Raw genomic sequence first — 56788 nt, 5'->3', positions numbered from 1 at the left:
TGAAAAGGGCGGACGTAAAGCGGCGGTACATTTCCAAAACCGCGGTCAAATAGGCCACCAACAGTTGCAGACCGAATAATAAAAAGCCAAGCGAAATCAGTCCGCGTTCTGCGGTCAGTTGGGCTAGGTCAAAACGGGAAAGCAGTTTGCCAAGAGCCACCGGACAGCAAAAACCTGCCGCCGTTAATAAAACAGCCAGCAAAATATAAAAATATAAAAAGACATTTAAAAGCGCCCTCCCGCCGTTGGGCGTTTGGGTGTCTTGCGCCATTGCTTCCGGGATAATGACGGCGGCGTTCATCCGCTGTAAAAACGTCAGGCCGAAGCCCATTATCATAATGAGGTAAAAATAAACGTCTGTCGTTTTGCCCGCACCGAAGTAGAGCGCAATTAAAAGCGCGTTGGCAAACGATACCAGTTTCCACGCCAGCGTGGCCCCCACAGCCAGCGCGGCTCCGAAAGAATAAGAAGTGGGCTTAAAAAGATGAACCATATTTGATATTATAATAATTTAGGAGAGATTATCGTGAATACTGAATTTGAACCTGTTATCGGGTTGGAAATACACGTCCAACTCGGAAGCAAAACCAAGTTGTTTTGTTCTTGCCCCAACGGTGTGGGAGATGATACGAAGCCTAACACCGCTATTTGTCCCGTTTGTGCCGGGCATCCGGGCGTGTTGCCTGTGTTAACGGAGGGTGCCTTGGAACTGGCGGTACGCGCCGGGCTGAGTATGAATTGCAAAACGAACGAGACTTCTTCGTTTTCGCGCAAACATTATTTTTACCCTGATTTGCCCAAAGGTTACCAGATTACCCAAAACGAAGAACCGATTAACGGCGCAGGCTATATTGAAATTACGTTCGGCCCCAAAGAAAATTTACAGAAAAAGCGCATCGGTATTCACCACGCACACTTGGAAGAGGATGCCGCCAAATCTTCCCACTTTGCAGACCACTCCTTAGTGGACTATAACCGTGCAGGTTGCCCGCTTTTGGAAATCGTGTCTATGCCCGATTTGCGCTCGCCGGACGAAGCATATGCTTATTTAACCGAAATCAAACGCTTGATGCGCTGGGTAGGTGCTTCTAACTGCGATATGGAAAAAGGCGAATTGCGTGTGGACGTAAACATTTCCTTGCGCCCCAAAGGGCAGGAAAAATTCGGCACGCGCGCGGAAATCAAAAATTTAAACTCGTTTAAAGCCGTTCGCGATGCGCTTAACTACGAAATTAACCGCCAGACGGAACTTTTGAACGCGGGCGGACAGGTAAAGCAGGAAACCCGTCTGTGGGATAAAGAAGAATTGGTTACCAAGCCGATGCGTTCCAAAGAGGACGCGCTTGATTACCGCTATTTTCCGGAGCCGGATTTGCCGCCGGTGGTGTTACAGCACGACTGGCTGGAAAACGTAAAGGCTAATATGCCCGAACTGCCGGCCGCCAAGGAAGCGCGCTTTATGAAGGCGGGTTTGTCCGCTTATGATGCGGGTGTACTGACAAGTTCCCGCGAAATTGCCGCTTATTTTGAAGAAGTGGTAAAGGGCGGAAAAGTATCTTTAAAGACGGCTTCCAACTGGATTCAAACGGATTTATTAGGTGTATTAAATGCCGAAAAGAAGGAAATCCAAGATTCTCCTATTCCGGCAGCCCGCTTGGCGGAACTGTTGGAACTGGTGGAAAGCGGAAAAATTAACCGCAAACAGGGCCGCGATGTGTTTGACGAAATTTGGAAAACAGGCGAAGCCCCGGCCGCCGTGGTGCAAAAACGCGGTATGGTGCAAGTGAGTGACGAAGGCCAATTAGAGGCTTGGGCCAAGGCCGCCATTGAGGCCAACCCCAAAGCCGTGGCGGACTATAAAAAAGGCAACAAGGCCGCTATCGGTGCATTGGTGGGCGGAGTGATGAAACTCAGCAAAGGCAAGGCCAACCCGCGCATTATCAGCCAGTTGTTAGGCAAATTGCTCGCGTAAGTATCCGCCTTAAAAAGTTTAAAAAGCCGGCCCCTTTCCCGGGCCGGCTTTTTCTGTGTAGGCTTTTCCTAAGAACCCGCGCACCAACTAACCCAAAACAATCCGTGCCAAAAGGCGCGTAAAACGCTACCATAAAAACAACCATAAATATAGCGCGCAAGAGGGGGAATTTTGTTTGACCCGGGGGTTTAAAAGTTGCTATTATTTATGTGTAGAAGTAAATACCTATTAGGAGAAAGAAATGAAAAACTTACTCAGAGTTGTTTTGGTTCTGGCCTTGGCCGCCGGCTTGACCGCCTGCAAAAAGAACGTAAAAGATGACGCCAATGCCGACCTGACTGCCGGTGCCGGTACCGAAATGGTAATTGAAGAAACCGAAACGGTAACGGAAGTTCCCGCCCAGGAAGTTTCTTTGGGTGTGGTGCATTTCGCTTTGGACAAATACAATCTGTCCTCCGATGCCCGCAAAATTGTAGAAGCCAACGTGAAAGCCATTAAAGCCGCCGCGTCTGCCGCTTCCTACCAAGTAACCGTAGAAGGTAACTGCGACGACAGAGGCACTATCGCTTACAACATTGCCCTCGGCCAAAAACGCGCCGACGAAGTGAAAGCGTATTATGTGCGCCTCGGTATTCCCGCCGCTAACATTACCACCGTATCTTACGGCGAAGAAAAACCGGTCTGCTACGAAGCCACCCAGTCCTGCTGGGCGCAAAACCGCAGAGCCGATACGTTGCTGAAAGTCAACTAATTGCTTGTTTTGAATAAGGAGCCCGGACCCAAAATGAAAAATGTTACAAAACTACTTTTTATGGCAGGTTCGGGCTTTTTATTGTCCGGCTGCATCGCCAGCGAGCGGGATATGAGTACGCTCAAATTGCAGTTGCAGGAACTCAACGCTACGATTGTGCAAATGCAGTCTAACCAGGCCGAACTCGCCGGGAAAATGGACGAACTCAATAGCAATTTGTCCGCTTCCAACGAAAATTTGGCCCAGGTAGATGCACAAATTAACAAGTTGTCGGCAAAATTGGACGATTTGTCCGTTTCTGTCCGCACGGCGCCTGCCGCCCAGGCGGAAAAAGCGCAAACCGCCCAGCCCGCAGCCTTGTTGCCCTCGGATTTATTTGCCGAAGCAAAAAGCCATTTGGATAAAGGCGCTTACGAACCGGCCGCTATGGGCTTTAAACTCTATACTTCCAAATATCCGGACAGCGAAAATGTTGAACAAGCCTATATGTATATGGGGGATGCGTATATTGCTGCCGGGCAGACAAAATCCGGCGCAGTAGCCTATGCTACTTTGTTGCAAAAATTTCCCAAAAGCAAGTTCATTCCGTCGGCGCGTTTGAAATATGCGCTGTCCATTGTGCCTCTTGGCAAAAAAGACGAAGCCAAACGCTATTTATCCTCCGTTGTGCAAGATTTCCCGGCTTCTCCCGAGGCTAAAAAAGCCAAAGCCGAGTTGGCTAAAATCAAATAAAAGCGTGTAACACGCGGTGCCTTTTATTCCTATGATGAAAAAACTGTTTTCCCTTTTACTTATTGCAGGGGTTCTTATTTCTTTTGCCGGGCGCGTAATAGCGGCCCAGCCCAAGACGGATGTGTATATCGGTATTACCTCGGTGGGGGATAAACGCTTGCCCGCTATCGGTATGCCGCCTTTCCGCTTTACAGATGAAAAGGCCCAGCCGGCCGCCGTATTGGTGCACGACGTAATGCGTGCAGATTTGTTGTTTGCACGCTATTTTGACGTTACAGAGGACGGACCGGCCTTTAATTCCCAACATTTAAGCCAACAGTTAAACCAATGGGGCGCAGCCCACGCCAGTTATTTATTGGCGGGTGATATTACCTATGCGGCACCGTATTTTACGATTAAAATTTACGTTTACGATATTTCTACCCGCACCGCCGTATTTGCCAAGGCTTTTAAAGGCACTGAAAGCAGTCTGCGCAGGCTGGCACATATCGCTTCGGACCAAATTGTTGCCGCTTTAATGGGAAAGCGCGGTATCGCCGATACCAAAATTGCTTTTGCCAATAATTCTACCCGCCACAAAGAAATTTATGTGGTAGATTATGACGGCGAAAATTTACAAAAATTGACAAACGATAAAAGTATTGCTATTTTGCCCCGTTGGTCTAAGGACGGCAAAATCTTCTACACTACTTATAAATATAAAAACCCGGATATTTTTGCGATTGACTTGCGCGCTGGGAAAATTGCCCCGGTGATTATCCGAGGCGGGTTGTCGCTTATCGGTGGTGTTTCCCCCGACGGAAAGGCCCTGGCCTTTACCAGTTCCGGCGGGACGAACCCAAGCATTTATATTTATAATTTGGAAACGCACTCCAAAACCCGCATTACCAACAAGGCATCGGTGGACGGTTCCCCGTCCTATTCACCCGACGGAAAGTATATTACTTTTGTATCTAACCGCGCGGGCAATCCGCAGATTTATGTAATGGAACTCGCCACCGGCGAAACCCGTCCCTTGACGAAAACCTTTAACTGGTCCGACAGCCCCCAATGGTCGCCTACCGGGGAGTGGATTGTTTTCACGGGGCGCGAATCGCCCTATCACCCGATGGATATCTTTTTGGTGGACTTAACCGGCACGCAAATCCGCCGCCTGACTACCGACGCCGGTTCCAACGAGGACCCGACGTGGTCTCCCGACGGACGCTTTATTGCTTTTACCACCACGCGCAACGGAAAACGCCAGTTGTATATGATGGATATGGACGGCAGCGCGCCGCACCTGCTTGCGGACTTAAAAGGCGACTCTTTTACACCCCATTGGAGTTTTTAATTTGGTTGGAAAATAATCCAAAGCCCCGGAGCCACGCCAGCCCGGGGTTTTTTATTGGTACAAAAAAACCGCCCCCAGCCAAAGAGCCGGGAGCGGTTATATCACAGCAAATATTTATTACTTACAGACGGAAAGTCCCGTTTCCTCGCAATCGGCGTTGGGGTAATCCTCGCAGCAAACCTCTTTGGAGCCTTTGGGCAAAAAGAGGGTGTAAGAGTCATCACCGTTTTCAAAGGTGGCTCTAACGCCGTCTTTGTCTTGGGAGTACCAGATATCGTTGATTTCCATATCTTCCATTTCGGCATCTTCGTCAAAGGCCTGCATCATAATAACGGCTTGCCCTGCTTTGGTGGCAGGATTTTCCTGCGCTAACAACCCAAGCAACATCAAGGAACCCATCCCCACAATCAGCAAAAGGCTGATAATAGCCAGCCACCACGGGTGGGACGGCGTATCGGGCAGTTCATCTCCGGGCTGAAAGTCCGCACGGACGACGTAAGTTTCCGCGATATAATCGTGCAACGCGCGTTTGCGGTTGGTAAGCCCTGCCATAATATAGCCGATATAAAGGGTAATATAAGACAAAATTTTGGCAAACGTGCGGCCCGTCGCACGTCCAAAACCGATGCGCCCGCCGTCTTTGCCGATTACCTTAATGCCCATAATGCGTTTGCCGAAAGTAGCCTGTTTGGCGCCGCTTTCCAACAAAGCAAAATACAGCCAATAGCAGACCATAGCCAACACTTGGTACAAAAAATAAGTGGCAAGCAACATAAAAACCGGCCCGCTGAGAGCATCAGCGCCGGTTTGGCCGATTTTTACACCTTGCCAAACCATCAACGGAATACAAATGACGGCTGGCGGAATACTAACTAAAATAGCGTCAATCACAAAAGCGACGGCGCGTTTCCAGAACCCAATATATGGTGCGTTCATAGTTTTCTCCTTTTTATGTAAGCCGCCTGCATTTAAAATGCGTTTAACGGCCCCAAATCCCTTATTTGCGCGGTTTTTTGTAGCAACGGCGGCAACGGGCTTGGTAAGCATCCGTAGTGCCTACTACAATGCGCTTTTTGTCTTTGCTGATACGTTGCGTAAAACTGGCCGGATTGCCGCATTTGGTGCAGACGGCCAGGTTTTTAGTAACGTATTCGGCCTGTGCTAAAAGTGCGGCCGTTACTTCAAACGGTTCGGCGCGATAGTCGGTATCCAGCCCGGCTACAATCACACGCTTGCCCGCATTAGCCAGTTTGTTACATACTTCTACAATACCAAAATCAAAGAAATTAATCTCATCTATTGCAACAACCTGCGTGTCTTTTTCTACGAGCGGCAAAATTTCGGCCGAAGATTTTACACACGTTGCCGCTACTTTGTTTTGGTTATGACTGGTGATGCTGTCAATGCCGTAGCGTGTGTCAATCTTGGAGTTAAACAATTGTACCTTTTGCCGGGCGATTAGCGCAATGCGTACGCGGCGGATGAGTTCCTCCGTCTTGCCGGAGAACATACACCCGCAGATTACTTCTATCCAACCTTGTTTGTGATATATTAACGGATTAGCCATTTTTAATCTCTTAAATCTCTCTGCCCGCGCCACGGATACCAATAGGTGTCTTCCGGCAGTTGGGCTTGGGCGCGTTTGTCGCCCCCGCACAAAATATTAATGCGGAACGCAAACGATAAGTTTTTGTTTCGGTCGCGCACGGTAAATTCTACACGCGCGTCGTGAAAATCACGCGATACGCGGACGAGTTTATTGAAGCCGACTAAACTCCCCCGGAACAATACGGCATCAATCCCCAAATCCGCCAACCATTTCCCGCTGGCAGGGCGGATGCCCCAGGTAGTAGTAACGGTGTAGCGGTCTGCATTGGTTTCATATTTGGAGCCGGGGTCAACATAGTCAGCAAAATTGTTAAGGCCAAGCCCGATTAATTGGTTTTTATAGATAAAGTTAGACTGGGCGATAAAACTGACGTTTTTTTCCTCCAAATCGTATTGGTCCTGCACAAAGAAATTTACTGTGCCGTCCGGCGAGTTGTAGCCCCACTCCAACAAGAACGGTTCCACGCGGGATTTTAAGTGGTTCCAATTCTGTTCATAACCAAATCCGTCTTTTAAACTGTATGTGTAATCGGAGAGGTCAAACCCGGTTTTAAAGCGGACATAGGTATTGAAAGTCGGGCGGTAATAGTTGGTTAAATACAGGCGGTTCTTTTCAATACCTTTATCGGGCGATATCTGGTCAGAGGATATGGTTCCGGTGGAGAGGCGTTTGGTAAATTGATAACCGAAATCTGTGGTCCCCAAAAAGGTATGGGTCTGCATATTGAGTTCCGTGCCGATTCGCCCCACCCAGGCGTCTTTGCCGTTCTTATACTGCTTATCGGAAAACGTAACGGTCTGGTCGTAAAATACCTGCGGCGTAAACGTCAGCGCGCGGGAAAGGCGCAGGGACTTTTCGGTTGTCCACTTGGCGTGGGCTTGGCGCTGGTAAGGGCCTTCTTCATTAGGGATACCGTTTTTGTATTGCAAGGTAGAGGTGTTGTTAAAATCCATTTCCAAGCGGTGCGCGGCCTTTAACAACGGGTCATTAAACGGCAGCAAGGTATATTTGATTTCCGGCAGCACGCGTTTTTCCGCCATAAATTCTTTTTTCTTCCAATCAAAAATATCCTTTTGTTGGTAACTCACGCGCAGGGTAGAACGGCGGGTTTGGCGCGCCAAGGAGAAGTTTGTTTCCTGGTCCGGCATAAAGATATAGGGGTTGCCGCGGAAGAAAGTGTCATAAAAATACGGGTCGGACACCGTGCGGAACTGCGTCTGGAACTGGTATAACGCGCCGGTGGGGTTGTTGAAATGGTCGGAGGAATCGTACATCTCCCACCAGTAACCGCCCTGCACCCCCCAGCGCTTTGTGCTGGCAAGGTCCAAATCGGCATTATCGGCTTTGTCGTTAATATAATACGCTTCGGCACTCCCGCGCAAGGTGTCAGACTGTACAGCCGTCAGTTCGCCGCCAAAGCCAAAAGAAGACTTGGTATAGTAGTCCAAATTCAGTTTTGGGCGCAGTTGCAAAAAAGGTTGGAAAACGGTGGACGTCATAATACCAAAGCCTGTTTTGTTGCTTTGGGTAAACTCTACATAAGTGGTCCAGGGTTTTTTGGAGTCCAGCGAACGCCAAAATACAGGCAGATAAAATACGGGAAATCCGTCCAAGCGCAGTACGGCATTAGTGCCAAACACGCGCTTTTGCGGCGAAACCGTTAATTTCCCAACGGAAAGTGTATAGTGGGGGTCGGCCTTATCACAGCAAGTTACGGTAGCCCCGCGTAAGGTTTGTTTGCCTTTTTGCGAGGAAATTTCCTTGGCGGACAGAATACGCAAGGGGGGGTATTCCGTAGAAATATTTTCAGCGGTAAAATCCTTGGTTGTATAATTGACGGAAATGTTATTTCCTTCCAATACTCCGCCCAATCCGTCCTCTACCTTCATCGGGCCGACAGATGTAATTTGTGTATGGGCTTGGTCCAGTGAAATGTTTTCACCCGTTACGGTACGTTTTTTACCGTCTTGTGTTTTTTGAATAACGGTTACATTGCCGGAGAGATTTACCTTTTTGCTATCAGGTTCCACGGTGGCTTTATCGGCCGTAAAATAGACAAAGGCCTTGTCGTTCGGCGCGGGCAAAACATTGTCTAAGCCCCACGCGGGAACGGCATAATGCAAGCAAACGAGCAGAAAGAAAAGAGAAAAGCGTTTCATTGTAAATTTTCTTTTTGGGCGTGGTAAATGGCATACATGGCCGCTCCCACTCCGCCTATATTGGGGTTTTGCGATACGAGCAGTTTTAAACGTTTAAATGGCGTTTTGAACGGCTGGGCATCCAATACGCGTTTGACTGCGGGCATAAAATATTTGGCCGCGCCGGAAACACCGCCTGTCAGGACAATAGTATCTACGTCTAATACCAGCATAAAGTTGGAAAGGCCGACACCCAAGTAATACCCGGTGTCCTCCCACACTTTTAAAGCGGCCTTACAGCCCTTTTCGGCGGCGCGTGAAACGATTTCTATTTTAAAATCACTTTCTTCTTTTACCATTTTTGCCAATATGGAATCGGGGTAATCCACAATTGCTTCATAGACTCGGCGTTTAATGCCAATCGTGCCGACAAACGCTTCCAAACAGCCGCGCGCCCCGCACCCGCATAAGGGGCCGGTGGTTAAATCGGCAATTTTCGTGTGCCCGATTTCGCCCGCCGTACCATTGGAGCCTTGATAGAGTTCTTTGTTGATAATCATCCCGCCGCCTACGCCCGTTCCCAGCGTAACAACTAAAACATTTGTTCCTTGGCGTTTTAAATCGGCTTCGTACACACCCCAAGCGGCTAATGTGGCGTCATTAGCAATAACGGGGCGGATGCCGGTATGTTTAAACAGTTGTTCCGCCATCGGCCAGTCGGCAACGTCTTTAAATTTTAAGTTAGGGTTGTAGCGCAGCACGCCGTTTTGGTTATCCACGTCTCCCGGCGCGCCCACGGCTACGGCCACTCGCTGGTCGGCAAATTCCTTTTGGATACCGTTAATAAAATCGCCGATTTGGGCAATAAAGCCTTTGGAACCCTTGGAATAATCTGTTTCAACTTTTTCTTTACGGAAGATTTCCCCGTGTTCGTTCATTACGAATAATTTAACAAATGTTCCGCCGATATCTACGCCTACGCCAATCATAAATTCTCCTTGCTTTCCGGGTGCGCGTGGTTATACACGCTCTTTAATTTTTCAAGCGATACGTGGGTATAAACCTGCGTAGCCGCTAAACTTTTATGTCCTAACATTTCTTGTAAACTTCTTAAATCACAGCCATTATTGAGCAAATGGGTGGCAAACGAGTGCCTTAAACTGTGCGGAGTAACTTTACGCGCCAAGTGCGACCGGATAGCCGTATTTTTAAAAATATACGCAAGTCCGTCGCCCGTGAGCGGTTTACCGTTTTTGTTTAAAAAGAGCGCATCATCCGGCTGCGGATTTTTGCGCTGGGCCAAATAAATTTTTAACGCATTTAACGCTTCGTCCGTTACCGGCACTAACCGTTCCTTGGCCCCCTTACCGAACACTTTAACAAGCCCGTTAAAATAGTCCACGTCTTTTATGCGCAGGCCCGTTACTTCGCTACGGCGTAAACCGCTGGAATACATTAGTTCAAAAAGTGCCTTATCCCGCGCGGCAAAATGTTTGCTGTGGGCGGCGGTGTCTAACAAGCGGTCTGTTTCCGTTAAGGATAAAAATTTGGGCAACAGTTTTTGCCGTTTGGGTGCGGGCAACAATTTGAACGGATTGCGCTCCAATTTGTCCTGCGCCAATAAAAAGGCCGCAAAACTGCGCAGGGACGCAATCTTGCGCAAAACGGTATTGCGCGCAGGGTCCGCGTGTGTTTGTAATGCGGCTAAAAAAGAACGGATATTTGCGGAAGTAAAATATTTTAAGTCATTTTGCTTCCGCGCTTTAAAAAAGGCCAAAAACTCTTGCAAGTCCGCCTGGTACGCACGGATAGTGTGGAGCGAAAAATTTTTGTTTTCCAAGCGTTTTAAAAACGCATTAATCCACTCTTCCATAATATTGCTTACCTCATTACTTTGCTTGGGCCATTTTGGCCGCGTGAGCCTCTTTAATCTGTGCGATTTCCTCGGGTGTTACCGTTACAATGGTTTTGCATTTTGGGTAACCGGAGCAACCTAAAAATTCCCCGCGTTTGGAAGTGCGTAAAACCATCGGCTTGCCACATTTTTCGCACAGGCGGTCCGTAACAATCGGGCCTGTGGAAGCCACCTTGTGGCCCTCGGCATCCAAGGAATATGTATTTTTGCACTTGGGGTAAGCCGAACAGGCCAAAAATTTGCCTCTTCTGCCCGTGCGGATAACCATTGGCGCACCGCATTTGTCGCAGACTTCGTCGGTCTTTTCGGGTTGGACCTTTTCGCCGGAACTAGTCAAATTAATTTTGCCCTTGCACTCCGGGTCGCTGCAAACCAGATATTCACCGAAGCGGCTTCTCTTTTTAAGCATCATTTTTCCGCAAATCGGGCATTTTTCGTCCGTTTCTTTGGCGGCGGGGCGTTGCATCCCTTTGTCTGCCTCGGTCAGTTCCTGTTTAAAATTGCCGTAAAAATCAGACAGTAAATTTACCCATTTTTGGCTGCCTTCGGCTACTTTATCTAATTGTTCTTCTACTCCCGCAGTATAGGAAAGGTCCATAATTTCTTTAAAGAAATCTTTTAAACTGTCCGTAACCGTAATACCCAAGTCCGTGGCTACCAGTTTACTGGTTTTGGGTTGGCGCGCAATATATTTGCGGTCCAAAATCGTTTTAATAGTTGGTGCGTAGGTGGACGGACGGCCGATGCCGTGCTTTTCAAGCGTTTTAATTAAACTGGCTTCGTTATAGCACGGCGGCGGGGTGGTTTTATGGTCTTTGGTTTTAAGGTCCAACAAGTTGAGTTCGTCGCCCTCAGCAAGCACTGGCAGCAAAGCGCTGGTGCCAGTATCGTCGCCGGAGGATTCATCATCCTGGTCTTTATAAATGGATAAGTAACCCGGAAATTTGACCGTGCGGCCATTGGCGCGGAGCGTGCATTGTTTTTCTTCGCCGGAGGCGATATCAATGGAAACAGTATTAAAAACAGCATCAGCCATTTGGCTTGCCACAAAGCGCAGCCAAATCAGTTCGTACAGTTTGTACTGGTCGGCTGTTAAATAAGGCTTCATGGCCTGCGGAGTGCGGCGCACATCGGTAGGGTGGATAGCCTCGTGGGCTTCCTGTGCGCCCATTACTTTGCTTTTGTAAACGGGTTGTTTGGCGGGAACAAAAGCCGGGCCGTATTTCTCGCCGATGAACTTTTTGGTTTGCTCCTGCAACAGTTTTGAGACGTTGAAGGAGTCCGTTCTCATATAGGTAATAAGACCGATAGTCTGGCCGGAAATTTCAATGCCTTCGTAGAGATGTTGCGCCGTCATCATTGTTTTTTGGGAAGGGAATCCCAATTTGTTGTAGGCATCCTGCTGCATAGAACTGGTGATAAAGGGTGGTTTCGGCTTTTGCTTAACCTCCTTCTTTTCCACCTTGGCAACCACATTGGGGCCTTTTCTTAACAGGTCCGAAAGCGGGGCCAGTTTTTCCGGCTTATCAAAAACGGTAGTTTTAACTTTATAATCTTCGGCGAAAAGTTTATAAGTGGTGGTTTGTTCCACATTTTTGCCCTGCCATTTGGTTACGCGCGCCCAAAAAGACGGAGCGGTGTTGGGCTTTTCAAACTGGGCGCCGATAGTCCAGTATTCCTGTTCTTTAAATTCGGCTATTTCTTTGGCGCGTTCAGCCAGCAAACGCACCGCCACAGATTGCACGCGTCCGGCGGATAAGCCGGAGGTGATTTTCTTCCACAGGAGGGGGGATAATTTGTAGCCCACAATGCGGTCCAAAATGCGGCGGGCCTGCTGGGCATTGACGAGATTGTCGTCAATTTTGCGGGCGTGCGCAAAAGATTCCTTAATGGCCGACGGCGTAATTTCGTGAAAGAAAATACGTTGGTAACGGTCTTTGGGGAGTTTTAACAGTTCTACTAAGTGCCACGCGATGGCTTCGCCCTCGCGGTCAGGGTCAGTAGCGAGATAAATTTCGCTTGCATTTTTGGCGGCGGCGGTCAGTTCCGCAATCAGCCGTTTGGCGCGTTCCACCGGTACATAAGTGGGATTAAAGCCGTGTTCAATATCTACACCGATATCCTTGGAGGGTAAATCGCGCACGTGCCCAAAGGAACTGCGCACAATAAAATCGTTTCCTAGAATTTTGCTGATGGTTTTCTGTTTTGTGGGAGACTCCACAATAACCAACTTTTTACCTTTTACATTGGTGCTTGCCATAATTCACTTCCTTATAAAGTGTTAAAATTTGCTTTTACTGTACAGGCCGTTTTCGCAGGCCAAAAATCCTTTTACTTCCAATTCAAATAATAATGAGGCCGCTTCCGGCACGTCGGCATTTATTGCTTCGGCGATTTGGTCCAAACTGGCCTGTCCGCCGCCTACGGCGGTCATTACCGCGCGCTGCCGGGGTGTTAAATCTTCTTCCGGCTTTTGGGGGGAGTCGTCTTTCTTTTCAAAGAAGCGGCTGTCTAGCCCGAAGCGCAGTTGCTGTGGTATATAGTCTAGTATATCTGCAACAGAGGTTACAACCCCTGCCCCGTCTTTTATTAGGTTATTTGGTCCGCCGGACTGGGGACTGTCTATGGGGCCGGGTACGGCTAAAACGTCCTTGCCCATTTCCAGGGCGAGTTTAGCGGTAATCAGCGCGCCGGACTTAATTTCGCCTTCTACCACTACAACCGGTTGCGACAGCGCGGCAATAATGCGGTTTCTGCGCGGGAAATGAAAGGCATTGGGCGGGCGGTTAAACGGCAGTTCGCTGATGACGGCCCCGCCGTGTTCCAAAATGGCTTTTTCCAAAGCGCGGTTTTCGGGCGGATAACAACGCCCCACCCCGGTACCGATAACGGCCACGGTCGGCTTTTTAAGGCGCACGGCAGCGGCGTGGCACTCGCTGTCCACTCCCCGCGCCAGTCCGCTGATAACCGTTACCCCGCAAGCGGTCAAATCTCCCGCCAGTTTTGCGGCGGCGCGGCGACCGTAAGGGGTGATTTTGCGCGTACCCACCATCCCCACGCAGGCTTGTTCCGGCGGGGGGAGTTTGCCCAGTACATAGATAACGAGCGGGGCTTCTTTGATGTTTTTTAAAGATTGCGGGTATTCCTCATCTTCCGGCACGAAAATATGTCCGCCAAAAGCGGCTGTTTTGTCCCACTCTTCTTGCGGGTCCAAGGCAAAGGCGGCCTGCAACAGATGGTTTGCGGTAGAAAGGTTTAAATTGGCTTCTTGGGATAAGGTTTGGGCATCTTGGCGCAAAATTTCCTCGGCAGACCCGAAAATTTCAATCAGCCGTTCCAGCCAATCGGCACGGAAGAATAAAAAAGCATTTAGGCGGATTCTGGCCAGCCGTTCGGCGGCGGAAACGGACGGATTCATATTAAATATCGGCCACTCCTTTGCGGTCCAACGGTCGGTATTGCATTACTTCTACCAAATGTTTGACTTCAATATTTTCTTTGCCGTCTAAGTCGGCAATCGTGCGCGCGGTTTTTAAAATTTTATCTAAACTGCGTGCGCTTAGCCCAAACTTGCGCATAGCGGTTTCCAAGATGGCATCAGCACCGGCAGGAAGCAAACAAAATTCCTTAATTTCTTTGGGCGTCATAAAGGCATTAGCCGTTGTGGCGGAGTTTTTAAAGCGGTTTCGCTGGATTTCGCGCGCCTTTAATACGCGCTCTCGGATTTGGGCGGAGGTTTCTCCCTCACTCTTTTTATTCCAGTCGGAATATTTAACGGGATTTAAATTGACGGTTAAATCAATACGGTCTAACAGCGGCCCTGAAATGCGTGATTTATAACGGTTGACCTGCATTGGCGAACAGGTGCAAGGCTTTATCGGATCGCCCAAGTGCCCGCAGGGACAGGGATTCATCGCCGCAATTAACGTAAAGCGTGCCGGATAAGAAACGGTTTCCTTGGCGCGGGAAATGGTTACGCGGCCGTTTTCCAAAGGCTCGCGCAAGACTTCCAAGGACGAACGGGAAAATTCCGCAAATTCGTCCAAAAACAAAACGCCATTGTGCGCTAACGAAACTTCACCCGGGCGCGGAGTGGAGCCTCCGCCGATAAGAGCCACGTCCGAAATGGTGTGGTGCGGGTCCCGGAACGGGCGACGGGTTAAAAGGCGGCTCTTGCCCATTAAGTTGCAAATGGAGTAAATTTTGGTAATTTCTAAGGATTCTTCTTGCGTTAGCGGCGGTAAAATACCCGGGAAGCGTTTGGCGAGCATACTTTTACCTGTGCCCGGTAGGCCAATCATCAGCACATTATGACCGCCAGCGGCGGCGATTTCCAAGGCGCGTTTGGCAAGTGCCTGCCCCTTTACTTCACTGAAATCCAATTCCGCTACGGGGCTTTCTTCCTCTTGGGGAACATAGGACAATTTTACATCCTGTAAGGTCAGTTTCCCTTCCAAATATCCGGCTAATTCTTTTAGTGTGTGCGGTGTGATAAACGGCGCGCCGGATACTTGCCCTTCCAATACGTTTTGCGGGGGAATAACAGCGGTTTTACCCAGTTTCTTGCAAGAAATGAGCATTGGCAGTACACCCGCGCAAGGCCGGAGAGAGCCGTCCAAGGCCAGTTCGCCCAATACAAGTAAGTCTTTTATTTTGGCGGCGGCATCGGGCGAAAGTTGTTCGCTGGCCGCCAGGATGCCCAAGGCAATAGGTAAATCAAATTGTGTGCCGCTTTTGCGCAATTCTGCGGGGCTTAAATTAACGGTAATGCGTTTGGTGGGGAAATCAAACCCGCTGTTGCGCACGGCGGCTACCACGCGCTCCTTGCTTTCGCGCACTTCGGCATCAGGCAGACCGACCACGGCCAAGGTAGGCATACCGGGGGCGATATCCACTTCTACGGATACCGCAAAGCCTTCTATCCCCTTAATGGCTCCGGTGCATACATTGGCCAGCATAATCAGTTAAAACTCAGCACGATGGCATTGGGTGTAATGGTAACCACCGTAAAATTAATATTGTATTTGCGGATAATTTTGGCGGTTAATTCTTCCGGTGTGCCAATATTAGCCGATACTTCAAATTGCGCCGCCGAGTTGGCATAGCGTACCAAATTGTAATCCTCAATTTCGCGCAGGTCCTTTAAAATATCCTGTACCTGTTTTAAGCGTTCAATATTGCCTACATCTTTGACGGTTAAATTAAATACCTTGGCGGAATTGATAGCCGCATTAATAGGTTCAACCAGGCGTTTGGCGGCGGCTTCGCACGCGGCGGAAATAGACTTTTGCGCCGCAATATCGTCCAGGGGGTCCAAACCGCTTAGTTGGTCGGCCCCTTCTGCCACTACGGCATAGTTATTGGTGGCAAAGGTTTTAATAGCCGCACGCGCGCGGTACGATTTAAAAGGCGAAGCGGTGCCGGGCAAGGCGGAGATAGGATTGGTTTCTACGTCTGCCACAATCACAAAGCGTGCGCCTTCGGTACGGGCTTTATCTATAACCGAGTTGGGGTTTTCAATATTGTTTTGGCTTAAATTGTCGCCGTTGATTAAGGCAAAGGGTTGATTCTTTAAGGCGCGGTAAACAGCCTGTTTGCAATCTTGTTTAAGGGAGATGTCGTCGCCCACCATTTCGCGGGAGGTAACCAAAATATTGGTTTTTTTGGCAAACGCATCGGCTTCGGATTGTTTTATAATATCGCCAATGTCTTTTACCAGCACCATGGCTTTAATTTTGGTGTAGTATTCATCGCCTTTGCGGTACGATTTGGTAACGTGGCTGCGACGGATGAAACCGGCGGTTTTGGATACGATTTTGTCCTCCACTAATTGCGCCTGGTCCACGGTAGTAGCCGACGAAATAAATACACCCGCCACCTTTTCCACGGCAGACTTTTGGGCGGCTAAAATACCGTCTTTTTTCATTTGTCTTAAATTGTTTTCATTATAAGGAACCAACGATTCGGCTTCCACATATTCCCCTTCTCCTTTGGGGCCGATACGAAGCGAGCCGCATGCCGATACAAAAAAAGTGCAGGCTAACAGCAGAAATAAAAGTTTCTTCATTATTTTTTGCCCTCCGGGTCCAACCCTGATGCTTTCAGGCGCGCTCTGTCCAAGCGCATAATGACGGCGCAGCCGCCGTCTTCCATATATTCGGTGGAAATAAGTTCCATTTGGCGGATAACGCCCTCGGCGGACGAGTCAATCGTGCTGCCTACGGACACGGCATCCACCACTTGCACATTGGATTCCAAATTGGCTCCGTACAATACTTCCGTAGCCCGCTGGTAGGCGTGGGCGATGGCGGCCTCGCGGCTCATAATGCGCCGCTGGGAGTCGCTTGTGTGATTGGGATTGGCGGCCCCAAATCCGCGCACCCACAGATAATTATTATCTAAAAGGGTATCGTTAAAGGCAGGGGCAATCGCACCATTTTTGACGGCGGATTTCATTGTGCCCGCACAAGCGCACGCAAAAAGCGCGGCGGTGCAAAGCGTTAAAAGTTTCTTCATAAATTACCTCAACAATTCGGAAATTACCTTTACATAAGTGCTGGGGGCTTTGGTATCTTCGTAATTGATAATCCCACAGCGAATGAGCATAATTTCCAACATATGCGTAAGAATATCGTAGAAATTCTCGCGCACGGATGGGTCGCACACTTGGAGCGAGGGCCCTAAAATGACCGCCCCTTTTAATTTTTTGTTATCGCATAAGTTGGCGATTTTAAAGGCGGAGGAAATAATGTTTTCCGTAGCATAAGAGGAGCGCACGGCAATATCAAATCCGCCGGAAATACCCAACTCTTTGGCGCGCTGTTCCAGGCAGAACACCATCCAATTCATCAAATGGGAACTGTTTTGCGGGTAGAAGAAGCCAATGCGGCCCCACTCGCCGTTGCCCACGGTGGATAAAGTGGTAATGCTTTCTATGTCGCGGGTTAAAATTTCGCTTGTGGCATCTTCGCCATTGGTAGCCAGCAGTTTTTCAAAAATGGCGGCCTGGGAACGTTCCGATTCCGGCAGATTAGGAAAAATTAAATTTTCCAATACTTTTAAGCGGCGGATGCTGCGCGTAACGGTGCCTAATGTCATATGGGCTCCGCCAAAGAAATCGGTTACTTGGGCGTCGTTTAAATCTACTCCGTTTTCCAAGAGCATTTTTTTAACGATTTTTAAATGCGCGGAACCGCCCGCCGGCTTTAATTCCGAAATCCAACCGGAATCCAAGCGGAAGCGGATTAATTCTTCTAATTTTTCCAAACTTTCCGGCGGGTATTTAGAAGTAATTACAATTTGCTTTTGCTCGCGCAGAAACTTGTTAAGTAAGTTGGAAATATGCACGCGGTTTTGCTCGTTAATGGCCAATAGATGGATATCGTCAATGAGGAGCACCTTTACGCTGCCCATAAACTTGTCAAATTTTTCAATGTTTCCTTCCATTACATAGCGTTGAATCCCGCGCGAAAGCCGCACGCCGTTGGTCAAAAAGATGTTCTCCTGTCCGAATTTTTTGGAGAACGCATATGCCATAGCGTTTAAAAAGTGCGTTTTGCCCGTACCTGTTGCACCGTGCAACACCAAGGGGTTGTAGAGTTTACCCGGGTTTTCAATGACGGAAATGGCTGTCGCGTGCGCAAAGCGGTTGACGGACATTACCATATTTTCAAGCGTGTAAGTGGGCACCAACGGTACTTCCAAGGGCCAATTATGCTTTTTGATTTCCGAGAGCGGAATTTCAATAGAGTGGTCAATGGTTTTGGTCTTTTCCAAAATAGTTTTGCCTGCTGCCGGTGCGGGCATAGCCGGTTTGGGCTGATGAACAGGCTGCTGTACCTGAGGCTGTTGCGGGCGCGGCTGCGGCATAGCCGGGGCCGGATGCACCGGGGCAACAGGCGCGTGCGGCACAGGCGTATGGGCCGGTGCGGGAGTTGCCGGTTCGGTATTTAATTTGCGTCTAATGCGAAAAGTGGTTTTTTCTGCGTTATGTTCTTCCATAATAGATTCCCCCGGTTTTACCGGAACAAAAGGTGTTTGAGCGGCCGGCGCGACGGTCTGTTGCGGGCGCGGAGCCTGCGGTTGGACGGGAGCCTCGGGGCGCGGTTTGGGCGCGGCGGGCGGAACGGTTTGGTGGAACGACTTTTCATACTGGTTTTGCATTAGTTCGGTGTTAATGGTCGTTTCCAAATGGAACGTTTTGTCCAACGAGTCTATTTTTTGTCCACGGATAGTAATTTCTGGCAAATCCTCGCCGTCCTCTTGCGGAGTTGCCTGTTCAATCACAGGCGCGTGCGGCACGGTGTTAAGCAAATGTTCTTCTTCCGGAATTTGCCCGTGTATTGGTTCTGCCAGTTCCACCGAGGCCTCCTCCGGCGCAGGTCCTAAATTAAGGGGCTCGTCATCATCAGGGCGAACGGTGGATTTTTCTATATTTTCAAAGGGGTCTGCCACAGACGGATGGTCTGCGGGTTTGTTTAATAAATCAACTGGGTCCGGTGCTGTTTCTTCCTTAGCGGGAGAAACCTCGGCCGCAACAGGTTCTGTCGGTGCTGGCTCTGCCGGAATTTCCGGGACAGGTTTAGCAACTATTTCCGGCAAGGGTTGCTCTTCGGCGGAGTTTTCCGTCTGAACATTTTGCGGTTCCTCCGGGCGCATGGCGGCGTGGAGCGGAATGTCTATATCCGCATTTACCTCCGGCGCGGCAACCGTTTTGGCTTCTATACCCGGGGTAGGCGGCACGGTGTTAGCGTGCTTTACAAACCCTGTATCCTTTTGGGAAATTTGCCCGGTAACTTTGTTTAAATCGTCTAAATCAATAATGCAGGTTTGGTCCTTTATTTTCTGTTCAAAAACATTAAAGGATTCTTCCAAACTGTCTTTCCCGTCGGCTAGAATATTTATTTTTTGCTCGCGTTGCTGTTGGTTGTTTTTGACTAATTTTTGGTTTTCCAAGTCCAAAAACATATCATACTTGGTTTCCGCCGAAAAGATATCCTCCAAGGGCATATTGTCTAGCATAGTGCCCTCCATATCTTTAATGAGCATATCTTTGTCGTTAATTGTCAGCGGTTCTTGCTCCGTGGCAGGTTTTTCGTCTTTGGACATAGCAACGGTGTGCTGTTCCAAATTATCCGGCACAGGTGCGGCGGGCGGATTGGGTTTAAAGAAACTGTCCTCCGAAGCCACCTGGCTGACGGACCTGGATAAGTCCGTTTTCCCGTTAAACAGAGGGTCGCCCAACGCACCGTCCGGCGCAAATTGGTTTACTTTGTTTATTTGAGCCACCCCTTCTTCGGTTGCCGTACGGATTTTGGACAAGGTATCCTCGTTTAAATCCATAGGCAACTCAAAGGAAAAATTAAATGGCGGCAGAGCCGTGGCAGGCGTAGAAACATAACCCGCCAATTTTTTGGCGAGCAACTGCGCATCACGCTCCGTACCGTCCGTTACCACAGTGTAACGGATGTTTTGCGTGGCTGGGTCTATACGGGAAAGGATATCCCAGTTGGTAATCATTTGTCCTCTACAATTTTTACACCGCAACTGGCACCGATACGGGTAGCCCCTGCGGCGACCATAGCATCAAAATCTTCGCGCGTACGTACCCCGCCGGAAGCCTTTACCTGCATATGGGCGGGAATAGATTTCTTCATCAAAGCCACATCCGCCGCCGTAGCGCCGCCCCCTGTAAAACCCGTAGAGGTTTTGACAAAGTCGGCCCCGGCTTGGGCGGAAATTTCGCACGCTTTTACTTTTTCGGCATCCGTCAGTTGGGAGGTTTCAATAATTACCTTTAAAATGTGCCCTTTGCAGGCCCCGCGGACGGACTGGATATCTTGCAAAACGGTGTCGTAATCTTTATCTTTGAGCGCGCCGATATTGATAACCATATCAATTTCGTCGGCTCCGTTTTTGATAGCGTCTTGGGTTTCGTATGTCTTGACTGCGGTGGTATTCGCCCCCAATGGGAAACCGATGACCGTGCATACTTTTACGTCCGATCCGGCCAAGAGTTCTTTGGCGTAAGGCACCCAAAACGGGTTAATGCAAACGCTGCAAAAGCCGTGCTTGCGTGCTTCGTCGCAAACGCGGAGAATATCCTCTTTCCCGGCAATCGGTTTTAAAATAGTGTGGTCAATCAGTTTAGCCAAGTTCATACGAAACCCCTTTTAAATATTATTTATTGTAGTTGATAATGCGGGCGAATTTTTCCGCGACCAAAGACTGACCGCCTACCAAGGCGCCGTCCACATCTTGTTTAGCCATAATTTCGTCCACGTTAGTATCTTTTACGCTGCCGCCGTACAAAATGCGGGTGGCACCGGCAAACGCGGCAGAGTAGGCTTTGCCCAAATAGGCGCGGATGGCGGCGTGTACTTCTTGCGCTTGGTCCGGCGTGGCGGTTTTGCCCGTGCCGATAGCCCAAACGGGTTCATAGGCGATAATAAGACCTTTTAATTGTTCTTCGGTAAAGCCGTTTAAGCCGTTTTTGAGTTGTTCTTCAATGACGGAAAGAGTTTTGCCGGCTTCGCGTTGTTCTAGTGTTTCGCCTACGCAGAAGATAACGGTCAGGCCGTGGCGCAAGGCAGCGGCTACTTTTTTGTTCAAAATTTCGTCAGTATCGCCGAAAACGCTTCTGCGTTCGCTGTGGCCGATTAAGGTATGGGTAGCACCGGCATCTTTGGCTTGTACGGGGGAAACGGCACTCGTAAAGGCGCCTTTATCTTCCCAATGTACATCTTGTGCGGCTACTTTAATTTCGGACCCGTTGGCGAGTTCCGCCACTTTGGCGAGCGACGTATAAGACGGCGCAACGATAATTTCAACGTGGTTTTTATTCCCGGCTTTGGTAAGAGCAGTAATAAGGGCGGCAGATTCCGCGAGCGTATTGTGCATCTTCCAGTTTCCGGCAATGATAGGTGTTCTTTCGGTCATTTTAATTCCTCTTTAAATACAAAATAGAACGCTCTCCCGCGTTGGGAGAGAAACTTCCTATTAAATACTATCATAAAGAAAGCGAAATGAAAAGGGGCGGTGGAATTAGTTGCGGCTAAATTAATGGCCCGCCTGAATTGCCGTCCATACCGCTAGGCGGTACCCCGTAGAGTTTCTGTGGGGGAACTATTAATAGGTTTCAGGATCTACCGATTGTGTTGGGCTTTTGCTATTTGTCGTTTCGTTGGTTGCAACATTACAGAAAGCGTGTGGCTCCATTAATCAAAAGAGGGGAAAAAGGTAAGCCGTCCGCAGAGCAAACCTTATACCGCCATTAAGCAGATTTTATATTTATCGGCCAGGGCAATAACGTCCTCTAAATCTAAAACAAGGGTTTTTCCGGCTTCAAAGGCCAATACGGAAATCCCCGCCTTGTGCAGACTTTCCAGTGTCCCTTTGCCGATAACGGGCAAGTCAAAGCGGTTGTCTTGGTTGGGGCGGGCCACTTTCACCACCGCTACGGACGATTTCTTTTCGGCTGACTCTCGGTACAGTTCTCCCGCCCGCAAAATACAGCGGTCCGTACCTTCCATACCTTCTACGGCTATAACGGCATTTTGGCTGACCACGCAGGTAAGCCCAATATCCAGCGCCGCAATGGCTTTGGCGGTTTTATAACCAAATTCCGCCGCTTGTTGTTCCTCCGCGGTCGGTTTTCTGGCGGACAAAACACCTTTTTGGGGCATAAAATCTTCTAAAAACAGGGCCGAGTGTTCAAATTCAATGCCGTCCTTTTTAAATTCGTCCATTACGCGGGAGAGGATATTTTTGGTTTGCATATTCTTTAAGGAAGCCAAAAACTTCGCCCCGCGTAAATCAGGCATTAAATTAGTAAAAATAGAGGTGTGTTGTACGCGGCCGGCCATAATCACGCGGGTTACGCCGTGTTCTTTAAAAAAACGGATTCCCGCGCCCAACTGTCCCAGGCGGAAAGCCCGGAACACTTTGGCGCAGGTTTTATAATCGTTTTCTTTGGCGTTGCCTTTTGCACCGGCTACATAGACTTCATAGCCCTTTGATGTTGCTTTTTGGGCAATGTAAACGGGCATTTTCCCTTCGCCGGCGATAAGACCTATTTTATTAGTCATCATCGTGCAGTTTGGTTTTGGCTGTGGCTACACCGCGCGGGGAAGTTTTGCAAAAATCAATGATATGCTGTACTTCCTTGCAGGGGTGGGTGGCTTCCAATTCTGCCATAGCATCTTGCAGGCGTTTGCCGCTTCTGAACAAGGCTTTATAGGCACGTTTGATTTCCATAATGGTTTCGCGCGAAAGGCCTCCGCGGCGCATCCCGACAAGATTCAACCCGACCAAGCGGGCGCGCTGGCCTTGGGCAATACAATAGGGCGGAATATCCAGCGGCAGCATCGCCCCGCCGGCGAGCATAGCCATTGTGCCCACGCGAACAAACTGGTGGATTCCCACCATACCGGACATTACCACGCGGTCCTCTACTTGGACGTGTCCCGCAATTCCCGTGCTGTTGGCTACGATAATGTGGTCGCCCAGGCGGCAATCGTGCGCAACGTGGGAGTTAGCCATTAACAGGCAGTAATTGCCGATAGTGGTCGGTTTTTCCAAGTTTGTGGAGCGGTGGATGGTTACGCACTCGCGGATTTGGTTGTAATCGCCCATTTGTACGCGGGTCGGTTCATCTTTATAAGATAAATCTTGCGGCTTTACGCCGATAAAGGCACTGGCAATAATATCGTTGCCGTCGCCCATCGTTGTATTTTCAATTACGCAGAACGGACCGATTTTGTTATTTTTACCGATGATGACGCCCTTGCCGATGACGGTGTAGGGGCCGATATGGGTAGAGGGATCAATTTGGGCGGAGGGGTCAATTACCGCCGTAGGGTGTATGTTAGACATTGGGAATTTCTCCTAGAATAAAATTAAGGGTGGCCTGCGTGCACAGTTTGCCGTTAACGTAGGCTTCTGCATAGATTTTGGAAATTTTGCCCAGACGCAAGATTTCAATTGGCATTTCCAGCGTATCGCCGGGTTGTACCATCCCGCGGAATTTGGCATTTTCAATGCTTAAAAAGAGCGGAAGGCCGCCTTTTCCTTGCGTAATATAGCCCATCATGGCCCCGCCAAACGCTTGGGACATACTTTCCACTACCAATACACCCGGCATAACCGGTTTGGTGGGAAAGTGTCCTTTAAAGTAATACTCGTCGGGGCGTACAAAGTGCTTGCCGAGATATTTCTTTTTTTCTTCCAATACTTTTACTTCATCCACAAGCAGAAAAGGCTCGCGGTGCGGAATATTCTTTTTAATGCGTTCCTGGTCGTAAACATCTACGGCGGGAAGTGTTAAAAAGTCCTTTAAACTAGCGGATTTAACGCTCATTTGTCCTCCGAATTAGCCAAGAGAATCTTGGCGAAAATTACATTGTGTTTGTGCCCGCCGCAGGTGCAGGTAATGTTAAGCGGCGGCAGTTTGCGCCCGGTTAAACACAGGTCGCCCACCATATCCAAAATTTTGTGGCGGACAAGTTCGTCCGGGTAGCGCAGTTCGTTGATAAATTTATCTTTGCCGACAATGACGGCATTTTCCAAATTTCCGCCTTTTGCCAGACCGTGCGCCTTTAAAAAGGCCAGTTCTTCTTCAAAGCCGAAGGTGCGTGCGCGGGCAATTTCTTGGATATAATTGTCCGGTGTAAATTCCAAGGTAAATTCTTGGTGGCTGACCAACGGGTGTTTGTGCAAAAAGACAAAGGTAAAAGTTAATTTATCTGCTGGCTCTGCCGAGTAGGCAATACGTCCGCTTGTATAAGTAATTTTTTGCTTAATGTTTAACAGCGGTTGTTCGGCGGGCAAATCCTTTAAGCCCGCTTTTAAAAGGGCCTCTACATATACGTCGCTTGCTCCGTCGGTTACCGGCGGCTCCGGGCCGTCCATTTCTACGGTAACGTCTGTCAGCCCCAAAGCGTGCAAGGCAGACATAACGTGTTCCACTGTCCACACCTCGGCAGTTTCGTTTTTTAAATTGGTACCGCGTAAGGTGGAACTGACGTTTTGGGCCAAGGCGGCAATGGGTTTGGCACCGGGGATATCGGTGCGTAAAAAGGTAATGCCGTTGTCTGCGGGCTTAAACGTAAGTGTGGCGGGTACGCCCGTGTGTAAGCCGTTGCCTGTTACAACGGCGGTAGCAGAAAGGGTTTTTCTCATATTATAGTCCTAATAATTTTTTTAGTTTTCCGAAAAACGATAAGTTTTTGGTTTCTTCCAACTGCTTTTTAAAAGTTCTAAATTCCTTGTGCATTTCGGGCAGTTTGCGCAAAATAGCCTGCAATTTGAAAGCCTCGCGTTGGGGCATAGCCGGATAGCCGAAATAGGTTTGTCCGGCGGGAATAGATGTCATTACGCCGGATTGTGCGCCGACCTGGGCGCGGTCGCCGATGGACATATGTCCGGCCAGACCCACTTGGCCTGCCAAAATGACCCCGTTGCCGATTTCCGTCGTGCCGGCCACCCCGACTTGGGCACACATAATACTGCTCATACCTACGTGTACGTTGTGCCCGATTTGGACGAGGTTATCAATTTTTGTATTGTCGCCAATGACCGTGCTGGAAATTTTGGCGCGGTCAATGCAGGTATTGGACTGCACTTCTACATCGTTGCCCAAAACCACGTTGCCGATTTGCGGGATTTTTTGGTGGCGTCCGTCGTGAAATGTAAACCCGAAACCGTCCGAGCCGATTTTAGCCCCAGCCTGCAAAATAACGTAATCTTTCAGCACGCACTCCTCGCGGATAACGACCTGCGGGTAAATGTAGCAGTTCTTGCCGACGGATACATTTTTGCCAATGTAGCATTGTGGGAAAATAACGGTATTGTCGCCGATTTGCGCACCGTCCTCAATAACGGTATAAGCCCCGACAGAAACATTGGCCCCCAGTTTGGCCGACCCGCTGATAACGGCGGTGGGGTGGATGCCGGATGTATGTTTTTGTTTTTGTGCATCGGCATATTTCATTAAAAGAATAAAGGCCCATTCGGGATTTTTAGCATACAAAAGCGCCCCGTTGAAAGGAATATCCTGCCCTTTGGCACTTTCGGGCACGATAAGGGCGGAGGCTTTTAAGTCTTTCAACAAGTCTGCTTTCTCCAAAGAAGTTAAATAACAAAGTCCGCCTTCGTGTGCTTCTTCCAGCGAACAAAGGGCGGTAATGGCGGTATCCGGCTTGGAAACGTCTTGTGTTCCGGTAATCTTAGCCGCTTCGGCTACGGTTAATTTCAACATATAAAAACCTCTACTTTCCGCGTTGGCGGTATTTTTTTGCCTTTTTCAGGCGGGAGATAAAATCCTTGGTAACGTTTACCGGGCGGTCTCCGTATAAAATTTCGTCTTTGCGGACCACCGCACCGATATTACGCTTTTTGGCGAAGGATTTTATTTCCGTGTAAATGTCTTGCAAAATTGCGTTTACTTCTTTCTTTTCCAACTTTAAAATTTCTTCGCGCGTGGTATATTTATAATTATCAATAAAAAAGCCGCGCTCCGCAATAATTTTTTTATTGGAAGCAATACGCGCCGTCAAATCGTCCAGTTCCGCTGGCGAGTTTAAGGGGCTGGTGGATAAAATTTCCGCACCCGAAAAAGTCAGGCGGTTTAGCAAGTTGCCCAATACCAGAGAGTCCGCACTTTCTTGAATCTGCGGCTGTAATTTTGTGGGTTCCACCACAATACGTTCATAAAACGGTTTTAACTCGCGCAACTGTGCCGCTAAACGGTCGTTTTCGGCAGTCAAAACATTTATTAACTGCCGCGCGCCTTGCACTTCGTTTTCTTTGGATAAAATTTTTAAACGGATTTGCTCTTTAACGGCAATCGTGCGCGGATGTTCGTTAAAGGCCTCGTCAATATCAATAAAGGCCACCGTTAAGCATTTTTGCATTTCTTTGGGCTGTTCCTCTGCCGGTTCGTCCTGTACGGAGGGGGAGAGAGGGGCTTCTTTATCGGCGGCGGCTGCCATTTGCTCGGCGGTCATTGGCGGTTCGGGGGCGTTGGTTCCCGTGTGTGTATCGGCTTGTGCAAAGGCTTCGCTCTTGGTTTCCTCCGGCAGAATAATGTTGTCGGAGGCCGGGGCCGGTTGGGCGGTTTCTTGTGCGGATTTGGCTAAAATAGAGGCCACGGCGGCGGCTTCTTTATCCGTCAAAGCAGGCTCTTTCTCCGGTGCGTTTTGCGCTTGGAGAAGTCCTGCCAGACAAGAAACCAGTAGAAACAGCCAAACTTTTTTCATACACTCCTTACATCATATTGGAAATATTGAAATAGAAATGCGACCTGTCTTGGTTCGCGGCGTGATTCAAACCGTAGCCCCAGTCAATACGGATAGGCAACGACGGCGTAGTAAAGCGTAACCCTACCCCTACACCCGCTTTAAATTGGTTGCGGTCCGGCCCTAAGGAAAAGTCCAAATCACTAAACTTATTCCACGAGTTGCCCATATCAAAGAAGAAGGCAAATTGCGCCATATTTCTTCTGCCTTCGCGCGCAATCGGGAAGCGCAACTCGGCATTTAATACATAGTACATATCGCCGCCGAATTCGGGGCCGATTTCGCCCGCGCGTTCGTACCCGCGAATCGTATCCGCGCCGCCCAAGAAGAATTTTTCATAAGGCGGTACTTCCGTGGTGCGCCCGTAGGCCTGCACAGAGCCGAATTTATTGGACAGCACAAATACAATCGGGTAATTCCCGCCTACGTTAAGAACCGTGTAGTTGAAAATGGAGCGGGCATTTAAGTACCACAAATCCAGGTCGCCGCCAATCGGGCCGCCCGCCAAGGCCAAGCCCAAGGAGTTGCGCCAGCCCTGCGTGGGGTCCCACATATTGTCGCGGGTATCTACGGCGAAATCCGCGCTGAGGGTGGAAAGATTGGTTTTGCCCTTTTCCAAATAACTGTCGTCGCCGGGGTTGGATTGCGGCGGTTGGAAGCGTTGGTCAATGTCGTAAATATCAATGTTTTCAAACGAATAACCAAAGGACAACTGGTAAATATCATCATTAAAACGCGGACCGACTTTTACCCGTCCGCCGATACGTTTTTCCGTATAGGCCTGGTTTTCATCGGAGAACGAGCGGTAGCGGCGGGTGTTGAATAAATCCACACCCAGCGAGGTGGGCTTGTCATAAATCCACGGGGTGGACCAACTGACGGTATAATCCAAAATTTCCTTACCGAACATTGTGCGTAAGGATAACCGTTGGGCGCGGCCAAACAGGTTCATATGGTTGATAGAGAGTTCTCCGTACAAGCCGTCCATAGAACTCATCGCGAGGCCTGCCGTAAACATACCCGGTCGCCCTTCTACGACGTTAAATCCTAAATCTACTTTTTGCGGGTCGGCGGTGGGCTGCAAATCTATCTGCACGTCGTTAATAAAGCCCAAATTCATAATTTTGGTCTGGCTGCGTTTTATTTTTGCATTATCGTACAAATCGCCCGGGTGGATGGAAAGTTCGCGCGTAAAAACGTATTTTTTTGTATGTTCATAGCCGGTAACATCTACATTATCAATGTAAAAAATGCGGCCTTCGGCAATATCAAAGGTCAAGTTAAGTTTGCCGTTTTCAATATTTTTTACGGGGTTGACGCGCGCTTGCAGATAGCCTTTGTCTGCGTATTGTTCTTGGATAGCGGAAATGGTATCGTCAAAATCTTTTTGGTTATAGAGATGCCCCTCGCGGAAGAATACTTGTTTTTTAAGTTCTTCGGGTGTAAAAACATTGTTTCCCGCAAAAGAGACAGTGCCGAAGTCCACTTTTTCGCCCTCCGTTAAATCGTAGGAAATAGCGGCTTCGGTTTTGTCGTCATTTAGTTGTACTTTCGGCTCGGAAAGGGTAAATTCGCTGTACCCTTTATTGCGGCCGAAGAGCATCATTTTTACCCAGTCGCGCTGTAAATTTTGCGGTTTAAAGACCTTGCCGGGGCGGTTGGAGGCTTTTTTTAAAATTTTTTCCGCCGGCAGTTCGCCGCTGCCATTAATGGTAACGTCTTTCACTCGCACACGCTCGCCCTCGCGGATGAGAAGTTTCACAGACACTACGCCTAATTTTTCGTCGGTAGTCAGTTCGTAGGTAATTTGCGCGTTGACATATCCTTTTTCGGCATACTTGGCTTTAATACGGTCCAAATCCGCCTGTAATTTAGCCTCGTTAAAGGGGTCTTTTAGTTTAAGCGTCATGGCTTGTGTAATGGCACCCTTGCCCAGGTGTTTGCGCCCTTCGTAGGTTAAGCGGTCAAAAATCGGTTTTTCCTTGACAATGTAGGTCAAGCGGTGGCAAGGATAAATTTCGGAGCCGTTTTTTTCTTTCCGTGTGCCGGAAACGGGGGAAATATCTATTTCCACGCTGTCAAATGCGCCTAAGGCGGAAATATCGCGTATATCGTCGGAAACGGTGTAACGTTCGTACAGTTCGCCTTTTTTAGCGTGTCCTGTTTTGGTAATGGTTTTTTTGCGGATGTTTTTTAACCCGTCAGCCTCTATACTGCAAATCATCCACGGTCCGTTTGGGTCTAATTCTTGGGTGTCGGCATCTTCCGCGCGCGCGTACGAAAAAGCCGTCAATGCGGTGAGTAACAAAACTGCCCAGCGTTTGGAAAATGTCATGTGGTCCTCAGGTCTGTTTTTTAATAAAAAAGCCCGCACTCATAGGAAAGCACGGGCTGGTTTTTCCAAAAAATTGGATTATTTGGTAGGTCTTTTCGCCAAACCGCTCTTGATGCAGCCAGTGCAAACATAGGCAGTTTGCGTTTTGCCTTCAAGCACTACCTTCTGCTTTTGGAGGTTCGGTTTAAAACTTCTTTTGGTTCTCATATTGGAGTGGCTGTAAGAACCGCCGGAAACCGGGGTTTTGCCACACACTGCACATTTATACGCCATAGGTTCCTTCCTTGATAACTGAATTAAATTTCGCTCTTATATTCTAGTAAATAAAGGCCGTTCTGTCTAGCCCTAGGCCGCTTTGGGCGGAAAGATTTTGCTGGCCAAAACAGACAGCGTCAAAATCCCTACGATTACCCCTAGCGAAGCCACAATCGGGATAGGGAAAAAATGCGACAGGAGCATTTTGACACCTACAAAGAATAAAATAACGGAAATGCCGTATTTGAGATACGGGAATTTGCCTGCCATACCGGACAGTAAAAAGTACAGCGAGCGCAAACCGATAATGGCAAAAATGTTGGACGAATATACCAAAAAAGTATCCTGCGTAATGGACAAAACCGCCGGAATAGAGTCCACCGCAAAAATCAGGTCGGACATTTCAATTACCATAACGGCCGCAAGCAGCGGGGTGGCCATACGTTTGCCCGCTTCCAGCACAAAGAAATTTTCGCCGTGGTAATCGGTTTTGATGGGCATAACTTTTCTAAGAAGTTTTAAAATAAAAGATTGGCTGGGGTCAAAATTATCATCTTCCTTCTGCAACAGCATTTTCGCCGCCGTAAAGATAAGCAATGCCCCGAAAACATAAATCGTCCACGAAAAGAGCGAGATTAACTGTACGCCCAGAAAAATAAACAAAAAGCGCAAGATAACTGCCCCCACAATGCCCCACAAAAGGGCTTTGGGCTGTAAGTTGTGCGGAATCGCAAAATAACCGAAAATCATAATAAACACAAACATATTATCTACGGATAGAGAATATTCCAACACATAGCCTGTGTAAAATTCCAGCGCGTGGCGCGGGCCTTCCACCAACCAAATTGCCCCGCCAAAAAGAAGCGCAAGCGATACCCACGCGCAAACCATTAAGGCGGCTTCCTTCATACTTACTTTGCCGTGATGTTTATTTAACACGGCTAAATCAATGAACAATGCTGCCAGTACAATTACCCAAAAGGCAATCCACATAGCAACGGATACAGTAGTCGTTACGGGTTCCATTATTTCTCCAAAATATAGTTTAAGAATAATAAAAATTATAGCAATTTATGGGGATATGCTTATGCGGGTACGGCTGAAAACGCGGGGCAACACCCGAAAAAGCAACAGCCGCCCGACTGCGGCCTTGGAAATGAGTGGTTTAGAACAAGAAGCCGGGAAGGGGAGTCTCCTGCGGTCATTTTACTGACGTAAAATGCCTGCGAACCGGCCCTCCCGGTTTTTGATTAGCACACAGCGGAACTGTTAGGTGTGCCAACAAAAACATCGCTCCGGGCTTCGCCTCCCAACGTAAACAAAGCAGTTGGCCTGCTTTCTCAGCATAAACGAAAAAAAGGCAAAAAAATAAGCCGAGAATGGGAGTCGAACCCACAACCTACGGTTTACAAAACCGTTGCTCTGCCAGTTGAGCTATCTCGGCGTTTTACGGATAATATATCTTATCATTTTTTTTGCTTGTATCCAACAGGTATATGATAAAATAAACGCATAGGAGAATTTATGAAAAAAATAATTGTGTTATCTCTTTCCCTGCTATTCGGGTTGTCCGCCTTTGCCCAGAATAACTGCAATATCGCTGACGAACTTCCCATAAAATTAATGTCAGCCGAAATGAAACGCGGGTTCAAAACCTTTCAAAAGCAAAATCCGCCCCTGTATTACTTGTCCTACCAGTATTATACCAACGACCTTTCGGATATAAAGGTATCCGAGGGGAGCGTGGCGCGGGAATACTATGGCCGTTCGCTCGCCAGTGTAACCGTATTTCCCCGTGTTGGCTCGCCCGCGTTAGATAATACCCGGCGTTTGACGGTGATGAGTTCTGTAAGTGACAGACTCACGAAGGAAGATATGCCAGCCGCCGGGGGCGACGGAAAGGCTTTTTCTACGGCCCTGTGGCGTGCGACGGATGCGGCTGTAAAAAAAGCGCAGGGAGACTTGGACGGCGTAAAGGCCGAAAAATTAACGGCCCCCACACGCTTTGACGATTCCCCCGATTTTGCTTATCCGCCCGTGGAGCGCTTTTGCCGTACGGCTGAATTTGCTACATTTGACTATGATAAAATCAAGGCGATGTTAGTCAAAGCCTCTACGCTTACCAAGGGAAAAAAGTTCATTTTAGCCTCCAATTTTTCTTTTGAGCGGGAAGTGGGCTACCGCTATTTTGTGGATTCCCGCGGTACGCAGTTAAAAACTCCACACCAAGAGGTCCGCTTGTCGTATGTCGTATCGGGCAAAACGGAAAACGGACAAGAAGTATCCCGCTTTAATGACTATAATGTTTTGCGCCCCGAAGAACTGCCGAGCGAGGAAAAGTTACTAGCCGATACGCGCAAGTCCATTGACGAATTGGAGCAACTGGTTAATGCGCCCGAGGGAGACCCTTTTGAAGCCCCGACCCTTTTAAAAGGCCGCGCGATGGCTGTTTTCGTGCACGAGATATTAGGGCACCGTATGGAAGGACACCGCCAAAAAATGGAAGATTTTGGACGTACTTTTACAGATAAAATCGGCCAGCAGGTGGTTTCTCCCATCTTAACAATTATAGATGATGCCACTTTATCGTATTTTAACGGAGAAGTGATGCGCGGTTTTTACGAATATGATGACGAAGGTGTAAAGTCCCGCCCGGTTACGCTGGTGGAAAAAGGCGTGCTCAAAAACTTTTTAATGAGCAGCAGCCCGATTAAAAATTTCCCGGCTTCCAACGGGCACGGCCGCGGAAACCATTACTTTCGTCCGGTAGCCCGTATGGCTGTTACGCGCGCGCTTGCCGAGCAGACCGTTACTTATGATGAATTGGAAAAAAAGTTCTTGCAGGAAATTAAACGCCAAAACAAACCGTACGGTTTTATGATTGAAGATTTATCCGGCGGCTTTACAATGACGGACACTTACAGCCCGCAAGCCTTCAAGTTGGAACCGACATTGATGTACCGCGTATATCCGGACGGACGCAAAGAAGTTGTGCGCGGATTGGATATGGTGGGCACACCGCAGGTAAGTTTTAATAAAGTGCTTGCCGCCGCGGACGACTACCAGGTGTTTAATGGTTCGTGCGGCGCTGAATCCGGCTGGGTGCCGGTATCGGCCATTGCTCCCAGTGTGCTGTTAGAATCAATGGAAATGGAAAAGAAGAAAAAAAGCACGGAAAAGCCACCCTTGTTGCCTCCGCCGTATTCTTTGCATAAAGGAGTCTCCAAATGAAGAAATTGCTACTTTTTGTTGCTTTATTTATTACGATGCCGGTTGCCGCAGGTCAGTTGCCGGATAATATGTACTTCCGCGCTATGCAGGACGAAATGAAACGTACCGTAAAGGAACTGCGCACCAAAGAAAAGGACGGACAAAAGCCCTTTTATGTGGCCTATAAATTGACGAGGGATTTGGGCGGGTATAACGTTTCGGCCTCTATGGGAAGCCCCTTGCCTGTTTTCTCTTTTGGTAATTTTGTATTGGCAGATGTTTTGGTGGATGTAGGGTCCCGCCAACACGATAGTTTAGGTTTTGACCGTAATAGCCGGTGGGAGCCTTATGCCCCGACTAATACAAGTATTATGCCTAACGGATATGACGGTATCCGGCAAGGTTTATGGGGCGCTACCAATACGGAGTTTGTCAAAGTAAACGAAGTGTATAAAGAAAAACAAGCCTATAAACGCAAAAAGAACTTGTTAAACGAAAAAACGCCCGACTTTGCTCCGGCTGCGCAATCTTCGTATGTGGAAGAACTTAACCCGTTGCCATACCCGGATATGCAGGTTTGGCAGGAAGTGGTAAATAAGTTGTCTTCGCAAGGGAAAGACTTGCCATATGTGGAAAAGTTAGAGGTGTCTGCCCAATTTTACCAAACCGGGACTTATTATCTAAACAGCGACGGCGGGTTTTATCAAACTTTCTATCCGGCGGGCAATGTCTATTGGAACGCCGTTTTGCGCACTAAAAACGGGTATAAAGATACTGAAAGCGAGTGGCTGCCTTTATCGTCTTGGAACGCCACGGATAATGAAAAACGGTTGCAAGAAAAAACGGATAAATTTTTAGAGAAAATTAAGCAGCATTACCAAGCGCAAAAAGGCACGGCTTATTTGGGGCCGGTGCTGTTTACAAAGGATGCCGCCGGGAGTTTTATGGGCCTTTTGGTGCGGGGTGTAGAAAAAAATAAGCCTTTGCTTTCTGCCGCGTTTGAAGACGACCCCGAAGCGGGGGAACTGCGTAATAAAGTAGGAATGCGCGTAATGTCTATGGTGGCGGATGTGTACGACAGACCGCACTTGCGCGAGTTTAAAGGCCGCCGGTTGCCTAACTTTGCCCCGGTGGATGACGAGGGCGTAGCCACGCAGGATTTAACGCTTGTGTCCGGCGGTAAACTGGTGCAGTTGCCCTCTTCCCGCCGTTCCGTTAAAAAAGGAGAAAAGAGCAATGGGCACGCCTTCTTCCTAAATTCATACCCCCGCGAAAGGCTGACAACGGTGGTGGTGGAGCCGAAGAACCCTTTGAGCGAAAAAGAATTGGAAGCCAAACTGCTTGCGCGCTGCAAAGAGTTAGAACTTGACTACTGCTATATTGTGCCGAATATGGGCGGAACTGGGACGATGGTTCAGCGTATCTATACGGCAGACGGACGCAAAGAACCCGTAACCGGGTTGGAGGTGTCCAACCTGACGACCCGTGCCCTGCGGGATATTTTAGCCACCGGGGACGATAGTGATGTTTATTCTAATGTGATTACGCCTGCGCTGCTTGTAGATGAAATTGAACTCTTGCCCAGCGACCGCCGCCCGGACAGAAAACCGTTTATTGCACGTCCGTAGTGTGCGAATCCCATTATGCGTTAAAACAATCCCCCAGGACGATACTGGGGGATTGTGCTTTAAAATAGGAAATATTCCCGATAATTGCAGGCGGAAATCTGGGGGTTGTTATCTCATCAACCGGCTAGACCGCAGTGGTGTTACAAGGGATTATCCGCAAGCAGTTTGCTGGCCACCCGTCCGATAAAGGTTTCGGGGTTTTGCTCTTTTACGGCTTGCATATGGCGGCGGGCACTTTTGGGGTTTCCGGTGTTATATTCATCCATTGCCAAAATAAAAAAGGCCAGTTGGTTTTTGGGCGATATTTTTAGGATTTCCTTGGCGGTTTGGATAGACTCTTTGTATTGCCCGGCTTCATTTTGCCACAGGGCTTTGTTGGCAAGTAAATCTTCCCGCTTGGGAGCCAGTAACAAGGCCGCGTTAATATCCTCTAATGCTTTATGGTAGAGTTGAAGCCCGCGGGCCGCCTTGGCGCTTACCAGCCAAAAATCGGGCGAAGAATTGTCTTGCATCAACGCCATTGTAATATGGATAAAGGCTTCTTGGTAATTGCTTTGGCTCAAAAAAGTGTTGGCATAGCGGGCGCGGTATTTCGGTTCGGCCTGCGGGTTTAAGGCAAAAAAACGGTCGTAGTAATAGCGTGCTTTGGAATAGAAGCCCAAGGTGTTGTAGTTGACGGCCTGCCCCGTAAGGGCCTCTAAATTGTTCGGCTCCCTCTGCAACACTTGGTTATACAAGTCCATAGAGCGGTTGGTAAGTTCTGTCCTTTGGTAGAGACTGGCGGCCGCCAAAAGCAAGGGGACATTGTCCGGGTGAAATTCCAAGGCTTCCAAGTAAATATCCAATGCCTTGCTTAAATTGCCCAGTTGCTCGTAACTTTTTCCTAATAAGCGGTAGGCGCGGGCCTCGCGGCGTTTGACGTTTTTGGTTTTGTAAATATAGTCGGACAATTCCGCTACGGCCTCGGTATAATGGCCTTCGTTGTACAAATCACGCGCGTGGATATAATCTTGCCTGTCTCCGCGCGGGGCCATCCCCAAAAATCCCGTTTGGGCGGTAGAGCAACCTCCCAAGCACAGGGCGGCAAATAAAAAAGATAATAAAAATTTACGGTTTAAGTACATAAGGCAGCGCAAAAAGCAGGATATCCTCCTGCATTTCCCCCATATGGCGGTTGGCTTCCTGCAAGCCTACTTCGCCCGCTTTGTGTAATTTATCAAGTTCTAAGGTTCCAACGTCCAATACGCGGTTAGTAATGACAAAGTTCGCCTTGTGGGCCGATTCTTCAATCATCGCGGCACCGCGCACATCTCCTACGCGCAGTAAGTAGGCGGCAATAGACTTAGGCGTATCGGAATAAAAATCAGGTGGCGTGATGGAGGCAATAATGTAGTCCGCCCCCATAGATTTAACCGATTCTACCGGTAAATAATCTACTACGGCGCCGTCCACCAGTTCGCGGTGGCGGTATTGCACCGGGGCAAAGATACCCGGCAGGTTCATACTGGCGCGCACCGCAATAGCCAAGGGGCCTGAATCAAATACCACGCGCTCTCCGGTTTTAACGTCCATTGCCGCGCAGGAGAACGGAATTTGCATATCTTCAAACCGCATATCGCCTACTTGTTCGTGAAAGAAATTAACCAAGTTGGACGAAGTGGGCAGCCGTTTGGCGAATAATAAGCGAAATAGGCCGATTACGTTGAAGTCGGACGTTATTTTGTCCATTGTCATATGCTCGCCGATAGTCCACAGTTTTTCGGTCGGGAGCCCTGCCGCATAGAGAGACCCCACCACCGAACCCATAGACGTACCCGAAATCATATCCACCGGCACTTGGGCATTATTGAGGGCTTCCAATACGCCGACGTGGGCAAAACCGCGCACGCCCCCCGCCGATAAAGCCACCCCGATTTTGGGGCGTTCGTTTTTTGGCAGGGCGGTAAATTTATCCCATAAAAAATGGCGCAAAATAACGTCATCGGTTTCGCGCTCTATGGCAAATGCCGTCCCCGCGGACAGCAGACACAAGAGCACTGCGGCGGCCTGCTTGAACCGGCGCATCATTGTAAATCCTGGCCGATAGCCCACTCCAACTCGGCTTTGGCGAATTGGTTTTCTTTAACCGCCTGTAAGTAGCGTTGGGCCGTTTGCAGGTAAGCCTGCAAGGCTTCCAGGGCTTCGGCGCCGTGTTGGGGCTGGCGGGGGGCTTGTTTTAACAGGGCATCCATTTCACGGTAAGCGGTTTGGCGGTCCAATACTTCCTGTTGCCAAAAGGACATTTTCTCAAAGTTTTCAGCCACCTGTACGCGGATGGTATCTTCAATCGCGGCGCGGCTTAAAGAACTTTTTTGCTGTTGGGCTTTCTTTTCGGTAACTTGTGTGGAAAAATTATAAGAAATCGGCAAGCGGACAGCCAACGAAATTTGTCTGTTTTGGTCCTCCAAAGTGTTGGCCCCTAATTTTTCGTACGAAGCGTTTAAAATGACGTCCGGGTAGCGGCGGGATAAGGCCAGGTCAATGGCGATATCGTCCGTTTCCAAGGCATAAATGGCGGCCTTTAATTCGGGACGGAATTCCATCGCCCATAAAGTGAGGTGCGGCAAGTCCCAATCGGTTTTAACCGGGGAAAATTCTCCGCGAATTGTAACGCGGGCATTGAGTTCTTTATTCAGGCTGACGAGCATTGCCAAATTTGCCTGTTTTAAATTGTTTTCGGCCTGTTTTTGCGCGCTTTGCAGTTGGAATAAGGCATTTTGCATACGCATTTTAGCCCAAAGGTTGCTATTGGCGGAAGCGTTCCATTTTTGCGCCAATTTCCAAATGCGTTGGGTCAGTTGGGCATTTTGCTGGGCATATAAAAGAGCCGCAAAAGATTTTTTAATGTCCAGCACCACCGCATTTTTAACAGACTCGTAGCGGCTTTGGATTTGTTTTAAATTGGCCTGAGCAAAGCGCAGGGTGCTGCGGATGCGTCCGCCGGAATAAAGATATTGGGTAGCGGTAATACCCACCCCATAGAATTGGTCTTTGTCGCCATAGTAGCCGTTGCCCGGCAGAAAGCGGTTAGCCACGGCATCGGGCAGGACCATAGGATAATCCAAGTCGTACCAGGTGGCGGTGCCTTGCAGTGAAAATTGCGGCAAATAGCGGAACTTGGCTTCGGTTACTTTTTGTTCTGCGATGATAATTTCTTGTTTGGCCGCCAGAAACTTGGAATTGTTTTCCAAGCCCAGGCGGATAGCGTTTTCCAGTGTCAAATTATCGTTGACCAAACTGGAAAAAGTTAGTCCGTATTCCTTTTGTGCAAAAGCGGCCTGAGCCAAAAGGCAAAGGGCCGCCATCATTAAGATTTTTTTCATACTACCCCCGGGTTACTGTTGTTTGTTTTTGTTAATTTCCGCTTCTACGCGGTCCATCATTTTGTTAAATTCGTCTTGTAATTCGGTGAATTGGTCGCCCTGGCGCAAGCGTACCCGCTGGGAAAAATCCCCTTTGGCAATATCCTTACAAGTTTGCTCAATGCGGTAAACCGGCCCGGCCATTTTGTGTGATAAAATAGCGGAAATGATGATAACAAGTAATAAATAAATGGCAATTTTATAGGCAAAACCCGCCGCTAAGGGCAGAAATTGGTCATACAGCGGCTGCATTAAAACCGGGTAGTTATCAAACAGTTCGTCCAACGTGGCCGTCAGTTCAAACGTCATAATCGCAAGGCCGCACAGCACGCTTAAAATAATAAGCATCATATAGCGGATTTGCAGATTTTTTTTGATAAAAATCGTGCGGCGTTTAAACTGCGGCGGTTGTGGAGCGGTATTCATAAAATCCCCTAAAAGGTGGTTACATAGCGCAGTTGTAAAATGCGTTCGCTTTCATCTCCGCGGCCTACGCGGCGTACAGCGCCGTCCAAGGCCAAGGAGGGGTGCAGATAAAAGCGTGCGCCCAGGTTTAAGCGGGAATCGCGGATATTGCGCAGATTGTCCCACTCGGCCATTAAACCGATTTTGTCGCCCAGTTTATAGAATGTGCCCATAAACCAGTAGAGTTCATCCCACGCAAAATCGGAGAAGTTAAGCCCGGCGGTGGCGTTTAAACCGGGAATAATAATTTCGCGCGTAAGAGTTAAATAGCCGCCTTTGCGGTCATCTAAAAATTTTTTCGTTTTCGCATACTTGCGGTGTTCGTCATAACCGTAACCATAGCGGCGGCCGTCGTAGCCGATAGCAATAGCGGGTAAATATAAATTTCCGTCGTAAATCTTCCATTTTACTTGAAAGTCCGGGTCCAGCACGCGCACGGAAGAGGACGAACCTAACAGTTCGTGCGAGGCAATGCTAAGCCCAATGTTAATGCGGGGATAGACCCCAAAATCAATGGTTTCCATTACCGTTCCGTGGTCGTAAGCGCGCGTTAAAAAAGAGGCCTGGTAACGGTCAAACACTTCGGCGGTGGGAACATCTAAAATCAAGGTTTCCAAGGAAATAGGGTCCCCTTGGGCGGCCCGGACAAAGAGCGGGGCAAATAAGCAAACGGCAAGTATGGCTAATTGTTTTAATTTCATAGTTATCCTCTAAAATAAGAAAGTGCGGACGTCTTTAATTTCAGGCTGCGTGATAAAACGTACATTGTGTAAGTACGCTCCTTCGCGTGCGGGCATAAAGTCGTTCTTGTCGCGCGGAAATTCCAAATCAATAATACCTTTATCCATACGGGCCGTACTGCTGACGACCGCCTTATGCCAACGGTCTGTTTTTTCCTGGTTGTATGGGTCAGACGGGTTCCAATAATTGCGCAACACAACGGTTCCCTTGGTAATGGCTCCGCCTTCCAACGGTTCAGTTTTTAAAATTACATCTTTGGTAAATAGCACTTTCCCCTTGCAGGGGCCGTTTACAAAGGTAATTTTATAATGCGGATCGTTTTCCGTGGGGCGTTTGTTAAGCGTAGCGAGCGAGTAGAGCGCGTAGGGCTTCATAATGTTTTGGCAAGCCGCAAAAACGTGCGTATTGAGCAAGCGTTCATAATCCTGTTTGTCGTCGGTGCGATTATAAGGGGATTCTTTTTTATGGCGGCATCCGGCCACGGCAAAGGCTACACAGCAAATGAGCAAAAGGCTTACTAATTTTTTCATAAATCGGGCTCCTGATAAATAAGTTATCCCGCGTGCGGGCGCGCATGAAACCAATATAAGAAATTATACCCGTTTTTTAGGGGAAAATAAACCACAATTCACCAAATAGGGGAAAATAAAAAGCCCCCCGTAAAAAGAGGGGCTTTTTGAGATTATTTGCGGCCGGACCGCGTTTGTCTTGCCCGGGCGGCACTTTTTTGGTTAAAATCTTTTTTTTGTTTTTCTGCGGCTTCGCGCATTTCCTGCGCGGCTGCGCTGACGGCAGGTTCCAAAATTCCCTGCGAGGTTTCCTTGTTCATTTGTTGGAGGATGCCCTTGCCGAATTTGACGGCACGGATGAAGTCCCCGGTCAGTTCGGAAGAAGACGCTGCTAAGGAGCCCTTTTCCAAAATGTCGCCGTTTGCATTGTAACCGAAATAGGGCGGCATATCGGAGGCGCCCAATGCTTGGCTGACGGCTTGCCCATCAGCGGCGGACGTAATGTACATTACGTTAAGGTCCGTTGGCGGCAAACCCTTATTGACGGCTTCTTTGGATACCTGGCGGTTCTTTTCTTGCACTTTGACGAGGTCTTTATCCGAATACACGATGTAAGGCGGCGCGGCGCGCTGCACTTGTTCTTGTAGGGCTTGAATTTCGCGTGGGTCCGCGTTGTCTCCCATTTCCTGTATTTTCTCTTGGATAAACTGCTGTTTAATTTGGTTGTATTTACCCAGCGGGTCGCCCTTAAACGTCAGGTTGGCGGCTTGGATGATATTCGTTAAATCCTGTGTGTTTTGCACGCTGTTGGCTACCCAAAAGCAGTTGCCCTCGCCGCATTGGTTATGCTGCACCATAAAGGCATAAATCTCCTTGGTTTGCTCCTGCAAGGTTTGGTCCTGCTGGTCCTCGGTTGGGGTGGCCGGATAAGAATCATCATTGGCATTTACTTGGCCCGCCACAAAGGTAACTGGCAGGGGCGGCATAGCGAAGCCTGTTTCTTGGTAGAAATTTTGGGCGTTTTGCGCGCGGGCATCTGCTACTTGCTGGGCCGTTTTTTGCGGACTGGGGTCCGGGTCGCAAGCGGTTTGCACGGCGGCCGGAGAAGGTCCATTTTCATTACAAGAACCTTGTTCTAAGTTATCCAAAATATTGGCCACTTGGTCCACGGGCTGTTTTCCCTCGGCATCAGCCGCAATTAAGCCGTTTATTTGGGCAATAATTTGGTCTTTGTGTTTGGCGTAAAAATCCCTAATAAATTGGGCCTTTTGTTCCTTTTCGTCCGCAGTTTTGGGGGTTGGGTAAAGGGCATTAGCGGTATCGTCTGCCATTTTCGCCAAGGCTTCGTCCGGCATTAAGAACGAAATGGCGCGCACCATATCGTCTTGTGTCGGTTGGGGTGCGGGACTATTGGCAGCGGCGCTGGAAGAGGGCCCTTCAAAATCTGTCATTTGTGCGCGGGCAAAGCCGGGTGCATATTTCCCGCCGTTCCCGCGGGCAATACCATCGGAAGAAGCCAACAGAGCGGCTTCGGCATCGTCCTGCCAGATATCCGGGTTGCTCGCGGTTTGTTTGGTATCATTAAAGCCAAAGAATTTGGTAATAGGTTTAAACAGCCGCGCCAATTTGGAATCGGGCAGTTGATCTTCTTTACGTGTGGACTTGGCAGCGGGGGTAAAGCGTGCGGCGCGTTCTTGCTTTACATAGCGGTCGTAAGCGTTTTCCTGCGAGTTAATCTCGTGCATACCCGGCTCCATACCTTCGGGGGCGGTTTGGCGGATAAGCACCCAATCGCCGTCTTCGGTTTGCATAGAGGCATCCCCGTAGTTGTAGCGGCCGGAAGTAGCCACACCGCCATCCTTTTCTTGATTGGCGGGCGTTTTATTAAGGGCGGCGCGTGCATCGGCTAACTGTTCAGGTTGGGCAGTTTCCCCGTCCTTTTGTGCGGTCTGGGCCTTTGAGTCTGCATTATTCCGGCGGAGCAAACGCGCCATACGCTGTACAAGTGCGGTTAAAGGGTTAGATGTAAAAATTTGCGGCGTGGCTTTTTGCGCAGAGGCAGAAGCCTGGGCATTTGCCGGGGCGGGGGAGGTGGTTTCTAAAAAGGGTAATAATAAAAATACAATGACCGCCACACAGGTAAAAACTAACACAATTTTGCCAATGGTTTTCTTCATAACTGGCTCCATAAATAATAATATCCCGGTTTGGGCCGCGCGTAACGTGCCTTTGCCGGTTCTTACCAATAGTTTACCCGTTTGACGGGATTTTTTCAAGGGCTATTTTGCGTGGAGAAGGCGCATTAAAATAGACCATGACTTTTTGAGGTGTGCCCAAACGGGGTTATCCGTTTGGGTTGGTTTGGCGGTCTGGGCATCTTCTTCCTCGGTGGAGGGGGGGAGTTGCAGCCCGGCGGCTTTAACCAGTTGGATAAGGTAGTTAGAGGGAACGGAAAAATTGAGGTTTTGGTTTCCTTCTCCCTTGTAACTGCCGAAAACGACAGAAATGACGTTGCCGTTGTGGTCAAAAACAGGGCTGCCGCTGGAACTGGGGGAAATGGGGGCGCTGATTTGGTGCCAAAGAACCCCGTCGGCTTTTTTGCGTATTTGGCTGATAAGACCGGAGGAAATGGTGTTTTGCAGGCGGCGCGGATTGCCAATGACCGTAATGGTTTGGCCGGGGAGAACTGTATCGGACGGAACAACGGTAACGTGCGGTAAATTTTTGGCGTGTATTTGCAGCAGGGCCAAATCCACATTACCTGCCTGGGCGACGGGAACAGCCTCGCCCGAAACGGCACCTGTATTAAAGGTCAAATTGATATAAAGGGCATCTTTGGTAACGTGGCGCGTGGTGGCCACCAATCCGTCCGGGGTGAGGACAAACCCTGTACCCGTAAAGGTAGAACCGTCCGCCTTGATGACATTTACGGCCACAATCGCCGGGGCGTTTTGTTCAGCGATTCGGACGTGGTCGTTTTGTGCCCGGGCGGGCACCCCGAAGATAAACAGAAAAAATAGAGCCAGCAGGGCATTCCTCATATTTTTATTATAGCAAGAAAATGGTGGGAAAGTTGAAAAGCAAACGGATAAATAGTACACTAATAGGGACATCTGTTAAGGAGTTTATAGTATGGAAGAAGCATTTTATGTAAGCCGCAAAAAATATGAGGCTTTGGTTAATGAACTGAAAGATTTGAAGACTTTAAAGGCTGAACTTTCCAATGAAATTGGTGAAGCCGCCGCGCAGGGGGACTTAAAGGAAAACGCCGAATACCACGCCGCCAAGGAAAAGCAGGCCGAAACGCTGATTCGCATCCAAGAGTTGGAAATGCGTTTGCGCAACGCCCAAATTACGGACGATTTGACTGTGGATAAAAGCGAAGCCCGTATTGGGGCAACGGTAACGATCCGCGATGAAGCGGCCGATATTGAATTTACCTATACTTTGGTGGGTTCTATGGAGTCTAATCCGGAAAAGGGCCTTTTGTCCGTTAAGTCGCCCTTGGCTAATGGAGTGCTGGGCAAAAAAGAAGGGGAAACCTTTGAAGCCATTTTGCCACGCGGTCCGAAAAAATACAAATTGGTAAAACTGGAATATAAATAATATTGTAGTTATCTAGTGGATAATCAAGCCGCCCGTTTTTGTAACGGGCGGCTTTTTACTCGGCAAAAAACTCCACAGGTTAATCTGCGGAGTTTTTTGTTAGCGGGTAAAAAGAACCCCCGGTTTGGGGCCGGGGGAGGAGAATTATAAACCGTTTACCATTTCATCCATTGCCGATTTGAAAGGACTGGTCCCCTTAATCAGCCAATGCATTAAGGCATCATACAAGTTGGCTTCTTCATCAGATACGCCGGGATTACCCGGGCGGGCCTGCGGAAAGCGGTGGTTCTTGTTAATAAAAGATCTTAATTGATTTAATGTTTCGGGTTCGGACGGATAGACCGGAGCGTATTGGGCAAGCAATGCCTTGATTTGTGCCGATATTTTTTCAACCGGTTCAAAGTGGTTCGCGTGGCCATCCTGCATTAAGATCTCGGTGCGGCTGTGGAGCATCAGTTCGTTGGTGTCCGTAGAGTTCCATTTAGGCAAGCGTCCGTTGGCTTTTACAAATTCTTGTAATTCGGCCAAGGTGCGGGCATAAACCGTTACGGTTTCTATGGTGCTTTCAGCCGATTTGGCCGCTTGTACGCCGCGGGCATACTGCGTGTAAGCCTCGGCCAATGCGGAACGGAATACCATTTTTTCCGCCCCAGACATAGAAGCCGGTTTGGGCATATTGATAAAGTGTTGGATAACACCCTTGGTTTCGTTGGTTACCAACGTACTTTGCATCATATAGCGCAGTTTCCGGTTTACTTTGTGGGGATGCATAAGCAAGTAGTTAAAAGCAGTATCTATAAAGGCTTCTTTACCGTCCAAATGAAGCAAATCCGTCATACCGGAGGTTGTTGTTAAAACCGGGGAGTGGGTCAATGTATAGTAATTGACCAAATTTTCTATCAGGGACTGTACGTCGCGCGATAATAAACTGCTGCGCAAGGAAGAACGGAGACTCTTGTTGATAACGGTCTGGTCAATAAGTTCTAATCCCTTTTTCTGGCCTGCTTCACTGGAAATATAATAGAGCGGGTCTTTCATCAAGGTATTAAGCAAGGCATAGGCCTGTCTGGTTTCTTGGGTGGTTTTGTAGACTTGATTCAAAACCACCTTTTCATCCGTGGGAATGCGCGCACGGCTGACAGCGGAAAGCGTCACACTGGGTGTCGTGTTGAAAGCGGGCACATAAATTTGAGGCAATTTGGGCCCTTTAAAACGCGGGAAAACTTTTATCCCGGCTTTGGAGGCGTTTTTAGCGGCTCCGGCAGCCACTTTTTCGGCAACTTTTACGCCGGTGGCAATTTCTTTGCCTGCGTTTTGGGCAAAGGACATAGTCGTCCCGAGGGAGACTATCATTAAAGCATACATTAGGTTTTTCATACTTATAGTGTAAGAAATATAAAGATACACCGAAAGAGTCTTTGGACCTAATGAGCCCTGGGCCTTTGGACCTAGACCCGTTGGAGAAAAAAGAACCCGGCCTGTGGGGTCGGGTTCTTGGGCAAGTAAAACTGCTTTATCTGTATTTCTTTAATACGGCTTCTTTGGCGGACGAGGAATAAACGTTATAGTCTATTTGCTGGAAGATAGAGTCCTTTTGTTCCAGGTCATAGACATATCCCTCGTCAATACGGTTGCCTTGGATTTGCTCGTAGAGTTCGTTAAAGCGCTTGATGTGGTCTTTGGTGCGCTTGGTGGAATACTCTTTTGCCGTACCTGTGGTCATTAAAAATGCCCAGTCGGATGATTGCATTAATAACAGTTCGCGGGCCAGTTGGTTGAGCGCTCTGCGCAATAAACCTCCGGCGTTGGGGAACTTGTTAGCCAAGTCCATCATCCGTTCGGCGGCTTTAATCAGGTGGCGGTAAATCCAATCGTTGCCGCTGTTAAGCCACACGTCGTGGTAGCCTTTGTCTCCCCAAGAGGACATAGACGGCTGTACCACTTGATTTTCCGGGTACATAGCCAAGTATTCGCTCGGGGTAACCAGTTTGATGTCCTTTTGGTCATAGTAAATCTTCTTGAACAGATACTCCAAGAAATCAATACCTTCATACCACCAATGTCCGTAGAGTTCCGCATCATACATAGAAACCACCAACGGTTTGCGGTCAATAATCGTGCTTAAATATTCAATTTGCTTTTGGCGGTTGAACATAAAGTTCCCGGCGTGCTGGGCGGCTACTTCGCGCGCTTCCTGCGGGTTGTAGGCTTGTTTTTGGTTCAAGGCTACTTTGCCGGTAATTTTATGGTATTTCATCCCAATATTGCGCCGGACTCCGTCGGAGTGGAGGTACGGTTTGATGTAGTCGTAATCCAAATCGTAACCGAGGTCGCGGTAGAATTCGCGGTAGCGCGGGTCGCCGGGATAGCCGGATTCGGCACTCCAAACCTGTTGGGCCGATTCCATATCACGGGCAAAGGCGGCTACACCCGTCTGCGGGCAATACACAGGGGCATAAATACCATACTTGGGGCGCGGGGTACCGTGCAAGACGCCGTGTGATTCCGTAAAGAAAAAGCGGATTCCTTCGTCGCGCAAAAATTTATCGTCGCCCGGATTGTAAGCGCACTCGGCCAGCCATATTCCGCGCGGGGAACGGCCAAAGCGGCTTCTGTAATCGTTAGCGGCAATCTTAATTTGGGCATTTACACTTTCTTTATGTACCATTAGCGGCAAGTAACCGTGCGTGGCGCAGCAGGTAATGATTTCCAATTTGCCCATATCCTGGAATTTTTTGAAACCTTGTAAGACGTGTCCGTGATAGCGGTTTTCAAACAAGTCCTGATAGCGGCGGAATTTGTTGTAATACATACGCGCCACGCCCTCAAATTCAGTACCTTGGGTGCGATTAATTTCTTTTTGGGAAAGTTCTACGCGCTGGTTTAAATAATGGCGGAACCGGCTAATTAAAAGCGGGTCCTCCATCATATTACACAAGGGCGGCGTGAGCGACATTGTCAGGCGGAAATCGGTGCCTTCTTCGGTCAGATTTTCAAATACGTTAAGCAAGGGGATATATGTTTCCACCATTGCTTCGTAGAACCAATCTTCCTCCAAAAAGTCCGGATATTCCGGGTGTTTGATAAACGGCAGGTGCGCGTGCAGCACCAGCGCCAAATAGCCTTTTTCTTCTCCCATATTATTTTCCTTGTTCGCGCAGGGCTTTTATGTTGATTTGGCGCGTCTTATCGCCTTTGGCGTTGCGCGCTTTAATGGGCAAATCTACCACGCTTCCCGCCGGCAGGTGCTGGCGGATGGAGAATTTGCCTTCTTTGAGTTCAATATCCTTCCCATTGATAGACACAATGGCATTTTTAGAGGCAGAACCGTAAATGATAATTTCGCAATCGGCATTAAGCCAAATATCTTCGTCCTCCGGTTGCACTTTATCCAAATGCAAGGCAAAGGAAGACCAGGACGATTTGGCGGCACCGGACGGCGTCAGTTCCGTGAGTTTCCAACGCTGGCCAATGACGTGCATCAGTTCGCTGGCTCCCAGACCAATGTAATCTGCGCCGGAAAGTTTTAAAAGTTTTTGGAAATCACCTTCCACCACCATCCACTTGTCGTCAATGATATCGGATACTTTTCCGGGCGGAACGGGCGTGGCGTTACTGCGGGAAACTAAAATAAATTTGCCGTCCGCTGTAACGTAGCCTAAATCGGCCAGATAAGTACGGCCCGATTGCGGGGCATTGATGTACCAACTGCGCGCCTCAAAAATGACGGGCATATCATAATATTGTACGGAGTTGTTTCCGTCAAAAAATTCCACCCCGGTAATATCGTGTAAGCGGATAATGGTGCGGGCGGATTTTAAGGTTTCCTCTCCGTATTGGCTTTTTAGATAATCAAACGTGTTTTGGGTGATTTCCCAAAACAGGAACATCCAAGCCGGGTCTTTGGGAAGTAAAAAACTTTCCGTTTTGCCGTAGCCGGACGGAATATCCGCTTCGGCGTGTATGTCTTTGGCCAAAGGTTTGACCAAGGCAGACGAAGATAAATTCTGCGTCATAATAAATACCTCACCCTGATTATTTGTAGAGATTTTCTCCCCCATTTTATTGTAGCATTTATCAATAGAAAAAGGGGCATTTCTTGGGTGCGGAAAAAAATTTTTGATACAATAGCAAAAAAGGAGTTTTTATGAATAAAAAAGGAATGGGGTTAATCGGGTTGTTATTGGCGGTGGTGATTGTAGCCGTTTTGACGGCGGCCCTGCTCAAACAGTATGCCCGCCAAACACAACAGGTCTTAAAGGGACCGGCTTTGCAAACGGTTGGGCCTGCTCCAAAAACAAAAGGTCAGGTGCGTGCGGTTCCTAAGTGTAAGGGGCGCTTGGTGGGGAATATTTGCGTGCCGACAGAGGTGCGCAGTTCCAGCCTGGATGCTTTTGATAAAATGTCCCAATAAAAAACCGCCCCTTGCACAAGGGGCGGTTTTCACATAAAACCTCATTTGGTTTCGGCTTCCACTTTCTTTTGAATTAAAATCAAACTGACGAAAATCAGACACAACCCGCCGATTTCCGCTCCCGAGGGCATACGGCCAAAGGCAATCATATCACTGGCCATCGCCACGACGGGGGTGAAATACGTTACCGAAGCCATACGGGTAGCCCCCCAACGCTTAATCAGGGCCACCATTAACAGAAAGGCAACCGCCGAAGAAAACACACCCGCGCTGATGATGGATAAAACCACTTTGGGGGTAAAGGCCGCAACTGGCGGCACCGGCTCGGCGCAGAACGCAAGAATTAGCAATACAAGGGCTGCAAAAAGGTATTGGTGGAAGGTGTTGGCTTCCATCGTCATAGCGTTGCTGTCCACCATAATTTTTTTAGTGAGAACATTTCCCAAACTGTAAGACCACGCCATAATCAAAAAGGCGGCACAGCCGTAGAGGGCTAATGGAGAGGCATCTAACTGGGCGGCGGCAATCATCGGGCGCATAATAACGAGTAACCCCAACATACCAATCGTTACACCGATGGCACGGCGCCAAGTAAAGCGGTCCTCACCTTTTAACAGCAGTGCGCCTGCGATAAAAGACCATATCGGCACTGTACCGTTAAAAATACCGCCAATCGTTGGGGCAACAAAGCGTTGGCCCCAAGAAATTGCCGCAAATGGCAATAAAATGAGCAAAAAACCAATAGTCCACGGACGCCACAGTTGTTTAACCGGGCATTTTAAATTTTTGCGCTGGATGCCGTACAGCACGATAAAAAACAACAATCCCGCCAACACCCGGAAAAAAGTTCCCCAGTAAGGCGGTAATACTTCCACAAAGTTTTTGGTTGCTAAAAATGCAGTGCCCCAACACAGGGCCAAACACAAGGCTAAAACATAACTCATACAAAACTCCTCCTTTTTTATATTATAGTAAATTCCGGCGGTTCGTCCGTCTTTCTGCCGGAATTCGTATAATATATATAAGGAAAGCAAAATGAAAAAAATAGGAATAATCGTTTTATTTGTTCTTTTAGCGGCGGGGACTGTTTGTTTCCTGCCTAAACCTGCGGGCCCAAAAACCGGTGAAAAATTAACGGTAGTAACATCCGGTTATGTAGCCTATACGCTTACGCGGCAACTGGCGGGAGAATTAGCCGATATTGTTATGCTTTTGCCGCCAAATGCCGAGCCCCACTCCTTTGAGCCGACCCCGGGAGTGTTGGTAGCGGTGCGGCAGGCCGATTTGTTTATTTATATTTCGGACACTTTTGAACCGTGGGCCAAAGATATCGCCGCCGGAGCAGGCAAAAATACCCAAGTGGTAAAGGCCGCCGGGGCCGTGCCTGCAAGTGCGGACCCGCATGTTTGGATGGATTTTGATAATGTGCGTTTAATGGCGCAAACGGTAGAAGAAGCCTTGGTTGTGCAGTTGCCCGAGCAGGCGCAAACCTTGGCGCAGAATTTAGCCAAGTTTAACGAGCAATTAACCGCGTTGGACGACTCTTATAAAAAAGGGTTGTCCTCTTGCCAAGGGCGCGAAGTGGTGCATATTGGTCATTTAGCCTTTGGGCGGCTTGCCCAAAAATATGGGTTTACTTTAACGGCTTTGGCGGGTACGTCGCACGATGGGGAGCACTCGGTGCGCCGCTTGGCTGGGGTAGTGGATTTGATTAAACATCACCATATTCAAACCATTTTTACCGAAGAAACCCTTTCCCCTCGCTTGGCGCAAACCGTGGCTGCCGAAACGGGCGCGCAGATTTTACCGCTCTATACGGTAGAAAGCATATCCAAACAGGATTTTGATAACCATATTACTTATATTGATTTAATGAAGCGTAATTTGGACAACTTGCAAAGGGGGCTTAAATGCCAAGCGTGATAGAAGCCAAAAATTTGCGCTTTGCTTATGTGCGCGTGCCTGTGTTGGACAAAGTGTCCTTTTCCATTAACGCGGGCGATTATGTAGGGCTGATTGGCCCGAACGGCGGCGGCAAAACCACGTTACTAAAACTTTTGTTGGGTCTTGAAAAAGGTGCGGGCGAAATTAAACTTTTTGGTACGCCGATTCATACTTTTAAAGATTGGCATAAAATCGGTTATTTGGCACAGAAAAGCCCCGTAGCCCAGAGTCATTTTCCTATTTCTGCCGAAGAAGTGGTATTAATGGGGCTGGCGCATCACCGCGGGAGCGGAGTGTCCGCAGGAGAATTAAAGGAAGTCCATAATGCTATGCAAAAAACGCATACGCGCGAATATGCCGGACGCATCTTCGGCGATTTATCTATCGGCCAGCAACAGCGCGTTTTACTGGCGCGTGCATTGGTAAGCAAACCGGAACTGCTGATTTTAGACGAGCCTTCCACCGCGTTAGACCCTTCTTCGCGGGAACAGTTTTTTGCTTTATTGGGCGAACTAAACGGCAAGCACGGCGTAACTATTTTGCTTATTACGCACGATACAGGCGAGGTGGGAAAATACATTTCCAAATTTATGTATGTGGATAAGACCTTGGTGTTTTACGGCACCAAAGAAGAATTTTGCCGTTCCCGCGTGGTAGCCGAAAAAATTGGTCCCTTTGCCCAGCATACCATAGACCACTTGCATAATCACGGACATTGTCCGTTGGGCTGCGCTTGCGGGGAGGAGAAAAAATGATGAGCGGATTTTTGGCTTATGGCTTTGTGCAGCGCGGGCTGCTGGCGGGTAGTTTAGTGGCGGCGGCTTGCGCGCTTATCGGGGTGTTTTTGGTGCTAAAACGGTTGTCCTTAATAGGCGACGGGATGAGCCACGTTTGTTTGACGGGGGTTGCGGTAGCCTTGCTGACCTCGTCTAATCCTGTATATATGTCGGTTCCGGTGGTAGTTTTGTCCTCTTTGGGTATTATGAAGATTACCCAAAAATTTAAAATTTACGGTGATGCCGCTATCGGCATAGTCAGTGCGGCGGGGTTGTCCGTAGGGCTTTTGATTACTGCCTTTGCGGGCGGATTTAATACGGACCTGTTAGGCTATTTATTTGGCAGTATTTTGACTGTGTCGTGGGACGAAGTTCTGCTTTGCGGAATATTGCTGGCGGCGGTGCTGGGCGGCCTGAGGTTTTTTTACCGCGATTTGACCTCTGCCTGTTTTGACGAACCGTTTGCCCGCACGCGCGGCGTGCCTGTGCGGATTGTCAATACTGCTTTGGTGGCTGTTACGTCGGTGGCGGTGGTGTTGGCCTTTAAAGTGGTGGGTATTTTTCTCATCTCGGCTATGCTTATTATTCCGCCGGTGTCGGCTTTGTTAGTATCCCATACTTTTAAACAGGTATTGGTTTGCGCGGCCTGTTTTGGGGTGGCAAGTGTATGGCTGGGGGTGTATTTATCCTTTTTGTTTAATATCCCGTCGGGGGCTACGATTATTTTAGTAAACTTACTTATTTTGGCGGGATGTTATATATATGCCAAGGCGGGGGGAAGTGATGCCCGCTAAAAAAACAGAGGTATTGCCCCTGTTGGCACTTCTTAAAAAGTTGTACCCCGAGCATATTATTCCGCTACATCATCAAAATGCGTGGCAGTTGCTTTGTGCTGTTATTTTGTCGGCCCAATGCACGGATGCGCGCGTGAACCAAATTACGCCGCATTTGTTTAAAAAATATCCTACCGTGCAGGACTTGGCAGCCGCGGACTTAAAAGAGGTGGAAAAAATAATTCACTCTGCTGGTTTTTACCATAGCAAGGCATTGTCTTTAATTGAAAGTTCTAAGCGTATTTGCGAAGTGTTCGGCGGCGAAGTACCGCAAAATATGGACGATTTGCTTTCCTTGCGCGGTGTGGCGCGCAAAACGGCCAACGTAATGCTGGGAGATTATTTTAAAAAGCCTGCGGGTATTGTAGTGGATACGCACGTCAAGCGTTTGGCTTTTCGCCTGGGCCTTACCAAGCAGACGGACCCGGTAAAGGTGGAGAAAGATTTAACCAAAATTATTCCGTATGAGTATTGGGGGTGGATAGCCATTGCGCTTATTTTGCACGGGCGGCAAGTGTGTAATGCGCGCAAACCGCTATGTTCCCAATGCGCCTTGGCGCCTTTGTGTCTTAAAAAGGGAGTAACAATTTCCGTATGACTTTTAGAGAGTGGAATAACCGTAAAAATAATTGGCTGCGTGCGCAAAAGGGCAAGTGGGCGGCAAAACTGTTGGGCCGTGCTCCTATGTCTGACGCATATAACCCGCAAAAGGTGCAGAAAATTTTGCTCTTGCGCAACGATAATAAATTGGGTGATGCGTTGGTGTCGTCCGTTTTGTTGCGCGGGCTGAAAGCGTTGTTCCCAACTGCTGATATAGATGTAGTGGCGGGTAAAAGCAATGCGACTATTTTGCGGAATAATCCGGCGGTATCTACCCTTTATTTTGCGACGGAAGGATTAGCCTCGCTAATATCGTGCGGACTAAAATTGCGGGGCAAACAATACGATTTGTATTTGGATTTGGACGAAAAACCGACGCTCGCGTCACTTGCCTTTTTAAAAGTTTTACAACCGCGTTGGTCATTTGGATTTAACCGCCAACAATATCCGCTTTATAATCTGACTACAACAATGGATTTATCTGTGTGTCATATTACGGCACGATATGAAGCGTGCTTGCGTTTTTTAGGCTATCAAGGAAAGCTTGATACATCTTACGAAATAAAATTGTCGGAATCAGCGAAAGTCGCGGCAGGACAGTTTTTATCTACCTTGCAGTGGGGGGGGGCGATTGATTGTAGTAAATCCGCTAGCGGCCAGCCGCCACCGCTCTTTTTCAGCGGAACAGATTTTTGGCTTGGCCACGGTTTTCCCAAATGATACTTTTGTTTTACTTGGGCAAGAGTCTAAACTAAGAAAATGGTTAAACGGGCGTGCGCTTTTACCTCGTATGGTTACCTTTACGTCGGGTATTTTTGAGTCTGCCGTACTGGCCCAACAGGCAAACGTGCTCCTTACCCCCGATACCTTTTGGGTGCATTTGGCTTGCGCTCTGCATATTTCAACAGTGGCTGTTTACCAGGGAAAAGAAGAGTTCCCCTACAAAGGCAATATTGCCGTTTGGAGACCCTTGGATCCGGCTGTCAAAATGTTGTTATGGCCTGGGGAGCAGAAAGATGTTCCTGTCTATATGTTGGCCCAAGCATTGCAAGAAAAATTAAATTAAATTGTGTGGTACAAAAAACACCCCGGGTAAAAAACCGGGGTGTTTTACAACTAAAACTTATTTGCCCAGTAATGCCAGGAGTACCCCGGCGGCTACCGCGCTGCCGATTACGCCGGCCACATTCGGGCCCATTGCGTGCATCAGCAGGTAGTTGGTTTTGTCGTATTCCAAACCAACTTTGTTGGAAACGCGGGCGGCCATCGGTACGGCGGAAACCCCCGCGGAACCGATAAGCGGATTGATTTTGGTTTTGCTGAAACAGTTCATCAGTTTCGCCAAAAGCACACCCGAAGCCGTGGCTACGGAGAACGCGATAATCCCCAATACCAAGATACCCAGGGTTTCCGTGGTCAGGAATTTATCCGATTGCAATTTGGAGCCTACGGACAATCCCAGCAAAATGGTAACAATGTTGCAAAATTCGTTTTGCAGGGTTTTGGATAAGCGTTCCGCTACGCCGGATTCTTTGACCAAGTTGCCGAACGTCAACGCGCCGATAAGCGGCGCGGCGGAGGGCAGCAGTAGCGCACACATCAAAAGAATTACGAGCGGGAACAGAATTTTTTCCCGTTTGGATACGGGGCGCAACTGTTCCATACGAATCGTGCGTTCTTCCTTGGTGGTGAGCAGTTTCATAATGGGCGGTTGGATAATCGGCACTAATGCCATATACGAATAGGCCGCCACAGCAATAGCCCCCAGTAAATCGGGTGCCAAGCGTGTGGTAAGGTAAATGGATGTCGGACCGTCCGCACCGCCGATAATACCGATAGAGGCCGCTTCTTTAAGGCCGAAGGCGAACAGTTGGCTGTCGCCAATGTGAATATAACTCAATGCCACCGCTCCGATAAGCGTGGCAAAAATACCGAACTGCGCCGCACCGCCCAAGAGAGCCATTTTCGGGTTGGCAATCAGCGGGCCGAAGTCCGTCATCGCACCTACCGCCATAAAAATAAACAGCGGAAATAGTCCGGAATTAATCCCGAAGTTGAACACAATACCCAAGAACCCGGCTGGCCCGGCGATGGCTTCGCCGGGGGGCATAGGAATATTGGCCAACAGACCGCCGAAGGCAATCGGGACGAGCAAAAGCGGTTCAAACTGCTTTTTAATCCCCAGCCACAGCAGAAAGCAGCAGACGGCAATCATTGTCAGTTGCTGCCAGGAGATAGCGTAAATCCCCGTGGTTTGCCAGATTTGGTTTAATGCTTGCAAGATATCCATAGGGAAGCCTCTTATTTAATATCGGCCAATTTGTGGCCGGTCTGCACCTGGTCGCCTTGTTTTACAGCCAAGCGGATCACGCCGGAGGCCGGAGCGGAAACCGGGGTTTCCATCTTCATTGCTTCCAGTACCAAGATTTCTTGGCCCTCGCTCACGCGGTCGCCGTCTTTTACGGACAAGCGCAACACCGCGCCCGGAAGCGGAGATTTCACTTCCGCGCCCGTACCAGCAGAAGCGGATTTTTCAGGGGCCTTGGCATCAGCGGCAGCGGTGGAAACGGCATAGCGTTTGCCGTTTACTACGGCATCATTTCCGTCAAAGACGACCTCGTAGGCTTGGCCGTTTACCGTTACTTTTACCGCACCGTCTTCTTTGTCGGCGGCGGGCTTTACGTCTTTGGCCCAGCGGATACCGTTTACTTTGGCTTCGCCTTTCAAATACATAATGCCTTTGTCTGCGCAGGTGGCCACGATAAAGACATTTTCTTCCGTAACGGGCAATCCGGCTTCTTTCAGTTTGGCTTCCGCCACCTTCAAACCTTTCTTGGGGTCTGCGTCGTTGATTTCAAGCGGCGTTTTGGTGGTGGGTTGCAAGCCCAACTGTTCGCTGGCTTCCTTTACTACGGCCGGATCCGGTTCTACCGGGGTTTTGCCGAAGTAGCCCAAAACCATTTTGCCGTAGCCGGGGGTGATTTTCTTCCAGGGGCCGAACATTACATTGCTGTACGCCTGCTGGAAGTAGAACTGGGAAACGGGGGTAACGGACGTGCCGAAACCGCCCAATTTTACACATTCGCCCATTGCTTTGACTACTTCGGGGAATTTATCAAAGGTGCCGTTGTCGCGCATCATTTGGGTATTGGCCGTCAACGCGCCGCCGGGCAGGGGAGAGAACGGAATAATCGGGTTGACCTTGGTGGCTTCGGGCGGCAAGAAGTATTTGCTCATGCAATCTTGGAACACATTTTCGGCTTCGCGGATTTTTTGCGGGTCAATGTCCAAGGTGTAATCCGTGCCGCGCAAAGCGTGCCACATAGTTAAAATGTCGGGTTGGCAAGTGCCGCCGGAAACGGGTTGCATAGACAAGTCCAACTGGTCCGCTCCCGCGTGGATGGCTTCCAAGCAGCAGGCAATAGCATTGCCGGCCGTTTCGTGCGTGTGGAACGCAATCGTGGTGCCTTGGGGTAAAAGTTTGCGGGCCATCGCAATCGTTTTGCCGACGGTGGCCGGAGTAGAGGTGCCGGATGCGTCTTTAAAGCAGACGGAGTCAAACGGAACGCCGGAATCCAAAATTTGGCGGAGGATTTTTTCGTAAAATTCTTCGGTATGGATTTTGCCCGTATGGTCCCAGCCCGGAGCCAAGGACATCATTGTTACGGTAACTTCGTGTTTGAGACCCGCATTGTGGATACATTTACCCGAGTAAATGAGGTTGTTTACGTCATTTAACGCATCAAAGTTGCGGATAGTGGTGGTGCCGTGTTTTTTAAACAATTTGGCGTGTGCATTAATCACGTCGGAGGATTGGCTTTCCAAGCCTACCACGTTTACACCGCGGGCGAGGGTTTGCAGGTTGGCGTCCGGCCCGGCTACTTTGCGGAAGGAATCCATCATATCAAAGGCATTTTCGTTGCAATAAAAGAACAACGCTTGAAAGCGTGCCCCGCCGCCAAATTCCATATGGTTAATGCCGGCGTGCTTGGCGGCTTCCACCGCAGGTAAAAAATCTTTGGTCAGTACGCGCGCCCCATAGACGGACTGAAAGCCGTCGCGGAACGCGGTGAGCATAAAGTTTACTTTTTTCATAATAAGTCCCCTAAATTATTTAGTTTGAAATCTCTTTGCGGCGGCAATAGCCACAGCAATTAAGGCATTATCGGCCGCAGCGGCTGCGGTTTGCGGAAAATACTTTTCCATTTTTTGCACCAGCCAGCCCAGCATTTTTACAATGCCGACCAACAGGGTGAGAAACACAAATACAATCAACATACCAATTATGGTAATATTGACGGATTGCATTAACAGGTTGTCTGCACTCATACAATAAGGTCTCCTATATATATTTCTTCCGGGCCTTGGGCGGTGTTTAAAAGGAGCGTTCCGCGGGGGGATACTCCTTTTACCGTTCCGCTGACGGGCGCTGCGCCGTTTTTAACGGATATTTGTTTACCAATGTACGGAAATCGTTGTTCGTAGGCTTGGCGGATAACGCCAAAGCCGCTTTGTACTACGGCGGGGTAGTCCCGCCAAAAAAGAGTTAATACTTTTTGTAAAAAATCTTGTTTGCTGATGTTTATGCCCAGTTCCTTTAAGGAAATAGCAGGCTGCCCGACGTGCGATAAATTTTCTTGCGCAACATTTACGCCTACGCCTATGACCACGCCCTCAATGCCGGAGGAAGTTACCACGGCTTCACTTAAAATGCCGCAGAGTTTTTTCCCATTGGCAAGTACGTCGTTGGGCCATTTAAGCCAGGCTTTTGCGCCCAGTTCTTCGGCGGCGGTGCAAACACAAACCGCCATAAGTTGCGTAAAATTGGGTAAAAAATCGGTTCGTTGCGGTTTGACCAAAACTGAGAAATACAACCCTCCGTCTTGCGAAATCCATTTGCGGTCAAAGCGGCCCCGCCCGGCGGTCTGTCTGTCGGCGCAAACAACGGTTCCGTCTGCCAGTTGCGGGCAATTGTTTTTTAAATAGGTATTGGTGGAATCAATTTCGTCAAAATGAATAATGTGCGCCATACCTAATTGTAACAAATTTACGAGAGAAAAGCGGGGCGGAAGTTTATATTGTGCGGAGGGCCAATTCAAGAAGACCCTTTATGAATAACGACAGATCCCCGAGCCCTGCGGGTCGCCAGTTCAGAAGGAGACCCTTTTTTATGACTGTCTTGTTTTATTTATTGTTGCCGTTTCGTTGGTTTACGACATTACAAAAACAGTGTGGCTCTACTAGTCAATTGAGGGGAAAAAGGTAAGCCGTCCGCAGGACTTATTTTTAAAGGGGTTGTTTCGTTTTTTTTTTTTTTTTAAATTTT

53 protein-coding genes and 1 tRNA gene (1 of these 54 cut by a window edge) are annotated in these 56788 nt (G+C 48.8%); 14 read left to right on the top strand and 40 right to left on the bottom strand.

Going from position 1 to position 56788, the window contains the following annotated elements:
- Nucleotides 1-493, bottom strand: the 5' end (the start) of a protein-coding gene (locus ACZOTW_RS05565) for a lipid II flippase MurJ (RefSeq protein ID WP_483997701.1). 1025 nt of this gene lie to the left of the window's left edge; only the first 493 of its 1518 coding nucleotides appear in the window; the start codon lies at nucleotides 491-493; its stop codon lies off the left edge, out of view.
- A gap of 33 nt (nucleotides 494-526) precedes the next feature.
- On the opposite strand from ACZOTW_RS05565, the gene gatB reads away from it, so the two are divergent.
- The 4 genes from gatB to ACZOTW_RS05545 all read left to right on the top strand — a co-directional run bounded on the left by gatB (nucleotide 527) and on the right by ACZOTW_RS05545 (nucleotide 4788).
- Nucleotides 527-1972, top strand: coding sequence for an Asp-tRNA(Asn)/Glu-tRNA(Gln) amidotransferase subunit GatB (gatB, locus tag ACZOTW_RS05560; protein WP_428042593.1), 1446 nt, complete (start codon nucleotides 527-529; stop codon nucleotides 1970-1972).
- 241 nt (nucleotides 1973-2213) lie between these two features.
- On the top strand, nucleotides 2214-2723 hold the full coding sequence (locus ACZOTW_RS05555; protein WP_177748491.1) for an OmpA family protein: 510 nt from the start codon (nucleotides 2214-2216) through the stop codon (nucleotides 2721-2723).
- 33 nt (nucleotides 2724-2756) lie between these two features.
- Entirely contained in the window at nucleotides 2757-3455 is a 699-nt protein-coding gene (locus ACZOTW_RS05550; RefSeq protein ID WP_428045127.1) for a tetratricopeptide repeat protein, read from the top strand.
- 31 nt (nucleotides 3456-3486) lie between these two features.
- On the top strand, nucleotides 3487-4788 hold the full coding sequence (locus tag ACZOTW_RS05545; RefSeq protein WP_428045476.1) for a DUF5050 domain-containing protein: 1302 nt from the start codon (nucleotides 3487-3489) through the stop codon (nucleotides 4786-4788).
- A 117-nt stretch (nucleotides 4789-4905) separates the two neighbouring features.
- On the opposite strand, the gene ACZOTW_RS05540 is transcribed toward ACZOTW_RS05545, so the two are convergent.
- From ACZOTW_RS05540 to ACZOTW_RS05430, 23 genes are all read right to left on the bottom strand, one after another.
- Nucleotides 4906-5724 carry an RDD family protein gene (locus ACZOTW_RS05540; RefSeq protein ID WP_483997700.1) on the bottom strand — a complete coding sequence of 273 codons (819 nt, stop codon included), beginning with the start codon at nucleotides 5722-5724 and terminating at the stop codon, nucleotides 4906-4908.
- Between the two features lie 61 nt (nucleotides 5725-5785).
- On the bottom strand, nucleotides 5786-6355 hold the full coding sequence (locus tag ACZOTW_RS05535) for a thymidine kinase (protein ID WP_428046809.1): 570 nt from the start codon (nucleotides 6353-6355) through the stop codon (nucleotides 5786-5788).
- 2 nt (nucleotides 6356-6357) lie between these two features.
- Nucleotides 6358-8556: an LPS export ABC transporter periplasmic protein LptC gene (gene lptC / locus ACZOTW_RS05530; protein WP_483997699.1), complete on the bottom strand. Its 2199-nt coding sequence runs from the start codon at nucleotides 8554-8556 to the stop codon at nucleotides 6358-6360.
- Nucleotides 8553-9524 (bottom strand): ROK family protein, encoded by a 972-nt coding sequence (locus ACZOTW_RS05525; protein ID WP_177748502.1) that lies wholly within the window; start codon nucleotides 9522-9524, stop codon nucleotides 8553-8555. The genes lptC and ACZOTW_RS05525 overlap by 4 nt, the downstream gene beginning before the upstream one ends.
- A complete protein-coding gene (gene xerA / locus ACZOTW_RS05520; RefSeq protein WP_428037647.1) occupies nucleotides 9521-10408 on the bottom strand; it encodes a site-specific tyrosine recombinase/integron integrase in 888 nt (295 codons plus the stop codon). Before xerA ends, ACZOTW_RS05525 begins: the two co-directional genes overlap by 4 nt.
- 16 nt (nucleotides 10409-10424) lie before the next feature.
- A complete protein-coding gene (gene topA / locus ACZOTW_RS05515) occupies nucleotides 10425-12710 on the bottom strand; it encodes a type I DNA topoisomerase (RefSeq protein WP_177748506.1) in 2286 nt (761 codons plus the stop codon).
- A gap of 21 nt (nucleotides 12711-12731) precedes the next feature.
- Nucleotides 12732-13868, bottom strand: a complete 1137-nt coding sequence (gene dprA / locus ACZOTW_RS05510) for a DNA-processing protein DprA (RefSeq protein WP_483997698.1) — start codon at nucleotides 13866-13868, stop codon at nucleotides 12732-12734.
- 1 nt (nucleotide 13869) lies between these two features.
- Nucleotides 13870-15408: a YifB family Mg chelatase-like AAA ATPase gene (locus tag ACZOTW_RS05505; protein ID WP_483997697.1), complete on the bottom strand. Its 1539-nt coding sequence runs from the start codon at nucleotides 15406-15408 to the stop codon at nucleotides 13870-13872.
- Nucleotides 15409-15410: 2 nt separating this feature from the next.
- Entirely contained in the window at nucleotides 15411-16517 is a 1107-nt protein-coding gene (locus tag ACZOTW_RS05500) for a hypothetical protein (protein ID WP_177748512.1), read from the bottom strand.
- Nucleotides 16517-16966 (bottom strand): hypothetical protein, encoded by a 450-nt coding sequence (locus ACZOTW_RS05495; protein ID WP_177748514.1) that lies wholly within the window; start codon nucleotides 16964-16966, stop codon nucleotides 16517-16519. The genes ACZOTW_RS05500 and ACZOTW_RS05495 overlap by 1 nt, the downstream gene beginning before the upstream one ends.
- A 3-nt stretch (nucleotides 16967-16969) precedes the next feature.
- Nucleotides 16970-19969, bottom strand: a complete 3000-nt coding sequence (locus ACZOTW_RS05490) for a DnaA ATPase domain-containing protein (RefSeq protein ID WP_483997696.1) — start codon at nucleotides 19967-19969, stop codon at nucleotides 16970-16972.
- Nucleotides 19966-20610 carry a deoxyribose-phosphate aldolase gene (deoC, locus tag ACZOTW_RS05485; protein ID WP_428037653.1) on the bottom strand — a complete coding sequence of 215 codons (645 nt, stop codon included), beginning with the start codon at nucleotides 20608-20610 and terminating at the stop codon, nucleotides 19966-19968. Before deoC ends, ACZOTW_RS05490 begins: the two co-directional genes overlap by 4 nt.
- Nucleotides 20611-20629: 19 nt before the next feature.
- The gene (tpiA, locus tag ACZOTW_RS05480; protein ID WP_177748520.1) at nucleotides 20630-21388 is read right to left on the bottom strand and encodes a triose-phosphate isomerase; all 759 of its coding nucleotides are present in this window, start codon (nucleotides 21386-21388) and stop codon (nucleotides 20630-20632) included.
- Between the two features lie 323 nt (nucleotides 21389-21711).
- A complete protein-coding gene (locus tag ACZOTW_RS05475) occupies nucleotides 21712-22536 on the bottom strand; it encodes an LpxI family protein (RefSeq protein WP_483997695.1) in 825 nt (274 codons plus the stop codon).
- Complete coding sequence (gene lpxA, locus ACZOTW_RS05470) at nucleotides 22529-23323, bottom strand: acyl-ACP--UDP-N-acetylglucosamine O-acyltransferase (RefSeq protein WP_483997694.1); 795 nt, start codon at nucleotides 23321-23323, stop codon at nucleotides 22529-22531. The genes ACZOTW_RS05475 and lpxA overlap by 8 nt, the downstream gene beginning before the upstream one ends.
- A complete protein-coding gene (fabZ, locus tag ACZOTW_RS05465; protein WP_483997693.1) occupies nucleotides 23316-23807 on the bottom strand; it encodes a 3-hydroxyacyl-ACP dehydratase FabZ in 492 nt (163 codons plus the stop codon). The genes lpxA and fabZ overlap by 8 nt, the downstream gene beginning before the upstream one ends.
- Entirely contained in the window at nucleotides 23804-24628 is an 825-nt protein-coding gene (gene lpxC, locus ACZOTW_RS05460; protein ID WP_483997692.1) for a UDP-3-O-acyl-N-acetylglucosamine deacetylase, read from the bottom strand. Before lpxC ends, fabZ begins: the two co-directional genes overlap by 4 nt.
- A 1-nt stretch (nucleotide 24629) precedes the next feature.
- Nucleotides 24630-25706 carry a UDP-3-O-(3-hydroxymyristoyl)glucosamine N-acyltransferase gene (gene lpxD / locus ACZOTW_RS05455; RefSeq protein WP_428039627.1) on the bottom strand — a complete coding sequence of 359 codons (1077 nt, stop codon included), beginning with the start codon at nucleotides 25704-25706 and terminating at the stop codon, nucleotides 24630-24632.
- 10 nt (nucleotides 25707-25716) lie between these two features.
- Complete coding sequence (locus ACZOTW_RS05450) at nucleotides 25717-26706, bottom strand: OmpH/Skp family outer membrane protein (protein WP_428040579.1); 990 nt, start codon at nucleotides 26704-26706, stop codon at nucleotides 25717-25719.
- A 7-nt stretch (nucleotides 26707-26713) separates the two neighbouring features.
- Nucleotides 26714-29080: an outer membrane protein assembly factor BamA gene (gene bamA / locus ACZOTW_RS05445; RefSeq protein ID WP_483997691.1), complete on the bottom strand. Its 2367-nt coding sequence runs from the start codon at nucleotides 29078-29080 to the stop codon at nucleotides 26714-26716.
- A gap of 78 nt (nucleotides 29081-29158) precedes the next feature.
- Nucleotides 29159-29353, bottom strand: a complete 195-nt coding sequence (gene rpmB, locus ACZOTW_RS05440; protein ID WP_177748535.1) for a 50S ribosomal protein L28 — start codon at nucleotides 29351-29353, stop codon at nucleotides 29159-29161.
- Nucleotides 29354-29425: 72 nt separating this feature from the next.
- Complete coding sequence (locus ACZOTW_RS05435) at nucleotides 29426-30361, bottom strand: TerC family protein (protein ID WP_483997690.1); 936 nt, start codon at nucleotides 30359-30361, stop codon at nucleotides 29426-29428.
- A 345-nt stretch (nucleotides 30362-30706) separates the two neighbouring features.
- Nucleotides 30707-30779, bottom strand: a tRNA-Thr gene (locus tag ACZOTW_RS05430).
- Nucleotides 30780-30859: 80 nt separating this feature from the next.
- On the opposite strand from ACZOTW_RS05430, the gene ACZOTW_RS05425 reads away from it, so the two are divergent.
- Complete coding sequence (locus ACZOTW_RS05425; protein WP_483997689.1) at nucleotides 30860-32566, top strand: metallopeptidase TldD-related protein; 1707 nt, start codon at nucleotides 30860-30862, stop codon at nucleotides 32564-32566.
- Nucleotides 32563-34173 carry a metallopeptidase TldD-related protein gene (locus tag ACZOTW_RS05420; RefSeq protein ID WP_483997688.1) on the top strand — a complete coding sequence of 537 codons (1611 nt, stop codon included), beginning with the start codon at nucleotides 32563-32565 and terminating at the stop codon, nucleotides 34171-34173. The genes ACZOTW_RS05425 and ACZOTW_RS05420 overlap by 4 nt, the downstream gene beginning before the upstream one ends.
- A gap of 140 nt (nucleotides 34174-34313) precedes the next feature.
- On the opposite strand, the gene ACZOTW_RS05415 is transcribed toward ACZOTW_RS05420, so the two are convergent.
- The 8 genes from ACZOTW_RS05415 to ACZOTW_RS05380 all read right to left on the bottom strand — a co-directional run bounded on the left by ACZOTW_RS05415 (nucleotide 34314) and on the right by ACZOTW_RS05380 (nucleotide 42330).
- On the bottom strand, nucleotides 34314-35309 hold the full coding sequence (locus tag ACZOTW_RS05415) for a tetratricopeptide repeat protein (protein ID WP_428055298.1): 996 nt from the start codon (nucleotides 35307-35309) through the stop codon (nucleotides 34314-34316).
- A complete protein-coding gene (locus ACZOTW_RS05410) occupies nucleotides 35281-36240 on the bottom strand; it encodes a patatin-like phospholipase family protein (protein WP_428039620.1) in 960 nt (319 codons plus the stop codon). The genes ACZOTW_RS05415 and ACZOTW_RS05410 overlap by 29 nt, the downstream gene beginning before the upstream one ends.
- Nucleotides 36237-37535 (bottom strand): TolC family protein, encoded by a 1299-nt coding sequence (locus ACZOTW_RS05405; RefSeq protein ID WP_483997687.1) that lies wholly within the window; start codon nucleotides 37533-37535, stop codon nucleotides 36237-36239. Before ACZOTW_RS05405 ends, ACZOTW_RS05410 begins: the two co-directional genes overlap by 4 nt.
- Before the next feature lie 12 nt (nucleotides 37536-37547).
- Nucleotides 37548-38000, bottom strand: a complete 453-nt coding sequence (locus tag ACZOTW_RS05400) for a HAMP domain-containing protein (protein WP_177748549.1) — start codon at nucleotides 37998-38000, stop codon at nucleotides 37548-37550.
- A gap of 8 nt (nucleotides 38001-38008) precedes the next feature.
- The gene (locus ACZOTW_RS05395; protein WP_483997686.1) at nucleotides 38009-38740 is read right to left on the bottom strand and encodes a hypothetical protein; all 732 of its coding nucleotides are present in this window, start codon (nucleotides 38738-38740) and stop codon (nucleotides 38009-38011) included.
- 9 nt (nucleotides 38741-38749) lie between these two features.
- The gene (locus ACZOTW_RS05390; protein ID WP_428041735.1) at nucleotides 38750-39310 is read right to left on the bottom strand and encodes a hypothetical protein; all 561 of its coding nucleotides are present in this window, start codon (nucleotides 39308-39310) and stop codon (nucleotides 38750-38752) included.
- A gap of 152 nt (nucleotides 39311-39462) precedes the next feature.
- Nucleotides 39463-41466: a hypothetical protein gene (locus ACZOTW_RS05385; protein WP_483997685.1), complete on the bottom strand. Its 2004-nt coding sequence runs from the start codon at nucleotides 41464-41466 to the stop codon at nucleotides 39463-39465.
- A gap of 102 nt (nucleotides 41467-41568) precedes the next feature.
- Nucleotides 41569-42330 carry a trypsin-like peptidase domain-containing protein gene (locus ACZOTW_RS05380; RefSeq protein ID WP_428037670.1) on the bottom strand — a complete coding sequence of 254 codons (762 nt, stop codon included), beginning with the start codon at nucleotides 42328-42330 and terminating at the stop codon, nucleotides 41569-41571.
- 91 nt (nucleotides 42331-42421) lie between these two features.
- Here ACZOTW_RS05380 and ACZOTW_RS05375 point away from each other — a divergent pair, with 91 nt between their 5' ends.
- Nucleotides 42422-42895 (top strand): GreA/GreB family elongation factor, encoded by a 474-nt coding sequence (locus ACZOTW_RS05375; RefSeq protein WP_177748559.1) that lies wholly within the window; start codon nucleotides 42422-42424, stop codon nucleotides 42893-42895.
- Nucleotides 42896-43039: 144 nt separating this feature from the next.
- On the opposite strand, the gene ACZOTW_RS05370 is transcribed toward ACZOTW_RS05375, so the two are convergent.
- From ACZOTW_RS05370 to ACZOTW_RS05360, 3 genes are all read right to left on the bottom strand, one after another.
- Nucleotides 43040-44272 carry a hypothetical protein gene (locus ACZOTW_RS05370; RefSeq protein ID WP_483997684.1) on the bottom strand — a complete coding sequence of 411 codons (1233 nt, stop codon included), beginning with the start codon at nucleotides 44270-44272 and terminating at the stop codon, nucleotides 43040-43042.
- Nucleotides 44273-44408: 136 nt separating this feature from the next.
- On the bottom strand, nucleotides 44409-46034 hold the full coding sequence (locus ACZOTW_RS05365) for a glycoside hydrolase family 57 protein (protein ID WP_177748563.1): 1626 nt from the start codon (nucleotides 46032-46034) through the stop codon (nucleotides 44409-44411).
- A gap of 1 nt (nucleotide 46035) precedes the next feature.
- Entirely contained in the window at nucleotides 46036-46956 is a 921-nt protein-coding gene (locus ACZOTW_RS05360; RefSeq protein WP_483997683.1) for a DUF4912 domain-containing protein, read from the bottom strand.
- 86 nt (nucleotides 46957-47042) lie between these two features.
- On the opposite strand from ACZOTW_RS05360, the gene ACZOTW_RS05355 reads away from it, so the two are divergent.
- Nucleotides 47043-47309, top strand: a complete 267-nt coding sequence (locus tag ACZOTW_RS05355) for a hypothetical protein (RefSeq protein WP_428037673.1) — start codon at nucleotides 47043-47045, stop codon at nucleotides 47307-47309.
- 41 nt (nucleotides 47310-47350) lie between these two features.
- Here ACZOTW_RS05355 and ACZOTW_RS05350 read toward each other — a convergent pair whose 3' ends face one another.
- Complete coding sequence (locus tag ACZOTW_RS05350; protein WP_483997682.1) at nucleotides 47351-48253, bottom strand: DMT family transporter; 903 nt, start codon at nucleotides 48251-48253, stop codon at nucleotides 47351-47353.
- Between the two features lie 91 nt (nucleotides 48254-48344).
- On the opposite strand from ACZOTW_RS05350, the gene ACZOTW_RS05345 reads away from it, so the two are divergent.
- Genes ACZOTW_RS05345 through ACZOTW_RS05320 form a run of 6 tightly spaced genes read left to right on the top strand, consistent with a single transcriptional unit; the run spans nucleotide 48345 to nucleotide 52528 of the window.
- A complete protein-coding gene (locus ACZOTW_RS05345) occupies nucleotides 48345-49232 on the top strand; it encodes a metal ABC transporter solute-binding protein, Zn/Mn family (RefSeq protein WP_483997681.1) in 888 nt (295 codons plus the stop codon).
- Nucleotides 49220-50008: a metal ABC transporter ATP-binding protein gene (locus tag ACZOTW_RS05340; RefSeq protein ID WP_428041860.1), complete on the top strand. Its 789-nt coding sequence runs from the start codon at nucleotides 49220-49222 to the stop codon at nucleotides 50006-50008. Before ACZOTW_RS05345 ends, ACZOTW_RS05340 begins: the two co-directional genes overlap by 13 nt.
- Nucleotides 50005-50823: a metal ABC transporter permease gene (locus tag ACZOTW_RS05335; protein ID WP_483997680.1), complete on the top strand. Its 819-nt coding sequence runs from the start codon at nucleotides 50005-50007 to the stop codon at nucleotides 50821-50823. Before ACZOTW_RS05340 ends, ACZOTW_RS05335 begins: the two co-directional genes overlap by 4 nt.
- Complete coding sequence (gene nth / locus ACZOTW_RS05330; RefSeq protein ID WP_483997679.1) at nucleotides 50813-51460, top strand: endonuclease III; 648 nt, start codon at nucleotides 50813-50815, stop codon at nucleotides 51458-51460. The genes ACZOTW_RS05335 and nth overlap by 11 nt, the downstream gene beginning before the upstream one ends.
- Entirely contained in the window at nucleotides 51457-52182 is a 726-nt protein-coding gene (locus ACZOTW_RS05325; protein WP_483997678.1) for a glycosyltransferase family 9 protein, read from the top strand. Before nth ends, ACZOTW_RS05325 begins: the two co-directional genes overlap by 4 nt.
- On the top strand, nucleotides 52094-52528 hold the full coding sequence (locus tag ACZOTW_RS05320; protein ID WP_428055278.1) for a glycosyltransferase family 9 protein: 435 nt from the start codon (nucleotides 52094-52096) through the stop codon (nucleotides 52526-52528). Before ACZOTW_RS05325 ends, ACZOTW_RS05320 begins: the two co-directional genes overlap by 89 nt.
- Before the next feature lie 57 nt (nucleotides 52529-52585).
- On the opposite strand, the gene ACZOTW_RS05315 is transcribed toward ACZOTW_RS05320, so the two are convergent.
- From ACZOTW_RS05315 to ACZOTW_RS05300, 4 genes are read right to left on the bottom strand one after another with little or no spacing between them, the layout of a single operon-like run.
- Entirely contained in the window at nucleotides 52586-53752 is a 1167-nt protein-coding gene (locus ACZOTW_RS05315) for a sodium ion-translocating decarboxylase subunit beta (protein ID WP_177748581.1), read from the bottom strand.
- Between the two features lie 11 nt (nucleotides 53753-53763).
- Nucleotides 53764-55557 carry a biotin/lipoyl-containing protein gene (locus tag ACZOTW_RS05310; RefSeq protein WP_483997677.1) on the bottom strand — a complete coding sequence of 598 codons (1794 nt, stop codon included), beginning with the start codon at nucleotides 55555-55557 and terminating at the stop codon, nucleotides 53764-53766.
- A 15-nt stretch (nucleotides 55558-55572) separates the two neighbouring features.
- Nucleotides 55573-55791: an OadG family protein gene (locus tag ACZOTW_RS05305; RefSeq protein WP_483997676.1), complete on the bottom strand. Its 219-nt coding sequence runs from the start codon at nucleotides 55789-55791 to the stop codon at nucleotides 55573-55575.
- The gene (locus ACZOTW_RS05300) at nucleotides 55788-56492 is read right to left on the bottom strand and encodes a biotin--[acetyl-CoA-carboxylase] ligase (protein WP_428037681.1); all 705 of its coding nucleotides are present in this window, start codon (nucleotides 56490-56492) and stop codon (nucleotides 55788-55790) included. Before ACZOTW_RS05300 ends, ACZOTW_RS05305 begins: the two co-directional genes overlap by 4 nt.
- Between the last annotated feature and the right edge of the window lie 296 nt (nucleotides 56493-56788).

Source organism: Candidatus Avelusimicrobium sp. (assembly GCF_056976295.1).
The sequence above is the reverse complement of the archived record's forward strand: the minus strand, read 5'-3'. Positions and strand labels throughout refer to the sequence as shown.

Excerpts from the sequence above, each read along its gene's own strand:
- ACZOTW_RS05555 (WP_177748491.1), top strand. The coding sequence starts at position 2,214 with ATGAAAAACTTACTCAGAGTTGTTTTGGTTCTGGCCTTGGCCGCCGGC.
- ACZOTW_RS05550 (WP_428045127.1), top strand. The coding sequence starts at position 2,757 with ATGAAAAATGTTACAAAACTACTTTTTATGGCAGGTTCGGGCTTTTTA.
- ACZOTW_RS05545 (WP_428045476.1), top strand. The coding sequence starts at position 3,487 with ATGATGAAAAAACTGTTTTCCCTTTTACTTATTGCAGGGGTTCTTATT.
- ACZOTW_RS05540 (WP_483997700.1), bottom strand. The coding sequence starts at position 5,724 with ATGAACGCACCATATATTGGGTTCTGGAAACGCGCCGTCGCTTTTGTG.
- ACZOTW_RS05535 (WP_428046809.1), bottom strand. The coding sequence starts at position 6,355 with ATGGCTAATCCGTTAATATATCACAAACAAGGTTGGATAGAAGTAATC.
- lptC (WP_483997699.1), bottom strand. The coding sequence starts at position 8,556 with ATGAAACGCTTTTCTCTTTTCTTTCTGCTCGTTTGCTTGCATTATGCC.
- ACZOTW_RS05525 (WP_177748502.1), bottom strand. The coding sequence starts at position 9,524 with ATGATTGGCGTAGGCGTAGATATCGGCGGAACATTTGTTAAATTATTC.
- xerA (WP_428037647.1), bottom strand. The coding sequence starts at position 10,408 with ATGGAAGAGTGGATTAATGCGTTTTTAAAACGCTTGGAAAACAAAAAT.
- topA (WP_177748506.1), bottom strand. The coding sequence starts at position 12,710 with ATGGCAAGCACCAATGTAAAAGGTAAAAAGTTGGTTATTGTGGAGTCT.
- dprA (WP_483997698.1), bottom strand. The coding sequence starts at position 13,868 with ATGAATCCGTCCGTTTCCGCCGCCGAACGGCTGGCCAGAATCCGCCTA.
- ACZOTW_RS05505 (WP_483997697.1), bottom strand. The coding sequence starts at position 15,408 with ATGCTGGCCAATGTATGCACCGGAGCCATTAAGGGGATAGAAGGCTTT.
- ACZOTW_RS05500 (WP_177748512.1), bottom strand. The coding sequence starts at position 16,517 with ATGAAGAAACTTTTATTTCTGCTGTTAGCCTGCACTTTTTTTGTATCG.
- ACZOTW_RS05495 (WP_177748514.1), bottom strand. The coding sequence starts at position 16,966 with ATGAAGAAACTTTTAACGCTTTGCACCGCCGCGCTTTTTGCGTGCGCT.
- ACZOTW_RS05490 (WP_483997696.1), bottom strand. The coding sequence starts at position 19,969 with ATGATTACCAACTGGGATATCCTTTCCCGTATAGACCCAGCCACGCAA.
- deoC (WP_428037653.1), bottom strand. The coding sequence starts at position 20,610 with ATGAACTTGGCTAAACTGATTGACCACACTATTTTAAAACCGATTGCC.
- tpiA (WP_177748520.1), bottom strand. The coding sequence starts at position 21,388 with ATGACCGAAAGAACACCTATCATTGCCGGAAACTGGAAGATGCACAAT.
- ACZOTW_RS05475 (WP_483997695.1), bottom strand. The coding sequence starts at position 22,536 with ATGACTAATAAAATAGGTCTTATCGCCGGCGAAGGGAAAATGCCCGTT.
- lpxA (WP_483997694.1), bottom strand. The coding sequence starts at position 23,323 with ATGTCTAACATACACCCTACGGCGGTAATTGACCCCTCCGCCCAAATT.
- fabZ (WP_483997693.1), bottom strand. The coding sequence starts at position 23,807 with ATGAGCGTTAAATCCGCTAGTTTAAAGGACTTTTTAACACTTCCCGCC.
- lpxC (WP_483997692.1), bottom strand. The coding sequence starts at position 24,628 with ATGAGAAAAACCCTTTCTGCTACCGCCGTTGTAACAGGCAACGGCTTA.
- lpxD (WP_428039627.1), bottom strand. The coding sequence starts at position 25,706 with ATGTTGAAATTAACCGTAGCCGAAGCGGCTAAGATTACCGGAACACAA.
- ACZOTW_RS05450 (WP_428040579.1), bottom strand. The coding sequence starts at position 26,706 with ATGAAAAAAGTTTGGCTGTTTCTACTGGTTTCTTGTCTGGCAGGACTT.
- bamA (WP_483997691.1), bottom strand. The coding sequence starts at position 29,080 with ATGACATTTTCCAAACGCTGGGCAGTTTTGTTACTCACCGCATTGACG.
- rpmB (WP_177748535.1), bottom strand. The coding sequence starts at position 29,353 with ATGGCGTATAAATGTGCAGTGTGTGGCAAAACCCCGGTTTCCGGCGGT.
- ACZOTW_RS05435 (WP_483997690.1), bottom strand. The coding sequence starts at position 30,361 with ATGGAACCCGTAACGACTACTGTATCCGTTGCTATGTGGATTGCCTTT.
- ACZOTW_RS05425 (WP_483997689.1), top strand. The coding sequence starts at position 30,860 with ATGAAAAAAATAATTGTGTTATCTCTTTCCCTGCTATTCGGGTTGTCC.
- ACZOTW_RS05420 (WP_483997688.1), top strand. The coding sequence starts at position 32,563 with ATGAAGAAATTGCTACTTTTTGTTGCTTTATTTATTACGATGCCGGTT.
- ACZOTW_RS05410 (WP_428039620.1), bottom strand. The coding sequence starts at position 36,240 with ATGATGCGCCGGTTCAAGCAGGCCGCCGCAGTGCTCTTGTGTCTGCTG.
- ACZOTW_RS05405 (WP_483997687.1), bottom strand. The coding sequence starts at position 37,535 with ATGAAAAAAATCTTAATGATGGCGGCCCTTTGCCTTTTGGCTCAGGCC.
- ACZOTW_RS05400 (WP_177748549.1), bottom strand. The coding sequence starts at position 38,000 with ATGAATACCGCTCCACAACCGCCGCAGTTTAAACGCCGCACGATTTTT.
- ACZOTW_RS05395 (WP_483997686.1), bottom strand. The coding sequence starts at position 38,740 with ATGAAATTAAAACAATTAGCCATACTTGCCGTTTGCTTATTTGCCCCG.
- ACZOTW_RS05390 (WP_428041735.1), bottom strand. The coding sequence starts at position 39,310 with ATGAAAAAATTAGTAAGCCTTTTGCTCATTTGCTGTGTAGCCTTTGCC.
- ACZOTW_RS05385 (WP_483997685.1), bottom strand. The coding sequence starts at position 41,466 with ATGAAGAAAACCATTGGCAAAATTGTGTTAGTTTTTACCTGTGTGGCG.
- ACZOTW_RS05380 (WP_428037670.1), bottom strand. The coding sequence starts at position 42,330 with ATGAGGAATGCCCTGCTGGCTCTATTTTTTCTGTTTATCTTCGGGGTG.
- ACZOTW_RS05375 (WP_177748559.1), top strand. The coding sequence starts at position 42,422 with ATGGAAGAAGCATTTTATGTAAGCCGCAAAAAATATGAGGCTTTGGTT.
- ACZOTW_RS05370 (WP_483997684.1), bottom strand. The coding sequence starts at position 44,272 with ATGAAAAACCTAATGTATGCTTTAATGATAGTCTCCCTCGGGACGACT.
- ACZOTW_RS05365 (WP_177748563.1), bottom strand. The coding sequence starts at position 46,034 with ATGGGAGAAGAAAAAGGCTATTTGGCGCTGGTGCTGCACGCGCACCTG.
- ACZOTW_RS05360 (WP_483997683.1), bottom strand. The coding sequence starts at position 46,956 with ATGGGGGAGAAAATCTCTACAAATAATCAGGGTGAGGTATTTATTATG.
- ACZOTW_RS05355 (WP_428037673.1), top strand. The coding sequence starts at position 47,043 with ATGAATAAAAAAGGAATGGGGTTAATCGGGTTGTTATTGGCGGTGGTG.
- ACZOTW_RS05350 (WP_483997682.1), bottom strand. The coding sequence starts at position 48,253 with ATGAGTTATGTTTTAGCCTTGTGTTTGGCCCTGTGTTGGGGCACTGCA.
- ACZOTW_RS05345 (WP_483997681.1), top strand. The coding sequence starts at position 48,345 with ATGAAAAAAATAGGAATAATCGTTTTATTTGTTCTTTTAGCGGCGGGG.
- ACZOTW_RS05340 (WP_428041860.1), top strand. The coding sequence starts at position 49,220 with ATGCCAAGCGTGATAGAAGCCAAAAATTTGCGCTTTGCTTATGTGCGC.
- ACZOTW_RS05335 (WP_483997680.1), top strand. The coding sequence starts at position 50,005 with ATGATGAGCGGATTTTTGGCTTATGGCTTTGTGCAGCGCGGGCTGCTG.
- nth (WP_483997679.1), top strand. The coding sequence starts at position 50,813 with ATGCCCGCTAAAAAAACAGAGGTATTGCCCCTGTTGGCACTTCTTAAA.
- ACZOTW_RS05325 (WP_483997678.1), top strand. The coding sequence starts at position 51,457 with ATGACTTTTAGAGAGTGGAATAACCGTAAAAATAATTGGCTGCGTGCG.
- ACZOTW_RS05315 (WP_177748581.1), bottom strand. The coding sequence starts at position 53,752 with ATGGATATCTTGCAAGCATTAAACCAAATCTGGCAAACCACGGGGATT.
- ACZOTW_RS05310 (WP_483997677.1), bottom strand. The coding sequence starts at position 55,557 with ATGAAAAAAGTAAACTTTATGCTCACCGCGTTCCGCGACGGCTTTCAG.
- ACZOTW_RS05305 (WP_483997676.1), bottom strand. The coding sequence starts at position 55,791 with ATGAGTGCAGACAACCTGTTAATGCAATCCGTCAATATTACCATAATT.
- ACZOTW_RS05300 (WP_428037681.1), bottom strand. The coding sequence starts at position 56,492 with ATGGCGCACATTATTCATTTTGACGAAATTGATTCCACCAATACCTAT.